This window comes from Arthrobacter sp. R4, assembly GCF_051365025.1.
Classification (GTDB): domain Bacteria; phylum Actinomycetota; class Actinomycetes; order Actinomycetales; family Micrococcaceae; genus Arthrobacter.
In genome coordinates this window covers 57672-115342 of sequence record NZ_JBLWIJ010000024.1, presented here as the reverse complement: position 1 = coordinate 115342, position 57671 = coordinate 57672, and the positions used below count along the sequence as shown (strand labels likewise).

At 60.1% G+C, this 57671-nt stretch carries 51 protein-coding genes and 2 pseudogenes (1 of these 53 only partly in view); 26 read left to right on the top strand and 27 right to left on the bottom strand.

The window, feature by feature from the left end; genetic code table 11:
- Positions 1-725: 725 nt before the first annotated feature.
- The 4 genes from ACLKOZ_RS15910 to ACLKOZ_RS15895 all read right to left on the bottom strand — a co-directional run bounded on the left by ACLKOZ_RS15910 (position 726) and on the right by ACLKOZ_RS15895 (position 3665).
- A complete protein-coding gene (locus ACLKOZ_RS15910; protein WP_436476459.1) occupies positions 726-1022 on the bottom strand; it encodes a PadR family transcriptional regulator in 297 nt (98 codons plus the stop codon).
- Between the two features lie 131 nt (positions 1023-1153).
- On the bottom strand, positions 1154-1480 hold the full coding sequence (locus ACLKOZ_RS15905) for a hypothetical protein (RefSeq protein WP_436476396.1): 327 nt from the start codon (positions 1478-1480) through the stop codon (positions 1154-1156).
- Between the two features lie 291 nt (positions 1481-1771).
- Positions 1772-2776, bottom strand: coding sequence for a DUF3644 domain-containing protein (locus ACLKOZ_RS15900; RefSeq protein ID WP_436476394.1), 1005 nt, complete (start codon positions 2774-2776; stop codon positions 1772-1774).
- 280 nt (positions 2777-3056) lie between these two features.
- On the bottom strand, positions 3057-3665 hold the full coding sequence (locus ACLKOZ_RS15895) for a recombinase family protein (protein ID WP_436476392.1): 609 nt from the start codon (positions 3663-3665) through the stop codon (positions 3057-3059).
- 540 nt (positions 3666-4205) lie between these two features.
- On the opposite strand from ACLKOZ_RS15895, the gene ACLKOZ_RS15890 reads away from it, so the two are divergent.
- Positions 4206-4604, top strand: a complete 399-nt coding sequence (locus tag ACLKOZ_RS15890; RefSeq protein ID WP_436476390.1) for a nuclear transport factor 2 family protein — start codon at positions 4206-4208, stop codon at positions 4602-4604.
- A 292-nt stretch (positions 4605-4896) separates the two neighbouring features.
- Positions 4897-5130: a hypothetical protein gene (locus ACLKOZ_RS15885; protein WP_436476388.1), complete on the top strand. Its 234-nt coding sequence runs from the start codon at positions 4897-4899 to the stop codon at positions 5128-5130.
- Between the two features lie 575 nt (positions 5131-5705).
- On the opposite strand, the gene ACLKOZ_RS15880 is transcribed toward ACLKOZ_RS15885, so the two are convergent.
- On the bottom strand, positions 5706-6017 hold the full coding sequence (locus ACLKOZ_RS15880) for a hypothetical protein (RefSeq protein ID WP_436476386.1): 312 nt from the start codon (positions 6015-6017) through the stop codon (positions 5706-5708).
- Positions 6018-6594: 577 nt separating this feature from the next.
- On the opposite strand from ACLKOZ_RS15880, the gene ACLKOZ_RS15875 reads away from it, so the two are divergent.
- Positions 6595-7662 (top strand): LacI family DNA-binding transcriptional regulator, encoded by a 1068-nt coding sequence (locus tag ACLKOZ_RS15875; protein ID WP_436476384.1) that lies wholly within the window; start codon positions 6595-6597, stop codon positions 7660-7662.
- A gap of 11 nt (positions 7663-7673) precedes the next feature.
- On the top strand, positions 7674-8669 hold the full coding sequence (locus ACLKOZ_RS15870; RefSeq protein WP_436476382.1) for an aldo/keto reductase family protein: 996 nt from the start codon (positions 7674-7676) through the stop codon (positions 8667-8669).
- Positions 8670-8936: 267 nt separating this feature from the next.
- Here ACLKOZ_RS15870 and ACLKOZ_RS15865 read toward each other — a convergent pair.
- The 4 genes and pseudogenes from ACLKOZ_RS15865 to ACLKOZ_RS15850 form a co-directional block, all read right to left on the bottom strand.
- Positions 8937-9547, bottom strand: a pseudogene (locus ACLKOZ_RS15865) (recombinase family protein).
- Between the two features lie 79 nt (positions 9548-9626).
- On the bottom strand, positions 9627-10832 hold the full coding sequence (locus tag ACLKOZ_RS15860; RefSeq protein ID WP_436476380.1) for a TniQ family protein: 1206 nt from the start codon (positions 10830-10832) through the stop codon (positions 9627-9629).
- A complete protein-coding gene (locus ACLKOZ_RS15855; RefSeq protein ID WP_436476378.1) occupies positions 10829-11737 on the bottom strand; it encodes a TniB family NTP-binding protein in 909 nt (302 codons plus the stop codon). Before ACLKOZ_RS15855 ends, ACLKOZ_RS15860 begins: the two co-directional genes overlap by 4 nt.
- A gap of 2 nt (positions 11738-11739) precedes the next feature.
- The gene (locus ACLKOZ_RS15850) at positions 11740-13407 is read right to left on the bottom strand and encodes a transposase (protein ID WP_436476376.1); all 1668 of its coding nucleotides are present in this window, start codon (positions 13405-13407) and stop codon (positions 11740-11742) included.
- A gap of 432 nt (positions 13408-13839) precedes the next feature.
- Here ACLKOZ_RS15850 and ACLKOZ_RS15845 point away from each other — a divergent pair, with 432 nt between their 5' ends.
- The 3 genes from ACLKOZ_RS15845 (at position 13840) to ACLKOZ_RS15835 (ending at position 15115) form a co-directional block, all read left to right on the top strand.
- On the top strand, positions 13840-14022 hold the full coding sequence (locus ACLKOZ_RS15845) for a hypothetical protein (protein ID WP_376044950.1): 183 nt from the start codon (positions 13840-13842) through the stop codon (positions 14020-14022).
- A gap of 189 nt (positions 14023-14211) precedes the next feature.
- Positions 14212-14772 carry a hypothetical protein gene (locus ACLKOZ_RS15840; protein WP_376044951.1) on the top strand — a complete coding sequence of 187 codons (561 nt, stop codon included), beginning with the start codon at positions 14212-14214 and terminating at the stop codon, positions 14770-14772.
- A 202-nt stretch (positions 14773-14974) separates the two neighbouring features.
- Positions 14975-15115 (top strand): hypothetical protein, encoded by a 141-nt coding sequence (locus ACLKOZ_RS15835; protein ID WP_436476374.1) that lies wholly within the window; start codon positions 14975-14977, stop codon positions 15113-15115.
- Positions 15116-16169: 1054 nt separating this feature from the next.
- Here the strand turns inward: ACLKOZ_RS15835 and ACLKOZ_RS15830 are convergent.
- From ACLKOZ_RS15830 to ACLKOZ_RS15805, 6 genes are all read right to left on the bottom strand, one after another.
- Positions 16170-16610 carry a hypothetical protein gene (locus tag ACLKOZ_RS15830; protein WP_436476372.1) on the bottom strand — a complete coding sequence of 147 codons (441 nt, stop codon included), beginning with the start codon at positions 16608-16610 and terminating at the stop codon, positions 16170-16172.
- Positions 16601-17239 (bottom strand): AAA family ATPase, encoded by a 639-nt coding sequence (locus tag ACLKOZ_RS15825; protein ID WP_376044954.1) that lies wholly within the window; start codon positions 17237-17239, stop codon positions 16601-16603. Before ACLKOZ_RS15825 ends, ACLKOZ_RS15830 begins: the two co-directional genes overlap by 10 nt.
- Positions 17240-17608: 369 nt before the next feature.
- Positions 17609-19531 carry a MarR family transcriptional regulator gene (locus ACLKOZ_RS15820; RefSeq protein ID WP_436476370.1) on the bottom strand — a complete coding sequence of 641 codons (1923 nt, stop codon included), beginning with the start codon at positions 19529-19531 and terminating at the stop codon, positions 17609-17611.
- A 123-nt stretch (positions 19532-19654) separates the two neighbouring features.
- Positions 19655-19888, bottom strand: a complete 234-nt coding sequence (locus ACLKOZ_RS15815; protein ID WP_376044956.1) for a hypothetical protein — start codon at positions 19886-19888, stop codon at positions 19655-19657.
- Between the two features lie 500 nt (positions 19889-20388).
- Positions 20389-21156: an enoyl-ACP reductase FabI gene (gene fabI, locus ACLKOZ_RS15810; protein WP_376044957.1), complete on the bottom strand. Its 768-nt coding sequence runs from the start codon at positions 21154-21156 to the stop codon at positions 20389-20391.
- Positions 21157-22251: a hypothetical protein gene (locus ACLKOZ_RS15805; RefSeq protein ID WP_436476368.1), complete on the bottom strand. Its 1095-nt coding sequence runs from the start codon at positions 22249-22251 to the stop codon at positions 21157-21159.
- A 421-nt stretch (positions 22252-22672) separates the two neighbouring features.
- Here ACLKOZ_RS15805 and ACLKOZ_RS15800 point away from each other — a divergent pair, with 421 nt between their 5' ends.
- Positions 22673-23389: an SDR family NAD(P)-dependent oxidoreductase gene (locus tag ACLKOZ_RS15800; RefSeq protein WP_376044959.1), complete on the top strand. Its 717-nt coding sequence runs from the start codon at positions 22673-22675 to the stop codon at positions 23387-23389.
- On the opposite strand, the gene ACLKOZ_RS15795 is transcribed toward ACLKOZ_RS15800, so the two are convergent.
- On the bottom strand, positions 23386-23781 hold the full coding sequence (locus tag ACLKOZ_RS15795; protein ID WP_376044960.1) for an ArsR family transcriptional regulator: 396 nt from the start codon (positions 23779-23781) through the stop codon (positions 23386-23388). The two genes, ACLKOZ_RS15800 and ACLKOZ_RS15795, sit on opposite strands and share 4 nt — an antisense overlap.
- A gap of 379 nt (positions 23782-24160) precedes the next feature.
- Between ACLKOZ_RS15795 and ACLKOZ_RS15790 the strand changes: the two genes are divergently transcribed.
- The 12 genes from ACLKOZ_RS15790 to ACLKOZ_RS15735 all read left to right on the top strand — a co-directional run bounded on the left by ACLKOZ_RS15790 (position 24161) and on the right by ACLKOZ_RS15735 (position 37577).
- Positions 24161-25054, top strand: a complete 894-nt coding sequence (locus tag ACLKOZ_RS15790) for a M23 family metallopeptidase (protein ID WP_436476365.1) — start codon at positions 24161-24163, stop codon at positions 25052-25054.
- Positions 25054-25575, top strand: a complete 522-nt coding sequence (locus ACLKOZ_RS15785; RefSeq protein ID WP_436476363.1) for a hypothetical protein — start codon at positions 25054-25056, stop codon at positions 25573-25575. The genes ACLKOZ_RS15790 and ACLKOZ_RS15785 overlap by 1 nt, the downstream gene beginning before the upstream one ends.
- A 54-nt stretch (positions 25576-25629) precedes the next feature.
- Complete coding sequence (locus tag ACLKOZ_RS15780; protein ID WP_436476361.1) at positions 25630-26811, top strand: AAA family ATPase; 1182 nt, start codon at positions 25630-25632, stop codon at positions 26809-26811.
- 14 nt (positions 26812-26825) lie between these two features.
- Entirely contained in the window at positions 26826-27161 is a 336-nt protein-coding gene (locus ACLKOZ_RS15775; protein ID WP_376044964.1) for a hypothetical protein, read from the top strand.
- Between the two features lie 51 nt (positions 27162-27212).
- Entirely contained in the window at positions 27213-27947 is a 735-nt protein-coding gene (locus ACLKOZ_RS15770; RefSeq protein ID WP_436476359.1) for a hypothetical protein, read from the top strand.
- Between the two features lie 34 nt (positions 27948-27981).
- Positions 27982-29796: a hypothetical protein gene (locus tag ACLKOZ_RS15765; RefSeq protein WP_436476357.1), complete on the top strand. Its 1815-nt coding sequence runs from the start codon at positions 27982-27984 to the stop codon at positions 29794-29796.
- A 29-nt stretch (positions 29797-29825) separates the two neighbouring features.
- The gene (locus ACLKOZ_RS15760) at positions 29826-31388 is read left to right on the top strand and encodes a hypothetical protein (protein WP_436476355.1); all 1563 of its coding nucleotides are present in this window, start codon (positions 29826-29828) and stop codon (positions 31386-31388) included.
- Complete coding sequence (locus ACLKOZ_RS15755; protein ID WP_436476353.1) at positions 31385-33004, top strand: ATP/GTP-binding protein; 1620 nt, start codon at positions 31385-31387, stop codon at positions 33002-33004. The genes ACLKOZ_RS15760 and ACLKOZ_RS15755 overlap by 4 nt, the downstream gene beginning before the upstream one ends.
- On the top strand, positions 33001-34731 hold the full coding sequence (locus ACLKOZ_RS15750) for a TraM recognition domain-containing protein (protein ID WP_436476352.1): 1731 nt from the start codon (positions 33001-33003) through the stop codon (positions 34729-34731). The genes ACLKOZ_RS15755 and ACLKOZ_RS15750 overlap by 4 nt, the downstream gene beginning before the upstream one ends.
- Positions 34728-35114 (top strand): DUF4913 domain-containing protein, encoded by a 387-nt coding sequence (locus ACLKOZ_RS15745; RefSeq protein ID WP_436476350.1) that lies wholly within the window; start codon positions 34728-34730, stop codon positions 35112-35114. Before ACLKOZ_RS15750 ends, ACLKOZ_RS15745 begins: the two co-directional genes overlap by 4 nt.
- Positions 35115-35562: 448 nt before the next feature.
- Positions 35563-36588 carry a hypothetical protein gene (locus ACLKOZ_RS15740; RefSeq protein ID WP_436476348.1) on the top strand — a complete coding sequence of 342 codons (1026 nt, stop codon included), beginning with the start codon at positions 35563-35565 and terminating at the stop codon, positions 36586-36588.
- 632 nt (positions 36589-37220) lie between these two features.
- Complete coding sequence (locus tag ACLKOZ_RS15735) at positions 37221-37577, top strand: Lrp/AsnC ligand binding domain-containing protein (protein WP_436476457.1); 357 nt, start codon at positions 37221-37223, stop codon at positions 37575-37577.
- A 179-nt stretch (positions 37578-37756) separates the two neighbouring features.
- On the opposite strand, the gene ACLKOZ_RS15730 is transcribed toward ACLKOZ_RS15735, so the two are convergent.
- The 8 genes from ACLKOZ_RS15730 to ACLKOZ_RS15695 all read right to left on the bottom strand — a co-directional run bounded on the left by ACLKOZ_RS15730 (position 37757) and on the right by ACLKOZ_RS15695 (position 47491).
- Positions 37757-39091: an LLM class flavin-dependent oxidoreductase gene (locus ACLKOZ_RS15730; RefSeq protein WP_436476455.1), complete on the bottom strand. Its 1335-nt coding sequence runs from the start codon at positions 39089-39091 to the stop codon at positions 37757-37759.
- Positions 39092-39096: 5 nt separating this feature from the next.
- On the bottom strand, positions 39097-40173 hold the full coding sequence (locus tag ACLKOZ_RS15725; RefSeq protein ID WP_436476453.1) for a flavin reductase: 1077 nt from the start codon (positions 40171-40173) through the stop codon (positions 39097-39099).
- Between the two features lie 158 nt (positions 40174-40331).
- Positions 40332-41057, bottom strand: coding sequence for an ABC transporter ATP-binding protein (locus ACLKOZ_RS15720; protein ID WP_436476346.1), 726 nt, complete (start codon positions 41055-41057; stop codon positions 40332-40334).
- A 22-nt stretch (positions 41058-41079) separates the two neighbouring features.
- A complete protein-coding gene (locus tag ACLKOZ_RS15715) occupies positions 41080-41991 on the bottom strand; it encodes an ABC transporter ATP-binding protein (protein ID WP_436476344.1) in 912 nt (303 codons plus the stop codon).
- The gene (locus ACLKOZ_RS15710) at positions 41988-42815 is read right to left on the bottom strand and encodes an ABC transporter permease (RefSeq protein WP_436476342.1); all 828 of its coding nucleotides are present in this window, start codon (positions 42813-42815) and stop codon (positions 41988-41990) included. Before ACLKOZ_RS15710 ends, ACLKOZ_RS15715 begins: the two co-directional genes overlap by 4 nt.
- Positions 42816-42877: 62 nt before the next feature.
- Positions 42878-43834, bottom strand: coding sequence for an ABC transporter permease (locus ACLKOZ_RS15705; protein WP_436476340.1), 957 nt, complete (start codon positions 43832-43834; stop codon positions 42878-42880).
- Between the two features lie 2 nt (positions 43835-43836).
- Positions 43837-45198 (bottom strand): ABC transporter substrate-binding protein, encoded by a 1362-nt coding sequence (locus ACLKOZ_RS15700; RefSeq protein ID WP_436476451.1) that lies wholly within the window; start codon positions 45196-45198, stop codon positions 43837-43839.
- A gap of 268 nt (positions 45199-45466) precedes the next feature.
- Positions 45467-47491 carry a CocE/NonD family hydrolase gene (locus tag ACLKOZ_RS15695; protein WP_436476338.1) on the bottom strand — a complete coding sequence of 675 codons (2025 nt, stop codon included), beginning with the start codon at positions 47489-47491 and terminating at the stop codon, positions 45467-45469.
- A 267-nt stretch (positions 47492-47758) separates the two neighbouring features.
- On the opposite strand from ACLKOZ_RS15695, the gene ACLKOZ_RS15690 reads away from it, so the two are divergent.
- Positions 47759-48343: a TetR/AcrR family transcriptional regulator gene (locus ACLKOZ_RS15690; RefSeq protein WP_436476336.1), complete on the top strand. Its 585-nt coding sequence runs from the start codon at positions 47759-47761 to the stop codon at positions 48341-48343.
- A 109-nt stretch (positions 48344-48452) separates the two neighbouring features.
- On the opposite strand, the pseudogene ACLKOZ_RS15685 reads toward ACLKOZ_RS15690, so the two are convergent.
- Positions 48453-48608, bottom strand: a pseudogene (locus tag ACLKOZ_RS15685) (winged helix-turn-helix transcriptional regulator); the annotation flags it as partial.
- Positions 48609-48706: 98 nt separating this feature from the next.
- Here ACLKOZ_RS15685 and hisC point away from each other — a divergent pair.
- Together hisC and ACLKOZ_RS15675 are read left to right on the top strand one after the other, a co-directional pair.
- A complete protein-coding gene (gene hisC, locus ACLKOZ_RS15680) occupies positions 48707-49822 on the top strand; it encodes a histidinol-phosphate transaminase (protein WP_436476334.1) in 1116 nt (371 codons plus the stop codon).
- Positions 49823-49900: 78 nt separating this feature from the next.
- The gene (locus ACLKOZ_RS15675) at positions 49901-51583 is read left to right on the top strand and encodes a thiamine pyrophosphate-binding protein (protein ID WP_436476332.1); all 1683 of its coding nucleotides are present in this window, start codon (positions 49901-49903) and stop codon (positions 51581-51583) included.
- A 139-nt stretch (positions 51584-51722) separates the two neighbouring features.
- Here ACLKOZ_RS15675 and ACLKOZ_RS15670 read toward each other — a convergent pair whose 3' ends face one another.
- On the bottom strand, positions 51723-52808 hold the full coding sequence (locus ACLKOZ_RS15670) for an AAA family ATPase (RefSeq protein ID WP_436476330.1): 1086 nt from the start codon (positions 52806-52808) through the stop codon (positions 51723-51725).
- A 119-nt stretch (positions 52809-52927) separates the two neighbouring features.
- Between ACLKOZ_RS15670 and ACLKOZ_RS15665 the strand changes: the two genes are divergently transcribed.
- Positions 52928-53635 carry a hypothetical protein gene (locus ACLKOZ_RS15665; RefSeq protein ID WP_436476328.1) on the top strand — a complete coding sequence of 236 codons (708 nt, stop codon included), beginning with the start codon at positions 52928-52930 and terminating at the stop codon, positions 53633-53635.
- A 135-nt stretch (positions 53636-53770) separates the two neighbouring features.
- On the opposite strand, the gene ACLKOZ_RS15660 is transcribed toward ACLKOZ_RS15665, so the two are convergent.
- Complete coding sequence (locus ACLKOZ_RS15660; protein ID WP_436476326.1) at positions 53771-54889, bottom strand: PucR family transcriptional regulator; 1119 nt, start codon at positions 54887-54889, stop codon at positions 53771-53773.
- A gap of 209 nt (positions 54890-55098) precedes the next feature.
- Here ACLKOZ_RS15660 and ACLKOZ_RS15655 point away from each other — a divergent pair, with 209 nt between their 5' ends.
- Together ACLKOZ_RS15655 and ACLKOZ_RS15650 are read left to right on the top strand one after the other, a co-directional pair.
- Positions 55099-56430: an MFS transporter gene (locus ACLKOZ_RS15655; protein WP_436476324.1), complete on the top strand. Its 1332-nt coding sequence runs from the start codon at positions 55099-55101 to the stop codon at positions 56428-56430.
- A 201-nt stretch (positions 56431-56631) separates the two neighbouring features.
- Positions 56632-57671, top strand: the 5' portion of a protein-coding gene (locus ACLKOZ_RS15650) for an amidohydrolase (RefSeq protein ID WP_436476322.1). It continues 652 nt past the right edge of the window; only the first 1040 of its 1692 coding nucleotides appear in the window; the start codon lies at positions 56632-56634; its stop codon lies beyond the right edge, outside the window.

The following is a 57671-nucleotide window of genomic DNA, read 5'->3' as shown; positions in this document are numbered from 1 at the left end:
GAAACGGGACCTCCCAGGACACTCCCCCGCCGGCCTAGAATCGCGCGGTGAGGATCGCGGTATGGCTCCATGTAGCTGCCTGCCCGGCGGGCTTGACGAGCTCCCGGCCATTGATGCGCACAGTGTTGACCCGAGTCGGTTCCGGAAGGGAGCAGGTGCTGGATGTTGCCCCTTAGGCCGGATTCACGCGCTGGGATGACGTCGGTTAGTCCAGCCTTGGATGATCAGCTGCAAAACTCGTGCGGTGACGAATAGGGCCATGCTCGTCAACACCAAGAGACCGGATACACCCAATCCCAACGAGCCGAAATATAAGCGGCCTAGGAGGTCACCACCCCGCACGAAATACTCCGCTGCTGTGGCCCCGATCCCGAGAATGAACATTCCGGCCAAGACAATCCAAAGAATGTTCATTCCGTGAAATAGTCTTCTGGCCCCCCGGTCCCCTGTTGTCATATCCACAGCTGTCCCCTTCCGTTGATGATGAGCATTGCCCCAGCGCAGATCGGACGGGATTCCCCTGACTGCCCGCCAGAGAACTGAGCGGCTGACGGCCTTGGGGGGAAGCCCTGCGCGGCAGCCGGCGGCGTACTGTTCGTGCAGGTCAGATATCAGCTCATCGCGCCGGCAGTTGGCAGCTTCTGACTGGACATACTTCGTGTAGATGTTTACCCACCACATAACCGCCTTGGCGCTCCAACAGGATGGGAGCTCTCCCGGCCCTGTCACGGCCGTACCGGCTTGAAGGATGGTGGAGCCACGATTCGCACGGGGGCGCCGGTCCTGGAAGCGGCTGCCAACGCACCTCTGCCATTGTTCGTAATGCTGTACAGGCGGCGGCGAGGCCGGCCCTGGCTTTCCGCGATCTCCGGGCTCTCCCAGTGCGATTTCAAAAGGCCCGCTTCCGTCATCCGAGCCAACGCCTTGTAGAGAGTGCCGTGGGCCGTCAGCTTTTTCCCCCCTTGAACCGACAGTGCACTTGCAACGGAAAAGCCGTACGCTTCACTGCCAGCCGCCCCCATGTCCTCAATGATCGACAAGATGCGTAGCTCTAACGGGAGGAGCGTCCCCGGCTTTCTTCGACCCATGACTAGAGAATAGGAAGATAGCTTCTTATAGTCAATGCTTGGCAACATCATGAGCCGACCTCCTGCTATCGGTCAGCACTCTTGACTGTTTCCGCCAGCAGGGCAGCTATTGATTTCGATGTCGAATCGTTGTGCAAATTGAGTGTCCATGCAACACCGGTTAGGACCTCTTTTGCGACCGACACTCTTGGGTGCGCGCCGTCGAAGAGCGCCAACACCACTCGATTCCTGTAGAGCGTCCACAGCACATCTGCGTGTTCGTCGCAGGTGGGTGTCATCGTTGGAGTCACCAGCTGGGCAAGAACAACTTTGGCGAACGGATCGTGGTGCGGTGCGGACGCAACTGTTCTCTCCCCGCAGCCCGCAAGTGGGCATTGTTCTGCAGAACTCATCTTCATGCTCCTTCTCTGTAGTTCGTTATCTTCTACAGTTCCGTCCCTGCGGGCTGTTAAGTGGGACGGAGGCTATTTCTGCGTAGGCGCGCTCATCTCTAACGCACGGAGTTCCGATCAGGGTGTCCCAGTTCCTTAGATCTGGGATGTCCTTTCACGCTGATGACTACTCAGAAGGCTTCATCAAAGGAATCCGGCCCCTACCTGGATTCTGCCTTGCAGCCGTCTTTCGTTAGGAATTTTCACGAGGTTATTTTGCTACGCCGCGAGAGTCTTACCTAGGACGCAGCCTTAAGCCCTCTCGCGATACTCAGCTCGGCACTTGTCGTAATAGTCATCATCGAGTGATGCTAGGAAATGGACGGCGTCGCCGGACCATACGTGGCTTGCCGCGTTGCTGTGCTTCCACGCGTACTTCGCCTCGTCCTTCAGGTTTTCTTTCCAGCACACGGCTTGATAGTCGTAGCTATTCAAGGGACGCCCTTCACGTCGGTCGTTGACCCTTACCAGTAGCTCTTTCATGTTGTAGGGGTGAGTCTTGTTGGGGTCGGTCTTCCGCACCACAACTTGCCCGTCTCCCGTCGGGGAGATGGCTACGACAAGGTCCGCACTCGTCATTTTCTTCACGGACTGCATGTTGATGTCGTAGATCGTGGCAACGCGCGACATTTCGCTGCCCGCCGCCTCCGCTTCGTCCATGTAACCTCGCAGCGCTTCGATGAACTGCCGCACTTCGGTAACCATGGTTGCGTTGCTGTCCGTGCGCATGAACCTCACGGCGTCCGCCGGCGCTGTCGCTCCAAGCGGCAGGAGCTGCCATGTCATGGAATCAGCGAGATCCTTGTTGAACTTGGCCAGCATGAAGTCCCGGTAGTTAAGGACATTTTGTTGCAGGAATGGGTAGATGATCGCCCCCAGGCCTTGGGCGTTGTAGAGATGAATGGCGCGATCCCGGTACTCCGAGAGGGCCTTCACGTTTGCTACTACGGCAGGACCATCAATGTGGGCGGGCCAGAGATTTTGCGCGGAGACTCTTCCAAGGCAGTCGTCGAGGGTGAGCGATCGGTACTGATCGCCTCGGTTCTTGGGGTAGAAGATAGTTTTACGGTTCTTCCGCAAGGTTGCCTTCAGCGCGAGTTCCCAGGCGTTCACCACAAGCATCACGGTGACCTCATCCCTGTAGGTCATACGCGGCTTGTTGTAGACCTCGACTGCACCCAATATTGCAGACAGCGAGTTATCCACCAACCGCCTCATGGATACATACGGCGCGCCCATTCGATCTACCTCCAGCATTCGACGCTGGATGAGATCCTGCGCGGTGATTGTCCTCCACCTCGGGACACTGTTCCCCACAGGCTACCTGCGCCTAGGGTGCGAAGGAGGAGAACTCAACGTGTCGATCCCTGGCAACATGGTCGGGCGGCCATCGTCCCACTTCCTTGGTTCTGTGGACACCTCGGGTGGAAAACTCCCCCGCAGAACGGATGACACTGGGCCAATGAGCTCGGCGTAATCTTCGTGTCTCACAAGTTGTACCAAAAGCCGCGTCGCAGTGATCGCGTACGAAACGAACTTATGCAACGCTCTGAACGATGGCTTGGGACTCCTGCGCTGGCTTGCCTGTTCGCGGCCCGAGGGCCCTGGTGAGGGTGGAAATGCTCACGCTGAGAGTCTCCGCGATCTCCTGCAGTTTCTTTCCCTGCCGCCTCAGGTCTCTGGCCGCCGCAAGTTTCGTCGCCGTCATCGCCGGCGGACGGCCCCCAAGTCGTCCCCTGGCTTTCGCGGCGGCTAACCCAGCCCTCGTGCGCTCGGACAACCGGGAGCGTTCGTACTCCGCCAGCGACGCGAACATGTCGAAGATCAGTTTCCCGTGTGCACTGGTCGTGTCCAGCCAGGGTTCAGCCAGCGACCGGAAGCCTATCCCCCGCTGCCCGAGTACTGTCACGATGTCGGACAGGTCCGCGGTGCTGCGCCCCAGCCTGGTCAGGTCGGTAACCACCAGGATGTTGCCCGGTTGAAGGTGTTCCAGACAGTCCTGCCAGCGCGCCCGTGCCTGCGTCGCACCTGAGGCATGCTCCATGAAGACTTTGATGGCACCAGCACCCACAAGCGCATCGACCTGCGCATCCAGGGCCTGGCCCCGCGTGCTGACTCGGGCGTAGCCAATCACATTCCGGCTCACATGGCCGCCTTTCAATCCTCGGGCGACGCATGATCGAAAAACACGTCAAAAACCCTCTTTCCCGTGTTCAAACCAGCTTTGATACCGGCAACGGGTGTCAGTTTCAGAAGTCGTCTGCACGGATGTCAGGAGTCCTCTGCACAAGCTGACCATCGAAAGTTGACGAGTCAGCTCCGGGTCTTCTCGCAGGTGGATCATTGCAACCAACCTGCTGGTTCGCACATCGTCAGGCAACGGGCAAGTAATTGGGTCTAGTTACTCAGTCGCTGTTTTTGTGGTTGCTTTGTATCGTTTCCATTTGAAGGCCCACGGTTCCCCCAAATCGGCGGGCCTTCGCCATACCCTGGATTGCCCGCCCGGGGCTGAAATCGTTGAGGACTCTTCCACGGACGTATTCCCATGAGGGGGAAGTTTAACGGCCCCGCCACCCGTTCGATACTTGGGCCTCTGCTAGTGATCCTTGGCATGATTCCTGCTGCGACGCAGCCAAATCAGAGGAAGCGGTCGCAGTGGTCGGGGTGCCGGGATCATACTGGTGGCATGAGCGATCGCGCGGATTTTCTGGACTGGGTAAGGACTACGCTGCACGATGCGGAACTGGCTATCCATAATGGTGACTCCGGTCCGCGCAGGGCGGTCTGGTCTCGTAACGATCCCGTGAGTGTTCTGGGCGCGTGGCGCAATGCCTCCGGACAGCAGGAATTGGACGCCTTGTTCACCGGCCTCGCCAGCCAGTTTTCCGACTGCACCTCGTACAGGTTTGAATTACTGGCCTATGACGTAGTGGGCGATATGGCCTTCACGGCGGGACTGGAACATACCTCGGCCTCAGTCGACGGGGAGCCGCGTAGCTACGTCCTGCGAGCCACTCAGATCTACCGCCGCGAGGACGGTGCATGGAAAGTCGCCCACCGTCACGGCGACACGGTGACCGGCTGAGGGCGGCGAGAAACACACTGGTCGAGTTCTCTAACGCGGCAGGTACTTTCGCCGGCGGAGCTATTGTGGCCCCGTCTCGTGGACCCGCCAGCCATCGATTGGCGTGTAGACCGCCAGAACAGAACCCTCACCAAAGGCAACACTTGACGCGTGTGCATGCCGCAAAACAGCTGAGGTGCACCGCAACCCCCGCAGGGCATCCTTAGCCCTGGCCAGAGCGTCACCAAAGCTGCCGCAATCGATACGAGAACGGCCAGAAGTCTGGTCGCTCACGTATTCAAGGAAGTACGCCATGCGCGGAGCATCGCACACCCATCAAGGGCTGGTACAGGGCCGTATGTCACTGTGGCTGGAGTTATCCCGCCACAAAGACGACCATCACACCACCGACCCGGAAACAGCGACGGCCGGCAGTGAGGACATGGATGGCGGGGACGCAGCCGCTATCCAGAACGATAACCGGCTCACTACCGCAGACCGCATGGACCTGATCGCCTATCAGGTCATCCCCGAAGAAGTTGACTAGGACACAGAGCATCCCAACGGCAAGCCCTAGAACCAGAGGAAAACGCTCTGGCCCCCTGGACGGGTGGTCGCGTGTCGGGCAACTATTACGGCGCACTCCTGTTTGCGTCTGAGTTCTCGCTAACGAAGGATTCCGAGAAAGCGGCGAATCGAGAACCCGGGGCTGATCGCTTATCGGAGGGGATCGACGTCCTGCCGCCGAATTTGGCTTGTGAGTTGCAGCGGTAAATGGCGTAGTTTTCGTAGCGGTAAATGGCGTGCAGGGCCTACCGCTTATCGCGCCTGGCGGCGCTGACGAGTCGGCGTCACTGGCGTCGTTCTCATGGAGCATGTCAGACTAATCGTCCGGAGCCGGTTGGGCGCGAATGATCCTGAAGCGATTGAGTCATTCGAGTGGGCGGTCGTGCACAAGTGGTTTGGATGGACCGAGATGTGCGGCGAGTACTCTCGTGGTGCCTGCGAATCAGGACGATCTCGGCAGATGTTGTCCTGATTCATGACCATCCACCAGCTTGCCATCGATAACTTGCGGGGCGGTAAGGTGCGGCCCTCCCAGCGGAGCCGCAAGCGGGCAGGCTAAGGGCCTGCGTGTCCGCATGTCCCGTCTAGTTTGTGACCGAAGATGGCCGGACTCGTCGGATCGGTGAAACCGTCGGTGACAGCGATTATTGAGCGCAGTGTGCTTTGCTCCGAGTGGTTCCCATACCCGGGTGTGACGCCTGGCGGGTCGGCGACGTCTCCGAGCGGATGGTTGGCGAAGGCGTTGGCGTTGGCGCAGTCGTAGGATTCCACGAGAGGGTGAATCGTTGCTGTCGCCGTCGGTGCGAACCCTAGAGTTCCAACAAAAACGAGGACGGAAACCGCGAGGGATTTCCTGGTCAGAGTCATGTGCATTCCTCCTTAATTGTGGAAGCGCGAAGTGCGCTCCGAGCACAATTAAGCTCGCACTCACTCAACAATGCAATGGCCGCGGGTGGCCCCGGTATAGCCATGCCGGTGGCGAATTCCAGCTGTCAGGCGCACACCATCGAACGGACGCGGGAATAGCACGACCGTAGGCTTTGCAGCGGCGGAGCCAGGGAAGCACCCCGAACCAGAACCTGTGGACAGATGTCAGGTGTCATCGCCCATGCGTCCTCTTCAGATGTACAAAGACTCCGGTTCACCAGAAGCTGCTGCGCAAATATCGCCGCAGGCCGGCCCCGCAGAAGTCGCTTGCAGTGAATGTCAGAAGTCGTCTGCACTGCGATTGTGTGTCCGTAAGCGCCCTCAACGGGACAGCTCGTCGCAGGGGGCTCCCGTGCTGTCCCGGAGCGGGGCATGCTGATTCCCCGTTGACCGGGTGGGGCTGGCAGGACAGGCTGTGAGGACATCAAACCGTCATCGTCAGGCAAGCAGGGACTCGATGGATAAGACGCTTTGCAAGCGCTTGCGTTAATTGTTGAAATCGGCCTAGCATGAACGCATGACAGCTAGTGTGGAATCCGTCGCGGAGATGGCTGGAGTCTCTGTATCGACAGTCTCTCGTGCCCTGCGTTCCGTCCCTGGCGTGTCAGCCGCGACCCGCAAGCGCGTGCAGAATGCCGCCCGGCAACTGGGCTATTCGGCGTCTCCCGCTGCTTCGCGGCTTGCGACGGGCCGGACGCACGCTGTGGGCATTGTGGTGCCGGTCCTGGCGAAGTGGTTTTTCGGTAAGGTCATCGGTGAAGCAGCGCAGACCCTCCGGGAAGCCGGGTTTGACGTGCTCCTTTTTGAGCTGGCCACCCTTGCGCAGCGGGAGCGGTTCTTCGGTGGTGCGCACCTGCATGGCCGGACTGACGGGGTCATCATCATGGCGCTGCAGCCCACGAAGGACGAGTTGGAATCGCTCACTTCCCAGGGTCAGGCAGTGGCATTGCTGGGTGCGGAAGCACAGGGCATCGGATCGGTATCCGTGGACAACGTCGGGGCCGGGCGGGCTGCCGTGAGGCATCTGCTAAATCTCGGCCACGAACGGATCGCGTTCATCGGTATCCGTGATGAGGAAGGCAGCAACCTCGGCGGTGTACCTCCCTTGCAACGGCTCATGGGCTATAGGGAGGCACTGGCCGAAGTCGGAATGCCCCGGGACAGCAAGCTTGAACAGTTTGATGAGAACAGTGTCGCCGGGGGTGCCGCTGCCATGTCGCGGCTGCTTGTAGCGGAACAGGTCCCGACAGCGGCTTTTGTCGCCTCCGATGAGATGGCCTTCGGTGTTCTCAAAGTCCTCCGCAAAGCAGGTTTGGACGTTCCACGGGATTTCTCCGTGCTGGGGTTCGACAATCACGAGCTCTGTGACGTCGTGGACCTGACAACGATGGACCACGAAGTAGCCGAACAAGGACAGGACGCCGCCCGGATCCTCCTGGACATCCTGAATGGACGGCCCCCTGCCGCCCTCGTGCGTCCGGCTCGCCTGGTTGTGCGGGAGACCACCGCACCTCCCCGTGCCCTGCGCTCAACTACCAGCGCCCCAAATTCTCCTCATTCCGCCGGACACTCCGGCGCCCCCTGAAAGGAAACTTCATGCAATACCGCAAACTCGGCACCAGCGGCATGTACGTCAGCGCCATAGCACTGGGCAACTGGGCTACGCATGGCGAAACCGTGGACCAGGACCTCGCCACGGAATGCGTCCGCAAGGCGCTGGATCTGGGCATCACCACTTTCGACACCGCGGACGCTTATGCAGGCACCAAGGCCGAATCCATGCTCGGCGAAGCCCTGAAGGGAGTCCGCCGCGAAGGCGTGGAGATCATGACCAAGGCGTTCTTCCCCACGGGACCGGGCAAGAATGACCGCGGCCTGTCCCGCAAGCACGTCATGGAATCCGTCAACGGTTCGCTGAGGCGTCTGCAGACGGACTACGTGGACGTTTACCAGGCTCACCGGTACGACTACGAGACCCCGCTGGAGGAAACCATGGGGGCCTTCGCGGACATCGTCCATGCCGGTAAAGCCCACTACATCGGCGTGTCCGAATGGACCGTGGAAGAGATCCGCGCCGGCGCAGCGCTGGCGGCCGAACTGGGCATCCGGTTGGTGTCGAGCCAACCGCAGTACAACATGCTGTGGCGCGTGATCGAGCCCGAGGTAGTGCCCGTCTGCGAAGAACTCGGGATCACCCAGGTGTGCTGGTCACCGCTGGCCCAAGGCGTGTTGAGCGGCAAATACGGTGCTTCCACGGTTCCTGCCGGCAGCCGTTTCAGCGACGATGACGGCGGACTGAAGACCGAGCACAAGTTCATGCAGCCGGAGGTTCTGGAACGTGTGGAGAAGCTCAAGCCGATCGCCGAAGATCTCGGCGTGCCGTTAGCCACCCTGGCCGTGGCCTGGGTGTTGGCTAACCCGAACGTTTCCGCAGCGATTGTCGGCGCCAGCCGCCCCGAACAGCTCGACGACACAGTCAAAGCTGCCGAGCTGGTTCTAGAGCGCGAAACGCTTGAACTGATCGACGATACCCTTGGCGACGTCGTGGAGCGCGACCCTGCGAAGGTTGAATCTTTCCCGGAGCGGGTTTAGGCCGGGACCGCCACAACCCATGATCACCGAACTCCTGGCCCTCCGGGAAACGATCTCCCGGCTTTACGCACAGGCCACCGAACCTGAACCGGAGTCCTGCCCTGAAGACGAGATCTGCCGATACCTATAATCCGTGGTGGCTCGCAAACCAGTGGGGCCAAATATTACCGTCCGACCGGGGCCAAAAATACTTGACACAATCAGGCGAGGTGCGCTGGACGTAGCGGCACAGCTCGTCTACCTCCTCGTCGGAGGCATCATTCGTGGCTAACGGGAAAGTAGTTTCTCACCGTCTGGGCGTAGCTCCCCAGCGGGCGACACATGCCGTACAGAGTTTGGCGCGTGATGCCGAGTTCGGCACAAAGGTCGCTGACTTTCGTATCGGGCTGGCCCATTGATGCCAGGGCGAGACGAAGTTTCGCGGGGGTCATCTTGTAGGGGCGTCCGCCATTGCGGCCACGTGCCCGTGCCGAGGCCAGTCCGGCGAGGGTGCGTTCGGAGATGAGTTCACGTTCGAATTCGGCTAAGGCAGCGAAGATACCGAAGACGAGCTTTCCGGAGGCGGTGGTGGTGTCGATGGCGGCACCCTGCCCGGTGAGTACTTTGAGTCCGATCCCGCGTTCGGTCAGGTCATGGACGATGTTGACCAGGTGCCTTAAGTCCCGGCCCAGCCGGTCAAGCTTCCAGACAACGAGAGTGTCGCCGTCGCGCATCGCCTTGAGGCATGCGCTCAGCTCGGGTCTATCGTCCTTTTTCCCGGAGGCCTTGTCGTCGTAGAGTGAAGCCTGATCGATGCCGGCGGCCAGGAGTGCATCGCGCTGCAGGTCCGTCGTCTGGGAGCCGTCCGCTTTCGAGACGCGCATATATCCGACCAGCATCAGCATCTCCCTAGTTACTTATACGTTCGTTTAAGTGACTTCGCTCGCGAAGCTCGGGACCATCCACTCGGATGTCATTTTACCCGTCACTTATTTTATGTGCCGTAGACGGCCGGCCGGGTAGTTTGTGTGACAGGTATTCGGCTGGGATCCCGAGGTCGACCATTCTCTGATTCAGAGTATCCAGCGTGGCTGTATCGGTCCGGCCGTGGGTCGCGAAACTGAAGAGCGCCTGGGCTGTTTCGGGGTTATGGCGTGCGTCTTCGAGAGCCCGGTCCAGCGCTTCTTTGACCAACTCAAGGCCGCTAAGTTTTGCCGCGGTCTTCGGCTGGGGTCGCGTTTCCGGATCGACAAGCCGCTCAGGTTCCGGGAGGAAGAGATCCGAGGAGGTTCCGTAGCCCGGTAGGGTGCCTTCCTGCAACGCCTGGATGACGCGTGCTGCGCCGGTCAATAGGCTGCCCTGTTTGTTCCGCGGCAACTCTTCCAGCGCCTGCCATTTAGCGAGTCCTCCGCGAGCAGGCTCCCCGCATGCATCCCACATCGACTCGATAGCTGTCTTGCGTGCTCCCCACAAGGACAGCGGACAGCTCAGTTCATCGATGATGGTTCGCAGTAGCCGGAACCAGATGCCGGCGTGCACGGTGCGGCGCGGCAGCGCGACGGAGCCATCGTTTATTGCTTGCCCTGTCCTGCGGTCCATTTCCCGGACCGCTTCGCTTGCCGGGCGCGGCAGGGGGTCCTCTGTCTGCCAGACGAAATACTCGCCTGGGACGCCGGCGCAGTATTCCAACAGACAGCCGTGGTCAGGGCAGCTGAGCAGCAGGGGAAGCTGCCACAGCAGATTCAGCCCTTCTCTGGCAGGGTCGTCCAGGCACTGGGGGCAGGCCCGTGGATAGGGAATCTTGGGAATCCAGGGCCGCCAGCCCGGCACTATCCGCGGCGGGCGGACGCCGGGTTTCAGGAAAATGGAGAACTCATTGACGTACGTGTTGAATGCGGCCTCTTCAGGCTCGAGAGTGTCCAGCAGCCAAGGAATCCAGCCGGCCATGTTCATGCGGCTCAGGGTCTCGGACGGAACCCCTGTCCGCAGGCTCAGTTCCGTGAGCAATTCCCTGGGAGGGTCGAGGTCCAGGTCTGGTGGGCTCGTTCCGTTTCCGACGGCCGTCGATGTGAGGAGGTTCCTGGCATTCATGGAGTAACAGGCGGCGATACGGCCGAGCCAGGAGGTCATGGCTTCGCCGCGTATCGGTTCCGGGTGCAGCGGCCACCGGTCCGGCGGCCTCATGTTAGTTCGCGTTCGAACTGCCGGCGGCGCTCGGTCGGGCCCTGGTACGCGGCCAGGGACAAGGTGCGGTGATTGATCGCTTCCTCCCCGCTGTCGACGGCGACAACGGCGGCTTCAGTCAATAGCAATGTCAGTTCCCCGATAGTTCCTTCGCTGCGGGCGAGCAGATAGCGTGCCATATCGGCGGTGGCGATGGTCGAGGGGTTGCGCAGCGGAAAGGATGATCCAAAGCTGGCGAGCAGCGACAGGGCGGCGTCACCTTCCTGCCAGAGGGGTAGGACGACGGGTTCGAAGCGGTTTTCAAGCTGGTCATCTGATCGGATAGCCAGATATGCCTCACGGGTTCCGACCCCGACGAGAGGTACACGCAGTTCATTGCCCAGAAACCGCAAGAGGTTCAGGAATTCGCGCCTGGTACTGTCCCGTCCGGCGAGGACATTGTGCAGCTCGTCAATGACAAGCATCCTCACACCAACTTTGCGCAGCACAGATAGCGCGAGCACCTCCAGGTCCGCCAGCCGCTGACGGGGCAGCAGTGGCGCGCCCATTGCAGCGAGCAAGGCGGTGTAGAACCGGCTCACCGACGGCTCGGACGGCATCTGCACAATCAGCACTGGGATGGTTTCGCGGTCCGAGCCCGACTCGGCCGGATGACGGCGCCTGAACTTTTCGATGATCATGGATTTGCCATTGTTGGTCGGACCGATCAGCAGGAGGTTGGGCATCCGCTGCTTAGCAGGCCATTCATAGAAGGTCTCCAGTCGTGCCAGCGCATCCACCGCCCGCGGATATCCGATCCACCGGTCGGCCCGGATCCGTTGGATCCTTTCGGCGCCCGGCAGTCGGGCCAGGACCTGCGCGGACGGCTGCAGATGCCCAAGGTCAGGAACCGGATAGTCATCCACAGCTACCACTCCTCTATGTCCTCAAACGGCACAGCCATCGCCGAATCATCCGCGTCAGGGAGCATGCCGGGCGGCTCCGGCACCGCCGCAGCCGACGGGACCTTGAGATGCCCGCGGCGTTCGTTTTCGCGACGCGTTTTTCGCGTGTTCTTCTGGGCGGTGAGGGCAATGTCGCGCATCTGCCCGATCATGCGGAACAGGTCTTGTTCATCAACCTGGGCACGGCCGTGCCGGCGCAGCCGCTCCATTGCCTGGCGGTGCTCCCATAAAGTGACGGCCGGACGGGAAAGCGTGCGGTAAGGGACCTCAACATAAGCTCCGCCTGCAGGTTCCAACACCCAGATCCGGCTAATGTCCCGCGGGTCACGACGAATGATGAACTTTCCCAGCTGCCCGCGCCGGGCAATCCAAGGCTTCAGCGTGTTCGAGAAATAGTGCACGTGGTCAATAACGAACCCGGTCCGGGTAAGCGTGCGTCGGATAACCGGCAGGAAATCGATCAGAAAGGCTGTCGGGTTCGTGACCACGCGCGGGATTGCTGTCCCTGCTACGCCTTCGGCCCACCGCATGGCCGGCGTCTGGTGCAGGCCGCTGTGGATGCCGCCGTGATAGCGGGCAACTGCCAGCGTCAGCCACTTCTCCAGTTCCCGCAGCGTCAACGCCGCCATCTTCTCTGCGTCATACGAGCCCCGTTGGACCGGGTTGGAGAACGTTGTTCCCGGAAGCTCATGGACCATTGTCATCGCCGTGCCAATCACCCGCTCCACCACTCCCCCGTAGTGTGGACGGCCATGAGGCCTGAAATTGAGTCTGATGCCATGCTGCTCGCAGCCGCGCTTCAGCGCCTCACTTTTGAACTCCGCCGCGTTGTCCACGTACAACTGCTGGGGTTTTCCGCTCATTGGCCAGTCTGCCTGGACCCCGAGACTCTCCAACGAGGGGCGCTTGTCACTGCAGGTGTGCGCCAGGCACAAGCCCACCGAGACTGCCGAAGGAGGCTCCAAAGTGACCACCATCCCGACCAAACAACGACTAAACACATCAATCGCCACGGTCAGGTACGGGCGGCCAATCAGTGACCTGTCCCGTTCGTCAACGATCATCACGTCCACCACGGTGTGATCGACCTGCACCTGCCCCAGCGGAGCGGAGATTTCCGGGACGGCGCCACCGGCAGCCTGCAACGGGCGGGCACCCTCGGCGCCTTCCCTGCTTCGGGCAACCATCAACGGGTGCAGTCTCTCTACCCTGCGGGCCACCGTATTTCTCGCGGGTGCCGGCAAACCTCGCGCGCTGCACTCCCGCACAATGTCGCGGTGCACGGCCGCCAAACTGGGTTTTTGCTTCTTCAGGTAAGCCTTGCGGATCGTTTCGCGGATCATTGTCTCCGCCGACTCCGGCAAGCGACCGACCCCGCGTCCGCCTGTGGACCTGCCGGGCGCCAGATCCGTCAGCAGGCCGGAGCCCTGTCGGTACCTGTCGATCAAGACGTATACCTGCCGCCGCGATAGACCCAGCAGCTCCCCCGCAGCGTCAGCAGCAACGTGGGTGACGGCAGTCCTAGCTACCAGCGGGCCTATGACTTCAGCCTGTCGGCGTAGGCGCTCCCACGCTTCATCGGGCATGCTCAGCACGCCCTGCTCGAGGATCGGCGGCTCCTCGGCCGTCATAGGTGCCCACGTCCATGAAGATGCATCCTGGCCATGGTTGAGGTTAGTGCAGGGGTCTTCGGAAGAAAATACCTTGGGTGCAGAGGACTTCGGACAAGCCAATATCAACAGCCGGCTGCACCGGAGTATTGATCCCCTATGAGCCAGTGCAGACGACTTCGGAAACTGACATTCCGGAGGCATACCGAAGGTGCGTCAGAAACGGTCGTTTGTGACCATATGAACGTCCCTGCCATCCGACTGCTTTTGAACGTCCGGACTTTCGGTAACTGAGTAAGCTTCCGGGTCGACGGACGACATCGTCATCGAACACAGGCCACGGCCCGCACTTTCCGAGATATGGATCAAGGAGAAGAATGGAGCAACGACCATGAGCGAGAGCCTGGATTATCTGACCAGCCGCGAGGTCGAGGCGATAAATCTGGAGGAAATATGAGCGACTTGAGGCACCTGCCGGTTGGCACCCGTGTCCGGGTGGGCTTCGCGCTGATCTACGAAAAGGTGCCTGGCGGCATGTGGCGCAGCCGCAGGCGCAAGGCCTTGCATAACTGGATCACTGACGAGCAGTTGGTTGAAGTGCTCGTCGGGAAGGGCAAGGGGGCCGGGAAGACCTGACCCCCTACGAGCGACTCCGACATGGCCGAAACACAGGTGCAAAGCCAAGCCTTATGGTCCTTAAATTTGCCCCTCCCGCTGAAAGGGTCGTTTTTGGCCATGGCCAGGACGCGTTCGGCGGGCTAGGAGCAACGAGTTTCATAGACCCGGATGCCGTGGCGCAGTAGCCTTTCGTTCATGGCTGGCCAAATGAACAAACGCACTGCGGGAGCCTTACTGATTGCCGCGGGCACAGTCTGGATCATCAAAGCCATGGTCATTATTACGACGGGTCAGCAGCCGGACCTGCTCTTTCAAGCGGGCTTGATAATCTGCGCGCTAGCTCTATGCTTGCTTCTTTCCGGGATCCCAAGATCCCGGAAGCCTGTTGTAATAGTGGGGGCGATTGCTGCCGGCGCTAGCTTCGCCGCCACCGTTGCCGCGGGGGTGATGGAAATTGTCCCTGGCGCCCCGATTTCACGTGGTGATGAATTCGTCTTCCCGTACTCGGCTCTGGTGCTGCTTGGCGGAGTCGGAGTATTCATCGGAATGCTTGCCCTTGGATTGGCCTACTGCAACCCAGGCAGGCCATTTAGAAGGACCATGATCCCGTTATTCGCGGCCCTAGTGCCTGTACCGGCGGCTGTAACCGGGTTCATCCACGCAGAGCTTCCGATTCTTCTGATCGGACTTTCTTGGGCCACTGCCGGAGCGGCAGTTGCCGTTCGAGGAACCGAGAGCCTAGCCAGCACGGAGAGCGGTTTAGGCTGATCCGGTGGAAGACAAAGAATCACAACTGAACACGCTCATGCCCGGCTGGCGCGACGGCAGGACCCGCGGCCGCCCGCCCCGATCCCCCAACATCCGCCGCTGTTGAACGACGGCAAGTCCCTGAGCTGCACCCTCGCGTCCGGTCAGCGAACCTCAAGAGCCGGTCACTGACAACTGGACCCCGCGTGAGTAGCGTGGGGCCATGGGACTCATCTACGACGACCCCAAGCTGCCGGCGCTGACCCTCACGCGCATCGCCGCCGAGGAATCCGAAGGTCCCACAGAACTGACAGGACGCATGCACGCCTTCCCAGACGACCTGGTCCAGCGCAACGGAGCCTGACTGCTTGGCGTTGTTGGCTGGCGGCGCTGAAAGAGGCCGGTACCGCACTAGTACCACACCCACACTAGACCAGTACTAAATCGGGTCCCTTGTCTCGACACCGGTTCACATGAGGACCCGGCACCACATTGAAAGCGAGCAACTTCCATGGGGCCCACCAAACCAAACACCACTTCGGTGCGCCACTGTTACTGACACCACACTGATACCGCACAATGCCAGTGCGACACCAACACCACATCGGTACCACACTAATACCAGTGGAATGTCGGTGCTGCATCAACACCGCACTAGTACGACACCAGCACCACACTAATATCGGTACCACACCAGTACTGACACCACACTGATACCGCACAATGCCAGTGCGACACCAACACCACATCGGTACCACACTAATACCAGTGGAATGTCGGTGCTGCATCAACACCGCACTAGTACGACACCAGCACCACACTAATATCGGTACCACACCAGTACTGACACCACACTGATACCGCACAATGCCAGTGCGACACCAACACCACATCGGTACCACACTAATACCAGTGGAATGTCGGTGCTGCATCAGCACCGCACTAGTACGACACCAGCACCACACTAATATCGGTACCACACCAGTACTGACACCACACTGATACCGCACAATGCCAGTGCGACACCAACACCACATCGGTACCACACTAATACCAGTGGAATGTCGGTGCTGCATCAGCACCGCACTAGTACGACACCAGCACCACAACAATATCGGTACCACACCAGTACTGACCCCACACTAATACCGAACAATGCCAGTGCGACACCAAGACCACATCGGTACCACACTAATACCAAGTCGAGTTCCCGAGGCCACCCCTGCTCTTGGGCGGGGGAGGTGGCGGAGGCGCGACAGGGTCAGGGCTCAGGCCCCAGTGCGGGACCAACATTATGCCAACACCACATCAGTACCGCACTGGTACTACTACCACTTGGTCTCCAAAGCCCCCGGTACGGAGTGGCAGCAAGAACCACCCCGGGGCGCAGAGAGTCGGCAACGGGGGAGTGGACTCTCCTAATCAGACGAACCAGACCCGTATTTCTCTTCGAGAATCGGCCAGACCAACCGTTCGAGGACCTTCTGCTGGCTGATTTCCTCGATGAGGGCAGCGTTCCTCAGTAGATCCAGTTGTGAAGCGCTGGCCCGGAAGTTGATTCCGCCAACTTTGGGTTCGCGGTTGCGGACCTTCCACTCGGCCATGGCCGGAGCTAGGGCAGCCTTGACCTTCGCTGCGGAATTGCGCGCAGGTTCCTTCTGGGCAGCTTTGACTACCGGTGAAGCTTTGGGCGCCGGCTCAGGCGAAAGCTCAGTCTCCATAGCAGCAGGGGACTCGATCGCATCAGAAAGGTCGTTCAGCGGCGGAACCGCCGTGAGGGGCTTCTCAGCCATGGCCGCGAAGGCTTCGATGGCTTTCTCCGTCTGAACGTCCGTCCGGCTTCGTTTCGTTACTGCCATGCCAGGACCTCCGCCGTGAGCAGCTGGATTTCTGCCTTCGCTTTAGAGTCTTTCATTTCGACCACACCTAGGCCCTCGGACAGGCTGGACTGGTAGGCCTTACGTTCGTGAAGTCGCGTCGTGGCGACCCGAAGCTCAGGATAATCGGAGAGGTATGAATGGGCATCGTTCACCGAATCGGAGAAGACGTTCGTTGGTACCCGGTTCAGGACGGCCAATGCCTTCAGTTCCGGGTTGAAGTCCTTCGCCTGGTTGATGGTTACAACCAGCCCCTGAGTGGCATCCAAGTCCGGCTGAGTCGGCTGAATGGGCACCAGGATCATGTCGGCCGCGGTCATAGCGGTGCGCATTTCGGAACTGTCCTTACCGGGCGCATCCACGATGACAACGTCGTACTTCTTGTCCAAGTCCATGACGACCGCGCGCAGGTTGCCTGTCTGCTGGACAGTCGTGATGGGGGAGTGGCCCCCATCCACGCGGTCTTTGGCCCAATTGCTTGAAGTGAAAACAGTCGGGTCGGCCTCGACAATAATGACGTCTTTCCCGAGCGCGGTGAACTCCACTGCAATATTCGTGGCGACGGTGGATTTCCCCACACCGCCTTTCTGATGGGCTACGAGAATGATCATGGCAGGTACCGTCCTAGTATGGTGTCGGTGTGGTACCACTCTGGAGCCGTAAGGCCGCCAAACTGGTATGGACATGTAAGCAGTTGCCGTTGCCCGAACCGGGGGAGTGGCCCTTGCCGAGAGACGAAAAGTGCCATTACCGCGGGGAAACACCGGCAGTGAAGGTACCCAGAAATGAGACCGTCCCTGATAGGCCGGTCCCCGCAATCCAGCGGGCGCCTCCGCTGCTTTAGCTTCGAAGGTCGTGCGATTACGCGAGCCTTCTACTTTCACCATGATTCCGGAAAGGAGCACGGGAAACACGAAGGCGCGCCGGTCACTTGTACAGCGTCTGGGCGCCACACCGCAGCGAGGGAGTGAAAATATGGATTATCCGGGCCGTGAAAACGCCATATCGGAGAGCGACCAGTCATCAGGTGGGCCCTCGAACATTTCCCAGGGATAGTCTTCACCGGGGGAGAGTAGCTCCGCGACGGTATTGACGTTCTTGGACAACCACTCCTTCCAGAGGATCCGCTCGATTCGATACCTTTCCAGCTGGGCAGCCACGACTTCGAGCACACCGAAGTGCTCCGCTAGTTCTCTCAACGAAGTACTGTGCACAACGGACCACGCGCGGTCCTTTCTCCTTGTGATCAGCTTCCAGGCGGCCAAAACCTCCAGAGCCTCTGTTACCGCAGTGCGGGAAAGCTTTGTGGCATAGACCAACTCCATTGTCGGCAGGGGAGTGGCCGCCTGTTCCAAGGCCTCGTAAACGAAGGCCGCCGGCAAGCCCAATTCCCTGAATACCGGCCGTAGGGCATGAATCTTCCCTTTCCGCCAAGACAAATCTTCCGCTGCTGCCTTCACATCTTCGGGAATGGTCAGCATGTACAGATCCCCCTTGGTTCCACGACCCTGCTCCACCAGGGTCACCAGCGGGTCATTCTCAGATCTAAGGGCTCTAAGGTGTGACCCGACCGTTGTGTGATCAAGGCCGGTGGCCACAGCCAGGGACCGATCTCCAAACTCAACGAACCGAGACGCTGTCATATGGGCCGCCTCCCCCAGGGCCCTTAGAACCATTCGCCTGGCCAATCCTGTGCGGGACTCTTTGTAGCTGTGCTCTTTCAAGCGAAGGGCGTTGCGCCAAGTTCGGATGTAGCGGTGCTCGGTTTCAGGGTTCGAGGAGATCAGATTCCCCTTAGCCCCCAGGGGCTGTGTATTTGGCTGGCTTGTGGGGGATATACGTACGCTGTTATTTCCTTCCTTAGATCCTTGGTTTTTGCGCAAATACGCGATGGCACTGTCCCAGTCGCGTTTTAGAGACGGAAGCCGGTGCCTGGCTGCGTACCTGGCGTAGAACGAGGCCAGCCCTGGCCATACGCCCTGCAGGATTCGCCGTTCGACGTCGGCCAATTTCATGCCGGCGGCTGCCGCCCCGGTGATGATCGCTTGCCGCGCGTCAGAATCTGTGGCGTAGCGGTTGGCGTCGTAGAGACCCGTCAGGGCCATCTGCTGCATCGCACGGGACATGCGGCGTGAAAGGTGGGGTGACGGGGGTGCCTCTGCGGTATCCGGGGCGAAGGACTCTTCGAGGCGGACGGCCCGGACTGCGGCAATCTCTCGAGCCAGGTCGGCATTCATGGCGGCCCAGATCGTCGGACTATTTGGCCGGCGGGCTACGTCGTATGCCGTGGACAGGCTCATGGCGAGCTCCTGGTGGCCGCCTCGTTTGTGCGGGGAACCGGGGGTGCGCATGCAGCCGTGAAGAAGGTTCTGGTGCGGGGTTTTGTCCAAGCTGCGGTGTCGGTTGCCCAGGGCTTCGACCAGATCACGCGCTTCGGAGAAGGTGACGCGCTGTTCGAGAGGGACGTAAACGTGACGGCCACCGTTGGGGGAATAGTCCTCAATCCAGCGGGCCCCGCAGGAGTGCAACCAGGTCTGGAGCGCCCGGACATCTGCCTCAACCCAGTCGACACCGGCGACTGAAGAGTCGAAGTCAAGGAAGATCGCGGTGCATGTGCCGTCTTTGCCGAAGATTCGAACGGCAGCAGGAAGCGTCGGAAGAGCCTCCGTCAGAGACCGCTCGTGCTTGAGCGGGTAAGTCTTACCGGCGTCGCGGGAGAGCCGGACACGGGGCTGTCCAGCAAGGAGTGGGGTCAGTGCAGCCCACACTTGTGCGGGTTCGTTTTCCGGTTGCGACACGCCAGAACTCAACGATTCTGGCAGCGCATAGGCGCGCTGATGTACGATGGCTTTGTTCCTGTCAGAGGGAATGACAAAGGGCCAGTCCTGGCAGACTGGTTTCATAGCAATAAGAAGGAAGGCCTGTGAGGGTCAACCGTTCGACTTACGATCTGAGCGCCGGGAAGCAATCCAGAATGTAAGTCTCAATCTTCGTTGAAGGCCCGCCTAGTGCGGGCCTTCTTCTATTTATGAGGCCATACGGATAGGTAATTCCTCCTGGTGATGGAAGTGGTCCCGCATCGCTAAGTCTTCTTGGAGTGACCTCGCCAGAGCGGACGAGACGTAGTCGGAAACGCTCATGCCCTTTGCAGCGGCAACTTGCGCCACGTCTTCCGCCGTCTTTTCCTGCACGCGGAAGCCAATGTATTTGCGAAGTCCCTTGCTGGGTCGCCCGCGTCCACGATTGATTACTGCACTCATTGTTTCGTCCTTTGAATCTCGTCCAGCCGATCTGGGAAGCTGGCCTGGTTCATCGTTAGTGCTTCCACCGGTAAGCCCGTAATTTTGTTTACTGGATTTCCGGTTGATTCGAAGTTAGCACCAGAGCCGGAGGCATCCGGGTATTTGTTTACAGCTAACACTGGCGTGTCGCATTCGCCAGACTTACCGGGACATGCCGATCGACGCAGTACCCACTGCATCAAGGTCCTCCTCACTTGGCTTTGCCGAATCTAGCCAGCAGTGGCGGGGACCAAGTTCAGTCGGCGGGCTGTCACCCCGACCTTGACCCCTGGACACGGTAATGACTTGGCACGGTCAGCGGGCAGGGCCCATGATTTCGGCGAACACTAGTCCAGAGGCACCAGACCCTGCCCGAGATATTGGGAGGCTTTTCAGCTAACGCTAACGCGCGCATGCATTTGGTTGGCCAGCGCGTTCTTTGTCGTTCGTTGAGCGTGCCTGGAACATTGCGGAACTTGTCACATTCCCATGACGTGATAGCCACCATCGACGTGGATAATCTCGCCGGTTGTTGCGGGAAACCAGTCAGACAGCAGCGCAACCACAGCCTTGGCCACAGGCTTCAGATCAGTTCTATCCCAGCCCAGGGGTGCGCGGTTCTCCCAAACTCCTTCTGTACTCTCTATGCCGTCGATGGCTGCCACCGTGAAGTTGTCCAAAGGGCCGCACGCCACGAGGTTGGTTCGGATCTGCCGTGAGCCGAGGTGGTAGGCGAGATACCTGTTGGTGGATTCGTAGGTAGCCTTGGCAACGCCCGCCCAGCCGTAAATGGGCCATACCGGCGTGCCATCTAGGGTGACGCCCACAATGCTTGCCCCATCGCTAAGGACGGGGAGACAAGCCTTAGTGACCGCTTGGAGGGACACACCGGATACTTGAAGACTTGTCGCTAGGTCGTCCCATTCTGCGGTCATGAACCCAGAGCCAACAGCCTCGGGCTTACTGGCCGATATGCAGTGAATGACGCCGTCCAGTTTGTCTGCATGTTCCAGAATCTTGCTTTGGAGCGAGTCAAGATCGTCTTGGCTCGTAGCGTCCAGTTCGAGGACGGGACCGGGCGAGGGGAGCCGCTGAACGATTTTTTCAGTGATTTTCAAGCGGCGTCCGAATCCTGTGAAGATCAGGGATGCGCCCTCGCGTTGAGCAAGTTCCGCAACGGCGTATGCGATGCTGCGCTCCGTGAAGATGCCGGTAACGAGGATCGTCTTTCCATCCAGGATTCGCATTTATTCTCCTTTGCCGGCTGGTACGAGGCTCATCATGAGGTAGCGGCTATGGCCCGCTGTGGAACCGATCGGCGCTACCGCAACGGCAAACTCCTGCCATAGTTCGGCCGTGGTTCGGAGCCTCACACTTGTGGAGGATTCCGGTCCGACACGTCCGGCAGCAGCCTCTGCGAGATGATGCTCGATGCCGAACTTGTCGTCAGGGTGCGCAAGTGCCGCCAGGTTCCCCTCAAAATCCGGCTGAAGTCCAAAGTCAGCCCATCTGTTGGATGTTCGGAACGTCGCTTCCTGTTGCATGTCGATGGCAGCAAAGGCCCGATCGGCCGCCAGCGCGAACAGGGCTTCAGTTACCAGACCAGCCGAGACGGGAGAGAGCCCCGGTGTGATTACTTTCGTGGGCGAGTCCACTTCACGGCTGAAACCGCGCAGCATGATCGCCTCGGGATAATCGGGATCGTCGTAGGCTCTGGCCGACATGGCAATCTGCTTCTTACCCGGGTTAGGGCTTCCGGAGCCGTAGACGATCTCGTAGGAGAGCAGGTGCCTGCTGCGGTTGTTGACGGAGATGCCGCTGTCAATGACCAACTTGATCGTGTCCCTGTCCTTTGTGGAGATGAGTTTGGCCAACCATTCACCAGCTGGGCCGCGCTTGCTTTCGACAGTGGCAGGGTCTATCCCGTAGATATCAAAAAGGTTGGCGTCCCAAAGCGAGGAATCTTCGCCCACGTTTTTTCCGGTCTGCTTGTGGACCCGCCACTGCCATGTCCCCAGGAGAGGCGCATGGGGGACGGGATGGCCGGGGTGGTCGAAGATTCCGTAGGCACCCACAATTTGCTTACCGTCCGGGGATACGACGGGTTTGGCGACCACAGAAAATTCAGAAGCACCATAGCGGACGATGCCATCGAATGCCTGCCCGGACGAGAGTGCCGTCCGCAGTTTGTCGAGCAGAACGGTTCTGGTCCGTTCGTCCAGCCAATTCCTGGGGCTGATGCCCGGATGATTGTCGGCGCCGACAGCCAGGAGAGACACTCCGTCCTGTGTTGTATCCAGGACGACCCAGCGCCCCTTTGCATCGATCTCTTGCTTAGACACTGAAGGCCTTTCGTTCGTGCTGGCATGGGGTTTCTTTTGCTGACGGCGTTAACGGCTCACCAAAGAGCGAGCTGAGAGGAACGCCCAAGTGGATCCGCCCGTCAATGGATCTCAAAATTCCAGCCGCTTCGAGCTTGGAAATTTCATGAGTAACGACGGAGAGACAGATTTCTAGCCCCTCAGCGATTTCCTCTGGACGCTGCGGAACTCGAAGGAGGTTCAACGCGCGGAGAATCCGGAGAGCAGGAGTAGAAGCGGCGGCGCATACGGCACTAAGTGCATCAGGGTGCATGACTTTAAGCCCTAACAAATCGAGGGTTGGAAGCCAGCACACCACTGTCCAGCAGCACACTTGAGGTATGGGAAATAAAGGCCCAAGATCTCTTCGGGCCACTTTGGACCCTACCTGTAGAGTGCAAAGGTGGGCAAGTTTATCGTTGAGTCGCCAGTCGCATTTGTAGTCGGAGCATCCCGGGGGATTGGCAAGGCAACTGCCAGTCGATTTCTGGAAGAAGGCTACGTTGTAGCCGGCACACACCGGGGAAGCGGTGTCGGAGACGGTGTCCACGGAATCGAATGCGACGTTACCGATGCCGCATCTATGAAGGCAGCGTTCAAGGAAATAGCGGCCACCTTCGGCAGACTCGACACAGTCGTCTATAACGCCGGGGTGGCTCGTCAAGATCTTCTCATCCGAATGAGGAATGAAGACCTGCGGTCAGTTATGGAAACGAATCTGTTCGGCGCCTTCACCAGTGTCCAAGAATCCTTGAAATACATGGGCCGAGCTCGAAGTGGATCCATAGTGCTTATCTCCTCTGAGTCATCTCGGACCGGAATCCCTGGCTCCGCCCACTACACAGCGTCTAAGGCTGCCCTCGACGGCCTGGTGCGTTCTGCGATGTGGGAGGCTGGCCCTCGTGGCATCCGAATCAATGTGGTTGCCCCTGGCCCCACCCAGACCGACATGCTGGCCAAGATCGAAGACGCTGATTTAGAGCGGCTGATAGACAGTTCGCCGCTACGGCGGATAGCCGAGCCTGACGAGATTGCAGACGCGATCTTCAAGATCAGCACTCTGACGTACCTGACGGGCGCTCTCATCCCGGTCACAGGCGGCGAAGGCTTGGGCTACTAGCCTTCCAGAGGACGTTGCCCAGGCGCCGACTTCAAAAGGTCAATCCCAAGGAAGTCGTAGAGCGCCTTTGCCATCAGGTTGTACTTGTCCTTGTTGACTTGCCACCGGGTTGACCTGCCTACGCGCTCACCGCGCGGCGGATCCCCGATCAGGATGCCGAGGTCTTCAAGCTGATCGAGGTTTCTGCCCACAAGGCTGGTGTCCAGGGACAACTCCTTGATAAGGGTCGCCCGCAAAGTCGGCCCCTGGGTGTAGAGATATCCAACGATGGCCAATCGCGCCGGCGTGCTGATAACCCTCTGAGCCAGAAGGAGATCCTCTGACCAGTTCTCCTCTGGAAGGGCATATTTAGGCACGTTCCCCATTTTGCCCCCAAACAGCGTCATTTTCATATTTGGTCCGCCTTCATCAGCTCTGACATTCCTCTTATAAGCGTGTTTAATAAGCTCGTTAGTTCATTTAATGCACTCATCGTGTTACATTTTAGGCAATGATGAAGGCATTAAGCGAGTTCTCCCGCCCTGCTGAGCGTGGTTATCGCCGAGGGCGGGCTGACTCCTGGGACAGGAAACCTCTGAGGAGTGAGAACTTGTGACCGTCCGTCGCGTGCTGGCTGGGACATCGGTCTCGGTGCTTCTGACCTTTGGTCTTGTCACTGTCGTCCTTGACGACAGTGACACGGCCCATGCAGCTTCGGCGTGTAGCGCTCCTGCCGGTGTCGGCGCTGGACCCGCCCTTGTCGGGGGAGTGTCCGGCTTTGATGCTGAACAGTTGAAGAACGCACAGGCGATCATGAACGCGGCCAAGGACTTCGGTTTGCCTGTCGCTGCCCAACTGATTGGGATTCAGGCTGCGGTTAGTGAGTCCAATTTGCGTGCCATCGACTACGGTGACGGCGCTGGACCTGATTCACGCGGCCTGTTCCAGCAGCGTGCCAACGGTGCCTGGGGCTCCTACGAGGACCGGATGGACGCCACCATCTCGGCGACCAACTTCTTCAAGGCGCTCCAGCGCGTGGAGGGCTGGGAAGCCCTGGAACCAACCATTGCGATCCATCGCGTGCAGCGGAATGCTGATCCGAACCATTACACCCGGTTCCGCGCCCAAGCCACGGAGGTCTTCAAAGCCTTGGGTGGGGAGGCTGGCACAGCTATTGATCCTTCGGGCATTTGCCCGGCAGGGGGCAATGAAATTATCGGGGACCTCGCTGGCGAATGGGTAAAACCGATGACCGATGCCATCAATACCAGCGGTTACGGGCCCCGCCCGGCGCCGTCGGGCACGGCCGGGGGAGTGCTGGCTAACTTCCACTACGGCATCGACTTTGCACACCCCGGAGGCCCCGGGACGATCGTGGCTATCACGGACATGAAAATCATCAAGGTCCGCCACCTGGACGGTCTCTTCGGCACCGGCGTGACCGGCCAGACCGTGGATGGGAAGCTCACCATCGGCATGTACCACATGGAGGCCGGCTCGGTCCGGGTCAAAGAGGGCGACACTGTCGCCGCCGGAACTCCGCTCGGAACCGAGGGCGCGACAGGCAACGTCACGGGCAGGCACCTGCACATGGAGTTCTTCGCCGGGACGCTACCCAATCCCATGGTTCCGGTCAATCCCACCATCGACCCGACACCGATCCTGAAAGAGAAAGGCATTCTCTGATGCGCAGGAAACCCGCCATCACGGCAGCACTGGCAGCAGCACTCTGCCTGAGTGCCTGCGCTACAGGCCCCGGCAACAAACCGGCAGCCCAGTCCACACCCACCGCCAGCATCGGGCAGAACAGCCCCGGCCGCGACGAGGGCCACGACCACGGCGCGGAAGAACACTACGGTGTCCCGGACGTGACCTGGGATCCTGCAGCCGAGACTGCAGTCAAAGACACAGCCAGCACGGTGATGGGCCTGTTCGCCCGCCCCGACGTCCCCGAAGCGGCCTGGTACTCCCAGCTCGCCCCCTACCTGGCACCGGAGTACGCAGAAGATGCGAAGTACATCGACCCGGCCCGCGTGCCGATCCGGAGCGTCACTGACGGCCCGGCAATCACCAGGGAGGCCGGTAACCCGCTGACCGCCACCGCAACGTTCTCAACCGATGCAGGTAATTGGCAGATCCTCCTGCACCGTTCCGGGCAACAGCAGCCCTGGCTGGTGACAGCTATTTCCCCTCACAACCCGGCCTGAGACCACACCTCCCAAACACGATCGATCCCGAAACGAGCGAGAGGAACCAATCTGATGAGCACTAACTGGCAGGGGAGCGAACGGAAAACCCGCGCACCCATCAGCCTTACTGAGCCGCCGCCCGACGAACCAGCAGCAACCTCGGCGGTCATCCACGCCGTACCGGACGTCCAGACGCCAGCTGAGCCACAGCCCCGGCAGCCAGGGACGGACCAGAGTGATGCTCCGCTGGTCAGTGGCCGCCGGAGCGCAGCAGTCCTGCGCAAGGAGAACGTGAACGACCAGCTGCCGCCTGTTACCGGCTGGCAGGCGTTCCTCCGCGCGGTGAGCTTTGGCCTGATCAGTCCGAAGGTCGGCCCAACCGAGCTCGCCCGCCGGGCGGACCTGTCCGCGATCCAGCGCGTGTACTCACGACCGATGCAGATCATGGTCGCCCAACCTCTTGGGGGCGTTGGAAAAACGATGTGCAGCGTTGGTTTGGGCTCGACGTTCGGGATTCATTCCGGCCAGCAGACGCTGGTTTGGGATAACAACGAGATGATGGGCACCGCCGGGGTCCGGACCAACGCGAACGATTCCACCCGGACTGTCTGGGACCTGCTCAACGTCCTGGAATCCTTCGAGACGGTCACAGCCCGCAAGGGCGAGCTCTCCTATTACACGCGCCACCAGGGGAACAACCAGTTCTCCGTCCTGGTCGCAGACGAGGACGCAGACCGGATGAAGTCCATCGGCGCCGACGAGTTCAACCGCATCCACACAGTCGTCAGCCGCTTCTACGACACCATCATTGTGGACACCGGTAACAACACCCGCTCCGCGAACTGGCTGGCCTCCATCGAAGTCACTGACCAGCTCGTGATCCCCACGACGTTAAAGCGCAACGCCGTTGTATCAGCGCTGCGGATGATCGAACAGCTTGAATCCATGTCCGAGCGGACCGGCAACCCGCACTACAAGGACCTGGTGACCAACGCGGTCGTCCTGGTTACACACGGTGGGGGAGCGCGGGTCTCCTCCGCCGAGCAGGCAGAGCTTCGGGAGAACCTCGCTTCCGCGGTGCGGGTCCTGATCGATATCCCCTACGACGGGGCACTGGATACCGGCTCGATCATCGACTGGCAGCTCGTTGGAGACCCGGCCCGACGCGCTTTCGAGCGTGCATCGGCCGAAATCGCCGCGGGGCTCCTGTCCACCGACCATAAGCGCACCTCGATGACCAAGACCACCAACTGATAGGACCAACAGCCATGTTCAACACCCTCCGCAACGAAATCATCATCCGCACCGCGATCGAGAACCCATTGGACGGAGTGACGCCCAAGCTCGACGTCTTCGGCGTGAAGTTTGAAGGAGCCACCCAACTGATCCTTGCGGGCATCTGGGCCCTCGCCCTTGTGCTCGTCGCTGCCAAGTTCCTCTGGAACATCGCCAAATGGGGCCTTGCCAAGGACCGTGGTCACTCGGACGACATCTCGGAAGGCGCCGCGGGAGCCAAGAAGAGCGGCATCGCCTTCGGCGCCCTGGCTGGTGCCAGTGTCATCCTCGGCGGCATCCTCTTCTTGGCAAGCACTGCGGGGGCCTGACCCATGCGGAAGCACTGGAAAGCATTCACAGCGGTCGGGGTAGTAGTCCTGGTGATCGCCGTTGCCGCTATCCTCATCAACCGCCCGGCACCCGCCGCCCCTTCACAGGATCCCAGTCCACTCCAAGCCACTGGAAAGTTTGGGTTCCCAGTATCCGACGTCAAGATCGGTGACGGCGGCACGAAGAAGGCAAGCGACGACAAGACCCCCACCGGCTACAGCGGCACCTGCGAATCCGCCGCCCAGGCCGCCGCCAACTACACCCGCCTGATCAAGGATGTGCACCTCACGACCTGGGCGCAGCAAAAGAAAACCCTCATGGAGGTATCCCAGCCCGGCCGATGGGTCGAAAAGGTCACCTTCGAGGGGAATCTCTTAACTGATGCTAAGGATCTTCCCGCGAGTGCGTTCGATGGTGGCTGGTATACCCGCACTGATGTGGCTGCTGGTGGCATGTACCGGGTCGCGAGCTGTGAGGAAAAGAAGCGGGCCGTCGTTCAGGTCTTCACTGGCGGAATAGGCGCCAGTGCAAGCGAGGAGCCCAGTAGCTTTTTTCAGACGGTCACGTTCGAGCTGGTCTGGGGCGGTGACTGGAAGATCTCCGACGCCGGCACCGTCCCGGTCGGTCAGGATTTCGGTGGCCGCGTAAAGGATGGTGGCCCGATGAGCGTAGGGACGAACATGGATGCGGAGTCGGCTCCGGTCCTTCGGGATGACCTCGTCAACGCCTTCTTCAAGAACAAGAGCAGAGAGGGATGGGTCGAGTATGCAAACGCTAAGCGCTAGCAGGACGATCCGCCTTATCGCAGTTCTGCTTGCTATGTTCATTGCCGCGGGCGTGGGGTTCGCCGGCCCTGCCCAGGCGGCAGATGATGTGAGCACGACGGACAAGCTGAACGCGGATCAGCTCAAGCGTCTCGCCGGGTTACCGGAGGCCCAACGCAGCCAGATCCGCGATCGGCTCAATCAGGAACTGGCCAAGACAGCCTGTGGTGACCTCGCCTTTTTCACAGCTATGGGCGGCAATGGCTGTGAAGCGGCCGCAGCCAAGGCGTTCGGGTCGTTCCTGACCACCCCGGAGAAGGCATTGGACTACGACGGCAGCGACACCGCTGCGTTCTGCTCAAGCCTGTCCACTGTGGGCGCACCGACGACGGCGACCGCTTGGTGCGTGCAAGGTGCGGTGTGGAAGAAGTTTGCTCCGGTGGCTGGTGCTGTGCTTCGTGGTGCATTGTCCGTGACTCCCGGCGGTCAGGCTGTGTTGGGCACGGTGGATACGGTGGCGTTCATCGCGAACGCGAAGGATGGGTTTGATAGGTTCGCGAACACCGTCAAGGACGAAGGCGTAAAAGCGACCAACGAGGTCCTGAAGAACCTGTTGAAGGTCTCGTCGTTTGAGATTGATGATGCGTTCCGCAGCATCTGGGCGGCTTTTTCCGCGATCGGGATCATGATCATGGGTCTGATGTATTTCAAGCTGTGGAAGGACGTCTCGAACGAGGAAATCGACTTGGACTCCGCGAGGCAGTCCTTGCTCTGGTTCGGGCCGTTGTCGATAATCCTGGTGCTTTTCGGCCCCGCCCTGGGGTACGTGGTGAACGGGTGGATGAGCCAGCTGACCGAGTCCGTGACCTTCTGGACCTCCAGCCGTGTGACCGATTTCGGAGTGGCCATCTCCCGGTTCGCCTCGTACGAGTCCAGCGGCGCCTTCGGCCCCTTGGCTGCTGTCCTGTTGTTCGGTCTGTTGTTCATTGCGGCCTGGGCGATGCTTGGCTTGTTGGCGCTGCAGCCACTGGCCCTGTACCTGCTGGGTCTTGGCATCGCCCTGATGATCGGCTACATGATCCACCCGAAGTACCGGGAGCGTGTGGGCAAAGTGGGATCCCTATGGATCGGTATTGCCCTGTCCAAGCCGCTGCTCTTGCTGATCATGGGCGCCGTTTTCAGCTACATCGCCTCCCGCCCGGCTTTTACCGGTGAGGGCGTTGACGATGGCATGGTGAACGCCACCTCGGTGTTCCTGGCCGCTGCCGCTATGACGGTCATGGCTTTCGCGTTGCCGTTGCTGTTCAAGTACGTCCCGATCCTGCCCGCATCTTCCACCAGCCTGGGTGAGGGCCGGCGGTCCGTGGCGGGGGCCGCCATGGTCGCCGGCGCCGGGGCAGCGATCTCCTCTGCCATCAGACGACGCCGGGCCGCTCAGGTTCAGTCCGACACTCCTGGCAGCCCCGGCAAGGGTTACAGCGGCGCTGATTCCGGTGGGGGTCCGTCGGGGATGGGCACATCCGGCCCCGGACAAGGAACGCCGGGGTCTGGGACTCCGGGGCGGCGAAGCACGTCCTCGAGAGTTCCAAATGATCGGGGGTCCCGCAGCGGACAGGCGCCGGTGCCGCAGGAGTCTCGGACTATCGGGGAGTTGCAGAAAGCCGAGCACGCCGGGAGTGGGGGAGCCCGGGCCGCCCAGGCCGTGCGGACCGGTGCCATGTCGATGGGCCGCGGGTCTGCGAAGGTCGCCGCCGGCGGCGCGACGGCCTTCCTGTTGGCGGGCCGGGAAGCGGCACGTCAGGCCGCGTTGCGGGGGCAGCGGTCGGCGAGGTCGATGGCACCGGACACCGACCACATCAGTGGCCGGTAAGAGACGTAGAGGCAGGGGAGTAGGTAGTCATGGGGAGAATGGTTGTCGTCGGCGGCGAGGTTCAGAGCCGTGGTCTGTTCGGGGGAAACCGGACGGTTCCGGAGTGGATCGGCCTGTCCGCGGCCGTCGGTCTGGCCCTGCTGGTCGTTCTGGCGGGCGGCAGCAACATCGTCAGCCTGATCGTTGCCGCAGCGCTGGTCCTGGTTGGTTTCATCCTGACTACCCCCAACAAGTTCTCCGGGCACCGTTCCCTGGGCGCCCTCCTCGTGGAGGCCCGGCACAAAAAGCTCCGGCACCGGACCGGATCTCTGGTCTATGTGCCGGTTAAGAACCGTCCGCACACCCGGATGGTCAAGGCCGGGAAGAAGGACGCGGCCCGCGCCGACTCGCACGGCATGATCGAGGTTCCCCTCCGGCACAAGCACAATGCGCCGTTGATGGTGGGCACGGTCCGCCACTTCACGGTGGACACCCCGGAAGGGCCGCTGGTCATCTTCCGCCACCAGGGCAAAGTCACGAAACCCTACTACACGGCCACCATGGAAATCATGGGCTCGTCCTCCGCGATCCGTGAGGAATACCGGAAGGAATCCGGGCACGTGGCCCGCGGCCAGTACCTCGCCCGGCTGGCCCGCCGACAATCGCTCGTGACCCACGTGCAGTCCCTGGCACGTGCCGTGCCCATGGACTCGGCCGACCACCTGCTCTGGGTGAAAAGGCGGGTGGCCAAAGATGTCCCCGGGATCCTGCTGGAGTCCTACGGGGCGCTTTGTGAAACGGTGCGCTCCCGCTCCGAACAGCACCGGACCTACGAAACGTTCCGGATCCCGAACTCCCCCGCCCTCTTCCGCCGCGCCGATGCCCTCGGCGGCGGCGACGAAGGCATCGGTCAGGCGATCCACCAGGAAATCCGCTCAGCGATGTCCCAGGCCACGATGATGGGATCAATCCTCGACTTCCGGCCCCTTGGCCCCCAAGCAATGGCTGCACTGCTCCGGCACCTTCAGGACCCGGACTTCGACATCGACGACTATGACGGCGCTGACCTGATGGACTGCTGGCAGCACCTGGACGGCGCATCCTCGCCCCTGTCGCTGGTCGTAAACGGGCACTGGCACATCCGCACCGGCTACGTGCCGGCCTCAGCCTTCAGTCCCCAGGCCATCCCGGTTGAGGCCCTCGAAGCGGTGATCAGCGGGATCCAGCCAGCCGTGGTGCATTCGGTGTCCATGGTCATGGAGCTCCAGGACGCCCGCAGCGCCCGGGCCAAAGCCCGCAGCCACGCGGCGATGGACCGGGCCAAAGAGAAGCAAGTCGCCAAGTCAGGCGTCGTCACCGACGGGTCCGAAGAAGTGCTGCTCGGCGCTTCCCACCAACGCCTCCTGGACCTGAAGCCCGGGTCCGGGCACCACGGTGCAGCCTACGCCCTGTACATCTCGTTCGCCGTCGAGAACGAAGACGAGATCCTCTCCACCACCGACATCCTCGAAGCCGCAGCATCCGATGCCGGCATCGAATTCATTGACTGGATGGACCACCGCAACGACCTCGCCCTGATCACCAGCATGCCGTTCACCAGGGGAATCCGATGACCACCACCAACAACCTCAAAAGGCTCCGCCTGCCCAAGGCCTTGGGCGGCAAACCCGGGCGGACAACCAGCACAGAAGCCAGGCCCGGACGACTGACCCTGGACGCCACCGCCACCACCACAGCCGAGGCCCAAAGCCGCACGGTCCCCCTTGCAAAAGCCGCTGCGAAAAAGGCGGACAAGGAGGAAGCACGACGGCGGGAGCTGGCCGAGGCGAAGGCGAACACTGCCAACCGCTGGCACCACGAACGGAAGTGGAAGTTCGCGTCCCGGCTCGGGTTCTACGACCCGGCCGCCCCGGGCGTCGAGTCCTCCACACGGCAGATGGAATTCTCACACATGGCCATCGCCTCCCCGCCCACCTCACACCGCGGCCTGGTGTTCGGAGTCGATGCAGGCTCCGGCTGGATGATCGTCCACGACCCCTTCACCGCCTACGGCGACACCATCGAATCCCCGAACGTCTGCTACATCGGCGACCTCGGACAGGGCAAGTCCTCGGCCATGAAAACCTGGGGCGTACTGCGCCAGCTGATCCTGGGACGCCGCGTGGTCGTAATCGACAAGAAGTTCCAGAAAGACATCGGCGCCGGCGAATACGCCCCGCTGGCTAGGCGTTTGGACGTCGCACCCGTGCAGTTCCGCATCGGCGGGGGAGGATCCCGGATCAACATCCTGGACCCGCGCATCGCCGCCCGAGTCAACGAAAAGCCCGGCGAGGGTGACCTGTCGACACCCGCCGGGCAGTCCATGCTGCTGCGCGCCGTGATGGAAGAAGCCCTTCGCCGGCCCATGAGCCCCAAGGAAGGCAAAGCCGTCCGCATGGCCCACCGCCAGGCACTCACACAAGCGGCAGCGGCAGGGGAAGTCGCGCACATCGGGCACGTCCTTCACGCCCTCTACACCCCGGACACCGCGGCGGCCCAAGCCGCCGGCCTGACCGCGGAGGAACTGCGAAGCTGGGGCCAGGACCCTGCCTTTGAACTCGAACGCATGATCGAGGACGACCTCGCCGGCCTGATCGACGGGCCCACCAGCGACGACATCCAGCTCAACGCCGGACTGACCGTCTTCGACGTCTCCCTGCTCCCGGAGGACGGCCCGGCGCTGCCGATCGTCATGACGATCATCAACACCTGGCTGGCCAACACCCTCTACCGCCAACACACCCCCGTCCCCACCGTCCTGCTGATCGAGGAAGCCTGGCACACCGTCCAGGGATCGGTGGCCACCGTGACCCGGCGCAACACCAAGCTCTCCCGCGCCCTTTCCCTCTCGTGCCAGTTCGCGTTCCACCACATCTCCGACATCCCCGAGGACAGCCCTGCGATCTCCATGCTCAAGGAATGCGGCACGGTCCTGCTGTACAAGCAGCAAAAAAGCGCCGACGCACTCGCCTGCGAAGAGATGTTCAACCTCCCCCCGGGATCCGCCGACGTGCTCGCACAACTGATGAAAGGAACCTGCCTGCTCAAAATCGGCAGCCACGACCCCTTCGAAGCCATCCACGTCCGCAGCCCCCTCGAAGTCGAACTGACCAACACCGACGGCGCCATGAAATCAACCTCGACCATCGCCTTCACCGAAGACACACCAGCCACGGAGGTCCCGGCATGAGCAAACCCACATCCACGGACACACTCCTGAAACTCACCCTCGCCGGGGCCGTCGCCGGCCTGCTGGCCCTGGCCTGGGTCTCATCAGTCCTGGGTGAACTCCTCACCCCCACCGGCATGCCCTGGACCAGCCCCGCACAGCTGCTCGCCCGACTCAAAGAAGGCAGCTTCGTCTGGCCGGCGGCCGCGACCTGGATCCTCATCACCCTCGCGGTTGCCGCGTTCCTCGGGGCCGCCTTCCTGTCCGCCCGGAGCGGCGGCCGCGGCAGCGCCTCCCAGCGCACCCTCGCCGGCCGGCTGGCCAACGGACACCAGCTCGCGTCCCTCACCGAAAAGCACCGCGCACGCGAAACCAGCCAGCTGCATCCGGCCGCCGACAACCTCCCGCCCGGGCAGAAGCTCGGGCACGCGCTGGCCGGGAAATGGCAGATGCTCTACAGCGGCTACCGGCAAACCGGGCTGAGCATCATCCCTCCCGGCGGGGGCAAAACCTCCGCCTGCGTCATCCCCCGAATGGCGGATGCCCCCGGCGCGGCCCTGATGACCTCCAACAAAATCGACGGCGTACCCGAAGTCATCGCCGCCCGACACAACCTGGGCCGGATCTGGATCTTCGACCCCAACGGCATCTACCTGGCCCAGAGCCGCCCCGACTTCATCTTCAACCCGCTGTCACTGGTCCACGACACCGTTACGGCCATGGAATTGGCCGCTGTCATCATCACCGCAGCGAAAAAGAACAATCCCCGGGACGGGGACGGCAAGGACGATGCCCACTTCGGCCCCGCCGGCGAAACCTGCCTCGCCTGGGCGTTACTGGCTGCAGCCATCAAGAAAAAGCCGATCTCAGCAGTGCACGAATGGATGGCAAGGGGCGAACTCGTGCAGATCAAGGAAATCCTGGAAGACGCGGGCTTCGACGCTGCCTCAGCGGACATGTTCGGGTTCAGTAAATGGCCTGACCGCACCAAGGGCTCCCTGATCGCCACCACACAACGGATGTGCAGGGACCTCTCCCACAACACCTTCCGGGACTGGACCACGCCCACCGCCGGCATCGACGAGTTCGACCCCAAGAAATTCCTGGACAGCAAGGACACCCTGATCCTGCTCTCCGAACGCCGCCCCGGCGGAACCGGGGCAGTGATCACCGCCATCGTAAAATCCATCACCACAGCCGCCCGGAACCAGGCCCCCGGCACTGCCCGGCTGCGGGTCCCGCTCATCGCCGAACTGGACGAAGTGGCAAACATCGTCCCCTGGCCCTCACTGCCCGAAGACTTCAGCTACTTCGGATCCCTCGGCCTCTGCTTCACCGTCTACCTGCAGGCTTACGCCCAAGGCGTGGGGGAGTGGGGCGAGAACGGGATGCGGACACTCTGGCAAACCGCCGGCTTCCGGCTCGTCGGGGCAAACGAGGAAACAACCTTCACCCGCGGACTCTCCGAAACCATCGGAACCTGGGAAAAACCGATGGGGAAGGATCGCCCCACCAAAACCCTTCCCAAGGCCGGACCGGAGGACTTCGCGAACCTGCCGGCCTTCACGGCATTCCTGTTCAGCGCCAACGCCCCCGCCACACTCATCAGCCTGTCCCCATGGTTCAAAGACAAAACCCTTTCCGCCACCATCAACGACGGCCTCCCGGCAGCCGGAGAACTCGCTCAGAGAACGCCTAAACCCTTTGTCGCTGCACAGGCCCTTGGAGCGGAAGAAGTCACGTCGTGACCGTCGAATCACCGACCACAGACGATGAACCGACTGAGGAAGAACTCACCCAGCAGTTCATCATGTGGGTAGAGCTCACGATCCACGACACGGAATCCGTCTCCGACACCAAGAACGAGCGGTACTGGTGCCCCCAGTGGTGGGACCACCCCGAAGCCGTCAACCGCCTCAGCGCACTGCACTCCGCTTACATCCAGGCAGTCGCCGACAACACGATGTCCGCTTGGTGGGTCCAACACTGGGACAGCCACACCCGCGTCCTCTTCTCCCAGCACGGACCCTTCGAAAACTGCCAAAGCCGACACACGTTCCACGAACGCTCAGACCAATACAACCCCCGCCTACAAACCATCTCCCCGCCCGACGACTGGACACTCTCGTAAGCCGTCGGAACTGCCACTGCCAGAAATCTACGGCACCCCCTCGCAGGGAACGCGGTACTAACGAACCACGCACAAAGGCCTGGAATCCACGCTGAAGCCGGCTCACGCAGCGCTACGGTATCTTCAGCTCGGCCGAAAGATGATCAAATGCCTCAAGAGCAGGCGCTGCGGGTCCATCTGCTCCTCGGCAAGAAGACGCGGAACGCATCTGCGATGTCTCCAGCCTCGCAGAGTTGGGCCCGCTCCGGGCCGTCGTTCTAAACTTAGGCGCGACCACGCTCGTCCGCACCTTTGCCCTATTACCCGTCATGCAATCATTAGCCGTGGCGAACCATAGGATTCTGTGGGAAGGCATTGCGCACGATACCTGAAGGCCGCAGCGGTTGGTCTGCGCTGGTACGAAAGGCCGTCAACACGGACAAACGATCAAGGGGCGAAATCCGCTAGTATGAGCAACTCCAAATCGTCGGCGGATACCAAACCACAATCCCTTCCGCGCAGAATATTTCGGTTCTTTGTCCCTAGTGCAAGATCTAAGGATCGAGCTGATCTAGCACTGCATACAGCACAGGTCGTGGAGCATGAGAAGCGGGCAGTCTCCGCGATAGTCCCGGCCATACCCGCCATCGCGATTATCTACGTAGCCGTTAACGTGCTGGTGCAGGTGGATGGAAACAAGAACCTTGCGTTGGCGATCGTAACCAACTTACCTTTAGGCTCCTTGGCCATGGTGGTGTTCCTCAACGCTGCTGGCATGATTTTTATGGGGTTGACTATCGCAGGTCCGGCGGTCGTGATGGACCCGACGCAAACACCCTTCGTGCGAAAATTTTTCGCATTGCTCACACTTGCCAGTGCCCTGATTTACGCACTAGCCTTTTCGGCGCTGTTTGCGCTATTTGTCCTAATCATGGCCTATGCCACGTGGAGATTGCGCATCACGCTGGACAATAAGCCCACCACATTTGAAGACTGGGTCAAATCAGATTCTGCACCCGACGATGCTGGCTTATACGAGATTTGGAAGAAGGCGTCGACGGTACTCAAAGAACAAGCACCCGGTGAAGACGCTTTCAAGAGCCCCAAACTTACATACCTGAAGCGGGAGGCTCGAGACCGCAGGCGAACCATCCATGACGCGGCTAACCCTGACTTTCGAAATGCCATATACAGGTCCGGAGCTGTCCTCATGTCGACCTACGGACTCATGTTGCTGACCTCACCGGTTCAACTAGGGCCCCTGGAAATAGTGCAACTCAAAACTGGCGCATCCATCACCGGTTACGTACTAATCGCTAATGAAGACCGAGGGGTGGTCTACGACGCCGAAGCTGAGTCTGCTAGGCCCATTGTGGCTTCTGAAATCACGCGACGGCTTATATGTACCAAAACGCCTACGTGGATGTCCATGACACTCGGAGACCTGGACAGAGTAAGTCAGCTGAGCTGGACGCAGCGCGAGTCATGTTCCTGATGCGCGGAGCACCGTCCCATGTCAGATTTGAATCTTGCAATGGTCGTCACGAGTGTCCAGAAATACGGATTTGACCCTAGTCTGACGGTTATTGAGTGCCAGCCTGACGTCAGGTTGGGGTGTGCCCTAACTGTGCGAAATTTATCGCCTGCTAGGAATACCTTGACTTTGGGGCCGGTCCAATTGGGGCGTCCTGAAGCGCGGTTTGCAGTGTGGAGCAGGGTGATTCGTCTGGATCATGTTTGCGCAGCAGCTCTACCGACTCGCAGTCATTGAAGTGAAAAGCCTTTCTGTCGTTCATGTCGTCCCTTATCCAGATAATGAGTCCGTCCCTAGTTTTTGTCTCGACGAATCCAACAACACATTGACTTGTCTTTGCCTCTTGGAGTGACACGATGTCTCCGGGGCTGAAGCCCGTCCAGATCAATAATGGGTGATGCTGGACCTCGCTCTGTTGCTCTTCCTGAACGAGACCCATGATTGGTCCCCTGGGCAAATCCATCACATTTGGTGCTGGCGGACCTGTAGATGTCGAATCATCAGGAAGGGCTCGATTGTTCTTAGTCACAGCAAATCAGTTTCCTTAGTCATGGACGCCCGTTTACTCGTCGGTTGCTGGCAAGCGCGCTGGGATACGGCCTGACTGCGCTCGTCTCGATTTCGTTGACGCAGACGCAGGCAAAAGGGTCGAAGCCGGGCTCTTTACGACTCCCGAAGTGGTTGAAGTCCATGCCGCCACCGGTGACGCTGATTTAGTGGCCAAGGTTCTTGCGAAGGACACCACGGACTCATCGGATCAACACAGAGATCCTGCTGTCTTGACGGCATTCAGCGGACCAGTACGGTCATCTCGGTGCTGGAAGTCATGCCCACCAGGATGGAGGCTTTACTCAGGAGAATGGCTGGGGACGAGTGCCCCTCGTAGGCCGAGTCCGAGACTGTCGTGCTGGGAGAACCCTGGCCCACAAAGGCTTAGGGCTGCCCTTTAGCGGGTAACCCTAAGCCCTTTGGTGCTTGCGCTGCCGGGTCCGGGGCACTTTCACCCTGAGACCATCTCCGGATTCGGCAATGTGAGCAGCTGGCGGTACTCCGCAACAGATACCGCCAGCATCCTTTCAGGCGGCCGGTGATGCGAGTCCTGCAACGCCCATTCCGGCCGCACCAAGTTTTACTTTCTAGTCCAAGAACCTCTGGCGGGGCGGTCAAGCCCCAAGTGTTCGCGCAGGGTGGTTCCCTCATATTCCTCTCGGAGTACCCCAAGCCCGCGAAGTGCGGGCACGACAGTTTCGTTGAAAACTTCCAATCCGTGTGGAAGGTACCCCGGAGAGATGATGTAGCCATCGACTGCGCCTGCGACGAACCACTCAGCCAGTTCACGGGTCACTGATTCAGGGGTGCCGACGACGACGCGGTGGCCGTATGCGCTCACGACCTTTCGGTAGAGTTCGCCCAGATTCAGGTTCTCCCGTTTGGCCATTTCAATGATGAGCGCGCGCCGGCTTTTGTAATTTTCAGTGTCGGGGATCTCCGGCAGCGGTGCGTCTTCAGGCAATTTGGTCACGTCATAGTCGAGCAGCTGCGACAGCCGGGCAAGTCCCACTTCAGGGTGGATGCTGTTTTGGAGCTCCTGATACTTCGCCTGGGCTTCCTCCATTGTGTCGCCGATGATCGGCTGGACACCGGCAATAATGCGGACACTGGATGGGCTGCGCCCATAGGCGGATGCCCGCGCCTTCACGTCTTTGGAGAAGGCCAGGGCCGCTTCGAGGGTGTTCTGCGCGGTGAACGTCACCTCGGCGTATTTGCCGGCAAGTTCCCGCCCTGCTTCGGACGAACCCGCTTGAACCTGCACCGGCCATCCTTGAACGGGGCGGCGGACGTTGAGCGGACCGCGAACGGAGAAGTGCTTTCCCTCATGGTTTAGCCTGTGGAGTTTGCTGGGATCGAAGTAGAGCCCTTGTTTGCGGTCGACGACGAAGGCATCATCGTCCCAGCTGTCCCACAGTCCGCAGGTAACTTCAAGGAACTCCTCAGCACGGTCATACCGGTCAACGCTCGCCAGGTGTTCAGACCTGCTGAAGTTGCGGGCTTCCTCTGGGACGTAGGAAGTCACGAGATTCCAACCTAACCGCCCCCCGCTCAACTGATCGATCGAGGCCAGTTTGCGTGCGATGTGGTATGGCTCGTTGTAGGTGGTGGACTGAGTGACTACGAGACCAATCTTCTTAGTGGCTACAGCCAAGGCGGCCAGCAAGGTCAGCGGTTCAAACCGGTACGCCAGGGGGTCGCGGCTGAGAATGCTGTCTGCCGCATCCGGCATGCTTAGTTCATCGGCAAGAAACGCAAAATCAAACTTCGCGTCTTCGGCGGCGCGCACTACTCCGAGCACATCCTCGAAGGTTTCGTCCACGTTTGTGAGGGCACCCTCCATGCGCCATCCTGCGATATGCGAACTCGCGGGGGAGACCAACGCCCCCAGTATCATCTTGTCCGGTCGGGTCATAGGGCTCACGCCGTGGTTCCTTTCGGTTGTGCTGATTTCCTCAGGTAATGCTCTAATTCAGTCGTTACTGCGCCCAATGCTTGGGTGGCTTCTTCCAGGAGCTCCGGAGCCACCTTGCCCACTCCGTACAGACCGAGGACGAATTCTGCTGCCCCGAGATCGTTGATTACCGGCGCCGTGATGCTGTGAATGGTCCCCGTTGTTGTCCCTCCTTCGGAGCCTGACTCCACACCGGGGTCAAGGACCGCCAGGGCATGAGATGCTTCGGAGCCGCTGACTTGATCGGCTTCAACAGTGACGGAGTAGCCTCGTTGGCGAATGGAGGAGAGCATCTGCTTGTAACGGTCTCTGTGCTCTGGCCCTTTGCTTGTGGCCCAGGCTTCAACTTCCGGCTCCGGAGCCCACGCCATGGCCGTTCTCCCGAAAGGGGCGACCACAGGAATTCTCTCTCCAACGAGAGTTGAGAGTTTCGAATCTTTGCGGGTGCCCGCACTGGCCATGATGAGCATGTTCTTGTGCTCGAATTTGCCCAGGACGCACTCACAATCCGCCAATCGTGAGAGTGATTCCATAAGAGGGCGGGCGTAATCGATGAAAGCCAGATTTCCGGGCAAGTCGACCTCAGTGGTCACCATCGTTCCGGGGCTGAAGCTGCCGTAGCCGCCTTGAAAGAACAGCAGCGGGAGTTTGGTGTTCGGTGAGTCCAGGCCGACGACCCGGCCAAGAACAATGAAATGATCACCGGCGTCAAAAACAGATTCGATACTGCAGTCGATCCAGGCCGCGGCCCTTTCAAGTATCGGAGAACCCGTGAGACCTTCACGCCAGGGTTCACCTGCGAATCGGGACGCGTGGTCGCCTCTGAATGCGCGGCAAACCGCCTCCTGTTCGACGCTCAGGACGTTGATCGCGAAGGAACCAGCCTGCTCGATCAAGGGCCAGGTCGTTGACGTCTTCGCCGGCATGAAGGAGACCAGCGGCGGATCCAGGGAAACCGACCCGAAGGTGCCGACGATCATCCCAACCGGGCCGTCGGAACCCTTTGAAGCAACCATGGACACGCCGGTCGGATAGCGTCCCATAACCCTCCGAAAATGGGCTGGGTCGGTTACTTGAGTCTCAAGATTCGTTTGGGAATCTCTAATAGAGGTTTTCATATCATCCGTTACAATAATCGGCCGGACTTCGCCGGACAAAGGGGAAGAGGGTAATTTGAGCCCGCTTGCTTCGCGGGATGCTTCTAGTGGAGAGAGGCGGAGGCCAGGAGTTCTCGGGTGTACTCGGTGGCCGGATCGGCGAAAATATTTATAGCCGGCCCCGCTTCGACGATGGTTCCGTTCCGCATGACGACAACCCGGTCAGCGACCGATCGGGTCAGATGCAGGTCGTGGGAGATCATGACCAGTGCCATTTGGTGTGATTCCACCAAGTTGATGATCAGGTTGATGATCTGGGCTTGGACGGAGACATCCAGTGAAGCGGTGGCTTCATCGGCAATGAGAACCTCAGGTTCACAGGCCAATGCTCTCGCTATGGAGACTCGCTGGAGCTGTCCACCACTGAGACCTTTTGGCAAGCGCTCAATCACATGGCCGGTGAGTCCTACATCTTCCAACCCCTGTTTTGCCGCTTTCCTCGCCTTTTCCCTGGAATAGCCCAGGACCACTTTGTAAGCCTCACTGACCGTGGCCAGCGGGGTCATGGTTGGATTCAGAGAGGAGTAAGGGTCTTGGAAGATCATCTGAACAGAGCGTCTCTCGGCGTCCGTCCGCTTGACGGTTTCCCAGGGGCGTCCATGAACCTTGACCGCGCCTTCGGAAGGTCGCAAGATGCCCGTCAATGCTCGAGCAAGGGTCGACTTTCCAGAGCCGCTCTCGCCGACGATGGCGATTTTTTCTCCGGCGTCCACCGTCAAGCTGACATCCTGCACGACCGCCGGCGCATGCTTGCCGTATGTGAGGCTCACGTTTTCAACTGACAGTATGGACCTATTCATGGAGGATCCCCCTTTCGGATACGGACACGGGGTGAGGACTGTCGGCCCAACCGTTGGGAACTGTTGCTGTCTTTGGTCCCCCTCCGTGGGGTAGGACGCCAAGTCCGCCTTGGGAGGGGTCGGCCTTTAACAGGGCTTCGGTGTAGGGGTGTTGCGGATTCTCGAGCACCTGGGCTACAGGTCCGGATTCGACGGTCCTGCCCTCAAGCATGACGTAGACCTGGTCCGCCATCTGCCGCACGATGCTCAGGTCATGGGTCACCAGCAGCAATGCCATGTTGGTTTCCTTCTGAATATCGCGAAGGAGATTCAGCACTGAGCGCTGGACGGTTGCATCCAGTGCGGTCGTCGCCTCATCGGCGATGATCAACTTTGGACGGCCCGCGAGGGCCAGCGCAATCATGACCCGTTGTCTCATGCCCCCGGACAGTTGATGCGGATAAGCGCGCAATACTTCCGTCGGCCGGTTAATTCGGACGTTCTCCAACAGCTCCAAGGCCCGGCGCCCCGGGTTGGCATCACTGTCCAACCTGCGGATTGTCTCCTTGAGTTGATGACCGATGCGCATCAGAGGGTCCAGCCCGGCGAGTGAGGCCTGCGGAACGAAACCGATGACGTTTCCACGGATTTGTTTCCAATCCTTGGAGCTGCCATTGTCGATCGTTTTTCCCTGCACCAGAACAGAGCCTCGAGTGACTTGACCTCCGATGGGGCCAAGCAGCCCGATGGCAGTCCGGCAGAGCATGGTCTTTCCGGACCCGGACTCACCAACCAGCCCGACTGTCTCCCCAGGACGGATCAGCAGTTCAGCTCCGCTGACGATCTCGTGGTTTTTGATGGAAATCGCTATGTCCCGCAGCTCAAGGAGTGATTTGTCAGTTGCGGTGTGATTGTCCTCGTTCACCGTGAGCGCCCCTCAATCCCTGCAACCATACGTTCAGCGACAGCGGCCAGTGACACCGCGCTGATGATCATGAATCCGAGTGGGAAAACTGTGACCCACCAGGACCGGTCTATGGAGGAACGACCTTCAAACATCATCTGTCCCCATTCCGCCGTGGGTGGGGCTATTCCGGCACCGAACAAGCTCAGGGAGGCTATAAGCCCCATCACGACAATTATGTCTCCGATCGCATATGACAGGGACGCACCTAAGACCTTCGGGGTCATATGCCGCAGCAGGATACGCCAGGTTGAATATCCCATTACCCGGGCGGCGGTGACGTAGTCTATTCCGCGCAGGCTCAGGGCCAGGCTTCGGGCAAGGCGGGCGTAGTACGCCCAACCTGTGAGAGAGATAGCGACGATGACCGGCAGGGTCCCATTGGGCAGAACCGATATTGCCGTCTCCCCGCCGAAGACGACGACCAGGGCAAGGATCAGGATGATGAACGGGAACGCGATGATGACATCAGTGATGCGCATGACCAGCCACTCGAAGATTCCTCCTACAAGGGCTGCGGCAACTCCGATGATGTTACCGACCACCACAGAGATTGCGACGACGAGCAGGGGTATCAGATAGTCAATCTGTGCAGCAGCGAATGTCCTGATCATGACATCCCGACCGAAGCCGTCAGTCCCGAAAGGATGGGCCAGGGATGGAGGCGAAAAGGGCCGACTTACAAACTGTTCCGGCCCGATACCCGTGATGTAGGGCAGCGCGAACGACATGGCCAAGATCGCCGCCAGGATGCCCAACGCCACGACGTGTGCGCGTGGTGACAATCGCGCCGCCAAAGTGAAACGGAGCCCGGGACGAGCTGGTGGGCTAGTAGTGGTCGTCATGCTCATGACGAGATCCTTACTCGAGGGTCAATAATGCGGTAGAGCAGCTCACAGAGCAGGTTCACCCCAACAACTCCGACTGCAGCCACGAGTGCCGTACCTTGGAGCACTGTGTAGTCCCTAGTGGCGACGGCTCCCTGAATAAGGAGTCCAAACCCGGGAAGACCAAACAACGCCTCAATAACCACTGCACCGCTGACAAGAGCTGCGGCATTGACCCCGACCACCGTAATGATGGGCAGGGCGCTGTTGGGCAGCAGATGCCGCAGCACGATTGAAGCCCGTGAAAGCCCCCGGGCTTCGGCTGACTCCAGGAACTGGAGTTCAAGGATGGAAACGGCCGCTTGCCGGGTGCTTCGCATGACCTGGGGGGCGAGGTAACCCGCCAGGGCAAGGCTCGGAAGAATGACGAATCGAGGCGTCTCGGACCATGTGCTGGTCCAACCGCCAGCCGGCAGCCAACCGAAGGCAACTGCGACGACCGCGATCAGCAGCAGAGACAGAACAAACGGGGGGATGGACAGAACGATAAGGTTCGCCGTTCCGATGAGGCGGTCAGCACGCTTTCCCCGGCTCAGGGCGGCCCATAAACCCAACGGGACACCAATAACAAGAGAAAACAGCAGAGTAGCGGCAATGATTCCGACGGTGACGGGGAGGGCCTGGCTGATCAACTCATGAACGGGCACACCCGTGATGAGGGAACTGCCAATATCGCCCCGAAGGGCCGATAGTAGCGAGTTACCGATCTGGGAGATGACTGGCTCGTCAAGTGACAGCTGGGTCCGTAGCGCTTCCATGGCTTCAGGGCTCGCTTTTGTGCCCAGGATGGCACGGGCGGGGTCTCCGGGCGCGATGTGTATCAGTACGCTGGTGGCGACGACCACAAGAATCATGACAACGCAGACATCAATCAGACGCTTTGCTACGAGCCAGACCCACCGTGACGTGGTTTGCATGGTTATCGGGTCACCTTCGCGACGTGGATGAGATTGGTTGCTCCCACGGAGATGACGCCCTTGGCGGACTCCGAGACTGCTGCCGCTGCGGTCAAACCTGACAGCGTGACAAAGGGCTGGTCTTTGACGAAGAGCTCGTTGACCTTATCCCGCGCTTGTTTTGTGTCCGCCTCGTTCAGTGCGAGCATGAGCTCTTCGACAGCCTTCTCCGCCTCGGGGGAGTCGTAGCCGGACAAGCAGCTCAGGTACCCGGCTGAGTGTTGCATGCAGTAGGCGGGCAGACCTTCGGGGGCTGAGGAGTAGTCACCGAACAGGCCGAGCTGAAGATCGAACTCGGAGTTGAAGAGCCGTTCGACTTCCACCTGCTTTTCCACGGACTCGATCTTGACTTTGATTCCAACGTCCGAGAGGTTCTGCTGGACGACAACGCCAGCTTGTTGTGACCATTCTTCAGAGGCAAGCAAGGTGAGGTCACAGCCATTGGCACAGGCAGTGCCCTCCAACAGCTTTTTGGCTCCATCGACGTTACGTGAGGTCTCTCCCGAATATCCCTGTGCGTAGGCTGGCGGGAAGAATCCCGAAAGGGGAGCCGAGTTTCCGCCGGAGGCAATCCCACCAATCTGGTCGCGGTCCACGGCCAGACCTATAGCCTTGCGGATGTTCGGATCGGACAAGGCGGAGCCCTTGTTGTTCATGTTCAGGTAGTAGAATCCAACCGATTCGGTCACCTGAGGCAGAACGTTGCCCGATAGGGACGATATCTGGCTCGGCAAAGGATCGATGGCGAAGTCGACCTGGCCGGTGCGTACTTGCTGAATGCGGTTGCTCGCATCGGTCACCACGACAACCTTGATGGTTTTTGCCGCCGGCATCTCCGCAGCGAAGTTTTCGTTTCGTTCAAAAGTGAACGCATTCGAGAAGTAGTCACCGGTGAACTTGTAAGGCCCGGCGAAGGTAGGTGTTTTCGGTACCGTCAGGTCGGGGGCGATTTCCGTTGCCTTGAGAATTGCCATATTGGGGTAGGCGAGGAAGGTCTCAAAGGACGGATACGGGCGAGTGAACTTGAACTCCACGGTGTTGCTGTCCAAGGCCTGGATGGCTTCCACCGGCTTGATTTGCCCTACATAGGCGTTCGACTTGAATGACTGCGCCCTCTTGAACGTCGCCACCACGTCATCGGCAGTAAGCGGGCTGCCATCGGCGAATTTTGCGCCTTCCTTTAGCTTGACAACATATCGGAGGCCGTCCTCACTCAGCTCAGAGCTCGCTGCCAACGACGGCTTCACCTTCGAACTGTCAGGCATCAACTCAAAGAGTGTTCCCGACATGATTTGCAGGAGCCGGACATCGTGTGTCGTCGTCACCGTCAAGGGATCAAGGGTGGTGGCACGCGCGTTGATTGCCAGCGTGAGGGGCTTGGTGACCTCCTCGTGTGTGCTGACGACCGGAGCGGCATTGGGCTGGGAATTTCCTGCGTCGCCGCCTGGGCTGGTACAGCCTGTGAATAGGGATGCTGCAAGGACCAGGCTGCCAACAGCGGCAACCCTGATCCGAGGGGGAGATGATTTCACTTAACTATTCCTTTGGAACTTGGGGGAAGGGGCAATCAAGGACGTGAGGTGTGCGAGCGAGTTAAAGGTCTGTTCTGGGGAGTGTTCGTGACCAGTTCCGCTCAAAGATGACTTGATTTGCTTCGTGAGCTTCAAGTCGAGTTGTGATGATGAAGTCCGTAGAAGTGCAGGACATTGTGGTGTGCACTTCAACCGCTGTTGGGGCAGGCCGTTCATCTTCAGAGAAGCTAAAGCCGCGGCGGCATTCAATTCTTGCGCTCAGAGGCTTTCCCTCTTGGACGCTGAATATCGTCTGCCCGCTGGCGCCGTAGATTAGTCCGGTCTCGGGGATACGGGTTAGTTGCTCCGCAACGGTGTCGATGATCCTGGAAACTCCAGTCGCTTCATCGAATTCCATGCTTCTGGTCGCCGGAACTGTTGGTCCAACGGTTTCGGTCAAAAGCGGCGGTGCACTCCGGCCAGTCCCCAAGTCAACGGGGTGGGACTGGTTGTCGGGCGTCAGCGGAAGCGACAGGAAGCTGGAGTCAGCGGCTTTTACCGACAAGATGGGCAGTTCCGGAGATGGCCAGATCCAGGGCCAATATGTTGAGTCCAACGCAACCCTGATCTGGTGTTCGGCCTCGAAATCGTAGCCGTTGCTTTGTAAGGGGATGACCACTGTGTACTCGACGCCCGGTTGCAGTGGCTTAGGGCTTTCGTGGCTCTCGCGGTGAGTCAGGTTCAGGAATCCTCTGGAGACTAGTGTGCTCGTTCCGTCCGGGTGAACATCCAGCAGCCGCACCGCCAACGTCGCGACAGGCCTGTCGGAAGCCACGGTCAAGGTGAGCTCGGGAATCCCGAGGAAGGAAACAGGGGTTTCCAGTGCGTCGCTGGTGAAGGTAAGTGATTTCGCGTCTTCGGTTTGCTGGTCACCGGGCAGATCGTAGCTCTCTACGGCCCACCCGCCAGGGCACCAATTGCCTCGGTTGGTGGGTGGAACAAGACTGCTTCGGTGGGTTAGGGTCTGTCCGTCGCCCGGAGTGCCGGCCAAGCGGTCGTTCGCTTGCAAAAAGAACTGGATATTCGCATGCTGCTCCTGCGGCCATTCAGTGTAAGCGGCCCATTGCCCGGACCGGTCGTCGTAACCGGCATCCGAACGAAGCGCGGTCTGCATCCAGGCCTGCATTTTGGGTTCCCGTTGTATGCCGTTATCAATCCCCTTCAGGCAGTGATCCCACCAACGAACGGCCAAGCCTAGGAAATCGATGGCGGGTCCCGGGGCTCCCTGATGGGGATATGTGTGAGCCCACGGACCTATGAGACCTTTGGACAGCCCGGGGTATCCCTCCAGCACCCGAAACACCGAATCCCGGTAAGCGTCGTTCCATCCTCCAACCATGAAGACCGGACACTTGATCGCGTCGTAATTCTCAATGACTGATCCGTGCTTCCAGTAGGAATCGCGGGTCTGGTGGGCCATCCATTCGTGGAGCATGGGTTCAACGTGTTCAAGCCGACTCTTCCACGCCTCGTGCCAGTCGGGCCGGTGGCTTGAGCCTGGAGGCAAAGCGGCCAGCGCCGTAACAGTACTCGCCCAAGTGACTTGATCCCATGCGTTAACCGCACCGCCGATATAGTGCACGTCATCTGAATAACGGTCATCAGTGGAGGCGAAGCTGATGATTCCGGACAACTGAAGAGGGTTCTCCGCGGCAACTTGCAGGCAGGTGAAACCTCCCCAGGATTTACCGATCATGCCAACTTTGCCCGTGCACCACGGCTGTTCAGCCAGCCACCGGATCGTCTCCACAGCATCAGCTTGTTCCTGAGCAAGGTATTCGTCATCCAGAAAACCATCGGAATCGCCGCTTCCGCGCGCATCGACGCGAACGGAGGCGTATCCATTCGCAGCAAAGTACGGATGCATTTCAGCATCCCTGGCTGCCGTCAAATCATTCTTGCGGTAGGGGACGTACTCAAGGACGGCCGGCACCTGATCCGTTTTCGATGCCTGCTCCGGAAGCCAAATCCTGGCGGCCAAGCGCGTCCCGTCGAGCAGGGAGATCCACGTGTGCTCAAGCGTCCTGACCTCATCGCCAAAGTCCATAAGCCGATGGCTCCTTTTCAATCTGAGTGTGTGAGAGGCGTCACCCTCGAAGGCGATTTTTGATAGTGTAACAACGGATACAATAACTAGCAATAGTTGTGAAGTGTTGGGTGACGTCGGCGATTCAGCGGCCATTGGGCTGGTAAAAGCTGACGGTGGCACAGGGGAACGCGGTGCTTGAGAGATGGCACCATGGGCCTAACGCTTGTATCGTCGGAAACGCTGCACCGCACGTATGGTCAGCTCGGATACATAGGAGTGGTCTTCATGGCACGCCCGCTTGCACCTGAGCGAAAAGACGAAGTGCTGGAGCTGGTTATTGCTTACCTTGCTGAAAATGGTCTAGCCAACCTCACCGTACGCAAGGTTGCTATGGCGATAGACGCAAGCACTAACGTCATCTTTTATCAGTTCGGTTCTAAGGAAAAGCTCATTGAGGCGGCACTCAGTCGTGCCCGCAAAGCGAACCGCCAGATGCTCGAGGATCTTAGGGCAGAAAAGCCTGCCGCGACCATGGCCGATGCCTTCAGGGAAATCTGGACCTGGTGGATGCGCGATCCACCGCGGCTTGCCTATTCAAGATTGAATATGGAAGCGATGATGACTGACAGTGCGCTCTCAAGCGATGCCAGGGCCGAACTGTTGGAGTATTGGATTGACTACTTCAGTAGTTGGCTGGTGTCGGATGGGCACCCGCCTTCCAAGGCGCGGCTTTTGGCGACTATGGCACTGAGTCTGCAAAGTGGGCTGACAATCGACCTGATTAGTACGGGTGATCGGGCGCGTCTTGATGCAACTGTTCTTGAGTTCTCCAAGATTCTGGAGCCTCCCATGCACGATACATCGGCATAATTTAGGCCGTCACAACCAGCCCTGGGGCAAACCCCCGGTCGAGCTACTGGTGTGTCTTTCATGCCGTCCATCAAAGTCCGACGACGAGCTAGGACGCGTCGGGACAGCCAAGCGCGCCGCTGGCTTCAAGCCGCGCCAAGCGTGCGTGGACCGTGTTCCTTACATCGCCCAGGGAGCGTGACAAGGCAAGTGCGCTGGCATCGGGCTCCGCATCACGGGCAAGAAGTATTCGGACGTCCAACCGATCAAAAGACGAAGTCCTCATGATGCATATTTTCAGTTTTCCCGCTGAAATGTCTACAAAAATCCCTATGCTATTTGTATGTGTTGTGCTTATTGTCGGTCTTCCCGATCATCAGTGACATGGATACATTCCCCGGCTTCAACCCTTCCCGCGTGACCGGCCTCCCATCCCTGCGTCCGGAAATCGCTTCTCTTCCGGCTTACGTTCCCGGCACCCGCGCTGAAGAGGATGACACCGCCGCGTTAGCGAGTAATGAAAGCCATTTCAACCCCCTTCCCTCTGTACTTCACTCCGTCTTCAGCGCAGGAAGCACCATCAATAGGTACCCCGACGCGGCATCATCGTCTCTGCGTGACAAGCTTGCCGAGCAGCTGGGAACCACTTCAAAAGAAGTTACCGTCGGACCAGGCAGCCTTGGGGTGCTCAATCAGATCATCACCGCATTCTGCCGCCCCGGAGACGAGGTCATCTTCCCTTGGAGGTCCTTCGAGGCGTACCCGCTAGTCGTTCACCTAGCCGGGGCGTCCTCGATACCGGTGCCTCTGCGCCCGGACGAGGGCCATGATCTGGAGTCAATGCTTGCGGCCATCACAGACAAGACGCGCGTCATCATCATCTGCACTCCCAACAACCCCACGGGAGTGCCGGTCCCGCATGCCGAACTTGAGGATTTCCTCGGACGTGTCCGATCCGACATCCTGGTTGTTGTCGATGAGGCCTACGTCGAATATGCGACAGCTGTGGACACTCCTGACACGCTGGCTCTTTACCAGCGACACCCCAATGTGTGTTTGCTGCGCACTTTTAGCAAGGCCTACGGCCTGGCAGGGCTGCGCATCGGCTATGCAGTAGCAGCTGCCGAGATCTCTGAGGGTTTGCGCAAAGCCGCCCTTCCTTTTTCCGTCAGTGCGGTGGCCCAGCAGGCGGCGTTTGCATCGTTGGACGCCCGCAGTGAGATGCGTGCCAGAGTCCAAGCAGTGGTCAGCGAACGGGAAAGGATCTTGCCAGCGCTGCGCGCCGCAGGATTCAACATTCCCGACAGCCAGGGGAATTTTCTGTGGCTGCGCTGCACGGATGAAAAACGTGAAGAGCTTCTCAGCGCCTTCGGGGCTGCAGGAATCCTCGTGCGCGGCTATGCGCGTGACGGCATCAGGATCACCCTTGCCGATGCAAAAGCAAACGACCGCGTCTTGACCATACTCACCAAACAAGAATCCTCCCAGATCCGAAACTAACTGCCGCACCGCGGCTGGCCTGGCTCCGAGCCCCGGGACTGCCGCCACCAAATCAACCTCGTCAAAGGACGCAAGAGAATGACAAACGGACCCCTCCCCACCGTCTCCACTGCCATCGCCGACGTGCTGGCCGAGCGCGCCGGCCACCTCTTTGGGCTTATGGGCAATGGCAACGCCCACCTCATTAGCAGCCTGACCAGCCGAGGATTTTCGTTCACCTCAGCACGGCACGAAGCTGCTACAGTCGCCATGGCCGACGCCTACTACCGGGCCACGGGCAGCATCGCCGCCGCCACCACCACCTACGGAGCAGGGTTCACCAACGCCTACACCTCGTTAGCCGAATCCCGGATGGCCCGCATACCCCTGGTCCTCGTCGTTGGTGACGCACCCAGCACGGGCGCACGAGCGATCGACATCGATCAGAAGACCGCGGCAGAAGCGGTTGGCGTGAAGACCCTCACCGCCTCACCGGAGAACGCCACCGTCATGACGCAACGCGCGTTTGATCTGGCCTTGCGAACCGTGCAGCCAGTCATCCTGGCCATCCCCTACGACTTGGCTACCGCTCCCCTGTTGGAACAGGTCGAACTTGACCCTCTACCCGCAAAAACTGCCTGGCTGGCCGACAACGCAGACCTTGATCACATCGCGACCATTCTCCGTGCTGCGAAACGCCCACTACTGCTTGCCGGCCGCGGAGTCGTGATGGACAACGCTGCTGCACCATTCGAAGCACTGGGCGACAGATTGGGAGCCATGTTCATGACATCAGTCATGGCCACCAACGCCATAGAAAGTCCCTGGAATCTCGGTATCGCCGGAGGCTTCGCACGGGAGCACACCCTCGAAATGGCACGCCAGGCAGACGTCGTGCTGGTCGCCGCTGCTTCAATGAACTCCTTCCAGCACCGCTACGGCACGCTATTCGGGCCTGAAACGCGCGTCATCAGGATCGACAACGAACCGGAAACTCCTCACGCCCACGTCGACGAATACTTCCGCGCCGACATCAAGACCTTCCTTGAAGCCCTCCTTGGACGCATTCCCGCCACGAATGAAACCGATACGTGGCGCCATAACGCCAGCGAAGTCAGCGAAGACACCTTCCGTTCGCTGGGACCGGTCGAAAACCCGGTCGAATTCGCTCCCGACGGACGCCTGAACCCCCGGGCAGTGGTGGCAGCTCTGGAACACATCCTGCCAAAGGAACGCTCAGTGGTCATGGACGGCGGCCATTTCATGGGCTGGGCCCCGATGTACCTCTCTGTCCCGGACCCCGGCGCCATGATTTTGGTAGGAACAGCATTCCAATCCATCGGTCTCGGATTCGCATCGGCACCCGGAGTCTCCATTGCCCGCCCAGAACGGACCACCGTGTTCATTACCGGAGACGGCGGCGGACTCATGGGCCTCGCTGACTTCGAAACATTCATCAGAGCAACCCGCAAAGGCGTCGTCATTGCCCTCAACGACGCCGCCTACGGCGCGGAACTGCACCAATACGCGTCAAAAGGCCTCGACCCGGCAGCCATGCTCATCGACGAAGTCGACTTCTCCGCCATTGGCAAAGCTCTCGGTGCCGCAGGAAACAAAGCACGCACACTCGCAGACCTGCGGCCGCTCGAAGAGTGGCTCGCTGAAGACAAAGACGGTGTATACGTCCTCGATGTCGCAATCTCCCAGGGAATCATCGTCGAGTGGATGTCCGCCTCCCTTGCAGCAGGAACCTCAACCAGCCGGCTCCGCCCGGTCCCCTAAATCAACATAGTGCGCGGATCATCCCCGGAGAATCTGCGGGCAGCGATGGGGGTGGGGTGTTCGGTGTAGCGCTGTTCATCTACTCGGGCAGCTCTCCTTGCGGCCATTCTCTACAGCCGATAATGGACCTTCTGTCAATCTACTGGCGGAGGTAGTGGCGGAGCCCGGGGATGGCGAAGTCCACTTTGCCGTAGCCAGCGGACTCGATCAGGCCTGCAGCGATGAGCCTGTTCCGGTATTTGGACACGACGTTGGGCTTGGCCTTGAGGATGGCGCCGATCTGACCCGCTGCAGAGGGGCCGTCCTGGGCGGCCATCGCGTCGAGGAACTCGCGGTCTCTGTCCGAGATGTCCGACAGTGCTGACTCGACGACCACTAAGGTGTTCCGTCGTTGGGCGGCAGCGATTCCACGTTGAACGCGGCTCTGGTCCAGTTTCCATCCTGCCTTGTCGGCTTCGAGCCAGAGGTAGTAGCCGACCAGTTGGATCAGGAAGGGATACCCCTCTGTGGCTTCGGCTGCTTCGTTGATGAGGTCGGGCGAGATGCTGATGCCTCCCCGGCTGAAGAGCTCGCTGTACGACGCGGTGACTTCAGCGATGGCGGCTTCGTGGAGATTGATCCTGTCGGCCCGCCGCAGGAAGGTGGCAACGCCTTCATTGAGGAGGTCGGACACGGCTGATGGCAGGCCGGCGAAGATCAGGCCGATGGGCAGCCCGTCGCGGATGAAGTGCTGGACGTCGGCGGCCAGTTGGGCGATTTCCGTCCTGTCGACGGCATGGATCTCATCGACAGTGATAACGAGTCCCGTGCCTTTCGAATCCAGCAGGCGCAACAGTTCGTTCCCGGTCCGGCGCCAGTCAACGGACCGTTCCGGAGGGAGTTGGGTTGTCAGTCCGAACCCTGCCGCGGAAAAAGCTGTGATCTTCCGGGATGGAGGCCCGTCCCCGAGTTCGTCCAGGAGGCGGAGCATGTCATCGCCGACCCCGGAGAGGAAGCCTGGCGTGGCTGTCCGGGAGATCACGGCCCAGCCGTGATTCCGGGCGATGCCTTCGGCTTCGCTCAACATGACCGTCTTGCCGATGCCCCTGGAGCCGGTGATGATGGTCAGGAGCCCCGGCGCGCCGGAACCCTGCTGGAGGCCGTACTCGAACTCGTCCAGAAGCCCGGCCCGCCCGACCAGTTCGGGAGGCGTGGCTCCGGCCGTCGGCTTGAAGGGATTCTGCACGGCACCCTCCTCGGGTGAATCTAGGTGAAACTGGTGAAAGTGGTGAAACTCCTGCCACGATAGGCCGTCCCCTCGACCATAAGCAAGACAGGCGCAGGGGAGGCGGTAGCATCGGGGCCATGACCGGGGAAGACAACTACATCGAGCATGCGCTCCACGTCGGCAAGGAATTGACCGGCCTAAGCCTGGAGCAGCTAGGTTTTGAACCCCGGCTGGAGGATCTGACGGAGAACCAGCGAAACCTACTGGGCGCTGATGACCTCGAATGGATAAGTTCAATCACGCCGGAGCAGCGCGACCAGAGCCTGTTCCAGGCAAAGCTGCTGGCCGGCGCCCTCTGGGAGGCCTCGGTCGTCCTGGTAGACCAGCTCTTCGAGGATCTTAACGGCCTGCTGAAACTTGACCGGATCGACCGCCAGGACATTGCCAACACGTTCGTCCTATCAGGACTGCCACCCCGACAGGCTGATAAATACGACGTCCGGTTCACCCAACAGTTCCTCGTCATCGCTGCGGACATGACCGGGGCGATGATCCGAGGATGGACCCGCCCGTCATGCGTGGCCCAGGAACTCGCGCTCCGCTGCCTTTTTGACCAGGTCGAGATCATCCAGGACCTGTACGACCTGGACCTTCCGGACGGCTGGCGGGGCATGCTGGAACAACACATGCTCGAAGACACGGACAGCGAGATGCTCTACCAGAACGCCATGGACGGCTTCGAAGGCGATGTCGAGCTGAACATGCAACTTGGCCTAGCACCCATGAAAGTCGAGGACTGGTTCGAGCCCTTCAACGACGCCTCCGTGCCGCCCTACGCGCGCTGAAAACCCGCGAATCCCCTACCCTCCACCACGCTTCTACTACGCCGATAATGGATATTCCGTCAAGCGCTTGCATTTCCGGCCAGGCAGTAACAAGTCCCCTGCAGGCAAGAGGTTTGGCGGCACAGCGGACGCGGGTCATGCCCACCCAACGACGAGGCGCGCCGCATCTTGTGGGACCGTAGGGTCGATCCCTGTGAGCTCCGCAAAGCGACGAAGGCGGTTCGTCAATGTATTGCGGTGACAAAAGAGCTCCGCTGCCGAGTCTCCTGCGCTGCCTGTACGGAGGTAACTGCGAACAGACTCTTCCAACCGGCTACGCTCCGTTTTACTGCAGCTTGAAAGGGCTGCATTGACGTCCGTCAGCACAGGATGCCCTGCCAAGATCAAGCTCCGATTTGCAAGCCTTGCCCAGCCCCGCTTCCAGGTCATTGCACCACGTTCACCGGCCCTGAGCACCCGAGCGAGATCGCGGGCAATCTTTGCTGCTTGACGAAGACCTCGGAGACCAGCATCGGCATCGGTAATTCCGACTCTGATGGTGAGCAGATGGCGTCGGAAGACGTCGCGCCTAGGATCCGTCCCTTCGAGTTGGGGCGTGAACACAATAAGTGCGTCACCAAGATGATGGGAAAACACGCTTCTACCTGTGCGTTCGGCCTCAGCGATGAAAACTCTTAGGGCTGGAATCTCGTCGGACTCCGCGCCCACCACTGTTAAGGGGCTGGCAGGGGGAATCTCAAGCTCACCGGCGATGGTGCGCAGCTGTTCGTCCGTCACCTCGCGTGTCTGGAAGAGTTCTGCCAGCAGGCCTTGCCGTACGGAAAATGCTTCGTCCTGCATACGCTCTCGCTCGGCGATAAAGGCCCGCTGGGTCTGCCCCGCGTACTCGTCCACGGTGTTGAGCACAATCCAGGTGTGGCGAACCACCAGAGGTGCATCCTCCGGTGTTGCCACCCTGGTTAGGGCCTCCCAAAGGACGTTGTAATCAAGACGGATAGCTGACATCAATGAGGTGATGGGGATTCCCGCTCGTGCCCGGGAAACCCCGACATCAGCAGCTACAGCGACTGCTTCGTGAAGCCCACCTTCCCGTAGTCCAGAGATCATGGCCTCGAATGCCAGGCGCCCCGTACGACGTATCTCAGAAAGGGGAATCGGGGCAGGATCGTAGCCGGGGATTGCGATGATTCGAGAAAGGAATGCCTCCGTGAGGTCCTCAACGTTGAGTTGGTCCAGCAGTTCCTGCCAACGCATAGAGTCATCTGGCTCCGGACCCCCGCTAAGCCGGGGTTCGTTCATAGTCATACGTTCCACAATATGTGCATATGCCCTGTTTTTGCGAAGAATCCGGGGGGAAATGCTGGGCGAAAATGGCTGTATCCCTTGAGATGCTCATTGAACAAGATGTTTGCGCAGATTCATGTAAACGTAAACCAGATCACGCATCAACGGAGATGACCACCATGAGTGAGACACTACAGACGGTGACGATAGAGCAACATGCCGTCCAAGAGCTGAGCAGGAAAGACGCCAACAAGGTCGCGTTGGGCGCGTTGATCGGCTCCGCACTTGAGTACTACGACTTCTTCCTGTTCAGTGCCGCAGCTGCGCTGGTGTTCAACGTTCAGTACTTCACGAGCGGCGACCCCACGGCGGCGACTTTGGCCTCGTTCGCCACCTTTGGGGTCGGCGTTGCCGCCAGACCCCTCGGCGGCATCATTTTCGGGAGCATGGGCGACCGGATCGGACGCCGCAAGACGCTGATGATCACCATTGTCGGTATTGGCATAATTACAGGCCTTATCGGATTGCTGCCGACTTACGCCGCAATCGGTATCGCCGCCCCGATCCTGCTTGTGTTGTTGCGGGTAATACAGGGCCTCTTCGTCGGTGGGGAATGGTCAGGCGCCCTAACCTTGGTGGTGGAAAACTCGCCGCTGCACCTTCGCGCCCGCTACGCCGTGATTCCACTGATTGGTGCGCCCATCGGGACGATACTTTCTTCCAGTGGATTCTTCCTGGTCACGTTCCTCCTCACTAAAGAGAACTTCGATGCGTGGGGCTGGCGCATTCCGTTCCTCATCTCCTTGCCCTTGCTCCTCATCGCCATCTATATCCGTAGCAAGCTCGAAGAGTCACCCGTGTTCCGTCAAATCGAAGCAGCCGGCGAAATTGAACAGACCCCAGTCCGCACCACTTTCAAGTACGCTTGGCGGCAGCTCCTGATCGGTATGGCCTCCTGCCTGCTAGGCATGGGCGGCTTTTATCTCGTCACCACGTTCTGCGTCTGGTACGGAGTCAACGTCCTCAAATACCCCTCATCCCTGATGCTGCTTGGCACCATTGCCGCTGCGGTGGCAGAGATCTTTGTGATTGTCTGGAGTGGACGCCTCGGCGCCAAGTACGGCTCAAGCCGGGTCATACTGTGGGGCGGTATCGCCTCCGCTGTTGTTGCCGTTCCGGCGTTCCTGCTCCTCACCTCCGGCAACCACGTCCTCGTCGTCATCGCCATGGTTCTTGCGGTATCGACTCTTTCCTTCCCCTACGCCGGCACCGGCGCGGTTCTGACCGGCCTGTTTGAAGCCAAGACCCGCTTCACGGGTGTCGCTGTTGCAAACAACACCTCGGCCATGGTGGCAGGCTTTGTCCCGCTGATTGTCACTGGCGTAGTTGCAGCCGCGGGGAACCACTGGTGGCCCGCCGCTGCGATGCTGGTACTGATCTCGATCATCACCGCCTCGGCCGGTGCAATCGCGCCCCGTTTCAGCGTGAACCTGCCCGGTTTCAAGCACTAGCGAAAAATGGGCCATAGGCAATCCGGCCTCGGTTGCCCATCCCTAAGCTGTCCGGGCCCCGGTCGTCGCGCAGGCAATTACCCTGACTAACCCTTCGACCGGGCCCGCCCAGTGCTGACAAGTCCAAGCCAACCGTCATCTAAAAGAAGGTCGCTCTCATCGCCGAACGGATGGGCTTGGACCCCAGAAAGGAACTTCACAATGAAGCTCGACCTGCTTGTCCGGGCGAACGAGATTCTTACCATGGACCCCGACAGGCCCATTGCGACAGCTGTCGGAGTCATCAGCGAACGTATCGTTGGCTTTGATGAAGAAGTCGCAGATATGGAGGCGGAGCGGACCCTTGACTTCGGTGATGCGTGCATCACTCCCGGTCTTATCGATGCACATTGCCACACAACGTGGTGGGGTCTCGGCCTCGATGCGGTGGATTTAAGTGGGTGCAGGGGACTTGAAGAGGTTTACGCCAAGATCGAGGCCGAAGTAGAGCGCCTGTCCGGTGATGACGATGCCTGGGTGCACGGTACCGGATTCAATCAAGCCCATCATGGGGGACGCTTCCCGGACATCGGGCGTATCGATGAAATAACTGGAAATCGTCCGCTTTACCTTCGGCACGCTTCCGGCCATTCATCAATCACCAACAGCGCCACGCTGCACCTGATCGGGGCTTCACATCCGACCGTCCAGGACCCGGCAGGCGGAATTGTGGTGCGAGACGACGAAGGAAAACCTACCGGTGTCCTGGAAGAAGCCGCACAGGGATTGGTGCAGGCACTGCTGTTGCCCTACTCAACCGAGAGAATCATTCGGGCCCTGGATGCTGCGACCGAGCGGTACGCGGCACAGGGGATAACCAGCTTTACCGAAGCCGGCATTGGCGGTGGGTGGATCGGCCACAGCCCAGTCGAGGTTGCGGCTTACCAGGCCGCTGCCGAGACCGGGCACCTTCATGCACGCGCCCAGCTGATGCCTTCCATGGACGCGCTGCAACCTTTGACGGGGCATCCTGCCGATTTCCATCATCAAGGAACAGGTCTTGGACTTGGCCTGGGACTCCGTTACGGCTTCGGTGACGATTACGTCCGGTTCGGACACGTAAAAGTCTTCCTTGACGGGTCTCTCCTGGGCGCAACCGCTGCAGTGACCGAATCCTTCTGCGGACACGATCACAACACCGGGTACCTTTTGGACGAACCAGAAACCTACCGGGAGCGCGCATTGAGTGCCTACCGTGCCGG

Excerpts from the sequence above, each read along its gene's own strand:
- ACLKOZ_RS15910 (WP_436476459.1), bottom strand. The coding sequence starts at position 1,022 with ATGGGGGCGGCTGGCAGTGAAGCGTACGGCTTTTCCGTTGCAAGTGCA.
- ACLKOZ_RS15905 (WP_436476396.1), bottom strand. The coding sequence starts at position 1,480 with ATGAGTTCTGCAGAACAATGCCCACTTGCGGGCTGCGGGGAGAGAACA.
- ACLKOZ_RS15900 (WP_436476394.1), bottom strand. The coding sequence starts at position 2,776 with ATGCTGGAGGTAGATCGAATGGGCGCGCCGTATGTATCCATGAGGCGG.
- ACLKOZ_RS15890 (WP_436476390.1), top strand. The coding sequence starts at position 4,206 with ATGAGCGATCGCGCGGATTTTCTGGACTGGGTAAGGACTACGCTGCAC.
- ACLKOZ_RS15885 (WP_436476388.1), top strand. The coding sequence starts at position 4,897 with ATGCGCGGAGCATCGCACACCCATCAAGGGCTGGTACAGGGCCGTATG.
- ACLKOZ_RS15880 (WP_436476386.1), bottom strand. The coding sequence starts at position 6,017 with ATGACTCTGACCAGGAAATCCCTCGCGGTTTCCGTCCTCGTTTTTGTT.
- ACLKOZ_RS15875 (WP_436476384.1), top strand. The coding sequence starts at position 6,595 with ATGACAGCTAGTGTGGAATCCGTCGCGGAGATGGCTGGAGTCTCTGTA.
- ACLKOZ_RS15870 (WP_436476382.1), top strand. The coding sequence starts at position 7,674 with ATGCAATACCGCAAACTCGGCACCAGCGGCATGTACGTCAGCGCCATA.
- ACLKOZ_RS15860 (WP_436476380.1), bottom strand. The coding sequence starts at position 10,832 with ATGAGGCCGCCGGACCGGTGGCCGCTGCACCCGGAACCGATACGCGGC.
- ACLKOZ_RS15850 (WP_436476376.1), bottom strand. The coding sequence starts at position 13,407 with ATGACGGCCGAGGAGCCGCCGATCCTCGAGCAGGGCGTGCTGAGCATG.
- ACLKOZ_RS15845 (WP_376044950.1), top strand. The coding sequence starts at position 13,840 with ATGAGCGACTTGAGGCACCTGCCGGTTGGCACCCGTGTCCGGGTGGGC.
- ACLKOZ_RS15840 (WP_376044951.1), top strand. The coding sequence starts at position 14,212 with ATGAACAAACGCACTGCGGGAGCCTTACTGATTGCCGCGGGCACAGTC.
- ACLKOZ_RS15835 (WP_436476374.1), top strand. The coding sequence starts at position 14,975 with ATGGGACTCATCTACGACGACCCCAAGCTGCCGGCGCTGACCCTCACG.
- ACLKOZ_RS15830 (WP_436476372.1), bottom strand. The coding sequence starts at position 16,610 with ATGGCAGTAACGAAACGAAGCCGGACGGACGTTCAGACGGAGAAAGCC.
- ACLKOZ_RS15825 (WP_376044954.1), bottom strand. The coding sequence starts at position 17,239 with ATGATCATTCTCGTAGCCCATCAGAAAGGCGGTGTGGGGAAATCCACC.
- ACLKOZ_RS15820 (WP_436476370.1), bottom strand. The coding sequence starts at position 19,531 with ATGAAACCAGTCTGCCAGGACTGGCCCTTTGTCATTCCCTCTGACAGG.
- ACLKOZ_RS15815 (WP_376044956.1), bottom strand. The coding sequence starts at position 19,888 with ATGAGTGCAGTAATCAATCGTGGACGCGGGCGACCCAGCAAGGGACTT.
- fabI (WP_376044957.1), bottom strand. The coding sequence starts at position 21,156 with ATGCGAATCCTGGATGGAAAGACGATCCTCGTTACCGGCATCTTCACG.
- ACLKOZ_RS15795 (WP_376044960.1), bottom strand. The coding sequence starts at position 23,781 with ATGAAAATGACGCTGTTTGGGGGCAAAATGGGGAACGTGCCTAAATAT.
- ACLKOZ_RS15785 (WP_436476363.1), top strand. The coding sequence starts at position 25,054 with ATGCGCAGGAAACCCGCCATCACGGCAGCACTGGCAGCAGCACTCTGC.
- ACLKOZ_RS15780 (WP_436476361.1), top strand. The coding sequence starts at position 25,630 with ATGAGCACTAACTGGCAGGGGAGCGAACGGAAAACCCGCGCACCCATC.
- ACLKOZ_RS15775 (WP_376044964.1), top strand. The coding sequence starts at position 26,826 with ATGTTCAACACCCTCCGCAACGAAATCATCATCCGCACCGCGATCGAG.
- ACLKOZ_RS15765 (WP_436476357.1), top strand. The coding sequence starts at position 27,982 with ATGTTCATTGCCGCGGGCGTGGGGTTCGCCGGCCCTGCCCAGGCGGCA.
- ACLKOZ_RS15760 (WP_436476355.1), top strand. The coding sequence starts at position 29,826 with ATGGGGAGAATGGTTGTCGTCGGCGGCGAGGTTCAGAGCCGTGGTCTG.
- ACLKOZ_RS15755 (WP_436476353.1), top strand. The coding sequence starts at position 31,385 with ATGACCACCACCAACAACCTCAAAAGGCTCCGCCTGCCCAAGGCCTTG.
- ACLKOZ_RS15750 (WP_436476352.1), top strand. The coding sequence starts at position 33,001 with ATGAGCAAACCCACATCCACGGACACACTCCTGAAACTCACCCTCGCC.
- ACLKOZ_RS15740 (WP_436476348.1), top strand. The coding sequence starts at position 35,563 with ATGAGCAACTCCAAATCGTCGGCGGATACCAAACCACAATCCCTTCCG.
- ACLKOZ_RS15730 (WP_436476455.1), bottom strand. The coding sequence starts at position 39,091 with ATGACCCGACCGGACAAGATGATACTGGGGGCGTTGGTCTCCCCCGCG.
- ACLKOZ_RS15725 (WP_436476453.1), bottom strand. The coding sequence starts at position 40,173 with ATGGGACGCTATCCGACCGGCGTGTCCATGGTTGCTTCAAAGGGTTCC.
- ACLKOZ_RS15705 (WP_436476340.1), bottom strand. The coding sequence starts at position 43,834 with ATGCAAACCACGTCACGGTGGGTCTGGCTCGTAGCAAAGCGTCTGATT.
- ACLKOZ_RS15695 (WP_436476338.1), bottom strand. The coding sequence starts at position 47,491 with ATGGACTTTGGCGATGAGGTCAGGACGCTTGAGCACACGTGGATCTCC.
- ACLKOZ_RS15690 (WP_436476336.1), top strand. The coding sequence starts at position 47,759 with ATGGCACGCCCGCTTGCACCTGAGCGAAAAGACGAAGTGCTGGAGCTG.
- hisC (WP_436476334.1), top strand. The coding sequence starts at position 48,707 with ATGGATACATTCCCCGGCTTCAACCCTTCCCGCGTGACCGGCCTCCCA.
- ACLKOZ_RS15675 (WP_436476332.1), top strand. The coding sequence starts at position 49,901 with ATGACAAACGGACCCCTCCCCACCGTCTCCACTGCCATCGCCGACGTG.
- ACLKOZ_RS15665 (WP_436476328.1), top strand. The coding sequence starts at position 52,928 with ATGACCGGGGAAGACAACTACATCGAGCATGCGCTCCACGTCGGCAAG.
- ACLKOZ_RS15660 (WP_436476326.1), bottom strand. The coding sequence starts at position 54,889 with ATGCGTTGGCAGGAACTGCTGGACCAACTCAACGTTGAGGACCTCACG.
- ACLKOZ_RS15655 (WP_436476324.1), top strand. The coding sequence starts at position 55,099 with ATGAGTGAGACACTACAGACGGTGACGATAGAGCAACATGCCGTCCAA.